This is a genomic window from Stenomitos rutilans (assembly GCF_059505485.1).
This window is the reverse complement of the sequence record NZ_JCACKR010000082.1, coordinates 1-57,112: the sequence shown is the minus strand read 5'-3', so window position 1 is coordinate 57,112 and position 57,112 is coordinate 1. Positions and strand designations below refer to the sequence as shown.

Annotated in this window: 52 protein-coding genes and 1 pseudogene (1 of these 53 cut by a window edge); 24 read left to right on the top strand and 29 right to left on the bottom strand. The window is 51.2% G+C overall.

Going from position 1 to position 57,112, the window contains the following annotated elements; all coding sequences use genetic code 11:
- The 3 genes from AC5JLP_RS14855 to AC5JLP_RS14845 all read left to right on the top strand — a co-directional run.
- Positions 1-568, top strand: the 3' portion of a protein-coding gene (locus AC5JLP_RS14855) for a ferritin-like domain-containing protein (RefSeq protein ID WP_496068701.1). The gene continues 101 nt to the left of window position 1, outside the view; the window shows 568 of its 669 coding nt (coding positions 102-669); its start codon lies off the left edge, out of view; its stop codon occupies positions 566-568.
- Positions 569-1,665: 1,097 nt separating this feature from the next.
- Positions 1,666-3,096 (top strand): glycogen synthase GlgA, encoded by a 1,431-nt coding sequence (gene glgA, locus AC5JLP_RS14850; protein ID WP_496068700.1) that lies wholly within the window; start codon positions 1,666-1,668, stop codon positions 3,094-3,096.
- Positions 3,097-3,265: 169 nt separating this feature from the next.
- On the top strand, positions 3,266-3,799 hold the full coding sequence (locus AC5JLP_RS14845; RefSeq protein ID WP_496068699.1) for a hypothetical protein: 534 nt from the start codon (positions 3,266-3,268) through the stop codon (positions 3,797-3,799).
- A 68-nt stretch (positions 3,800-3,867) separates the two neighbouring features.
- Here the strand turns inward: AC5JLP_RS14845 and AC5JLP_RS14840 are convergent, their stop codons facing one another.
- Positions 3,868-5,451, bottom strand: a complete 1,584-nt coding sequence (locus AC5JLP_RS14840) for a nucleoside hydrolase (protein ID WP_496068698.1) — start codon at positions 5,449-5,451, stop codon at positions 3,868-3,870.
- 436 nt (positions 5,452-5,887) lie between these two features.
- Entirely contained in the window at positions 5,888-8,083 is a 2,196-nt protein-coding gene (locus tag AC5JLP_RS14835; protein WP_496068697.1) for a GspE/PulE family protein, read from the bottom strand.
- 384 nt (positions 8,084-8,467) lie between these two features.
- On the opposite strand from AC5JLP_RS14835, the gene AC5JLP_RS14830 reads away from it, so the two are divergent.
- The 3 genes from AC5JLP_RS14830 to AC5JLP_RS14820 all read left to right on the top strand — a co-directional run bounded on the left by AC5JLP_RS14830 (position 8,468) and on the right by AC5JLP_RS14820 (position 10,537).
- Positions 8,468-8,995: an opioid growth factor receptor-related protein gene (locus AC5JLP_RS14830; protein WP_496068696.1), complete on the top strand. Its 528-nt coding sequence runs from the start codon at positions 8,468-8,470 to the stop codon at positions 8,993-8,995.
- Positions 8,996-9,019: 24 nt separating this feature from the next.
- The gene (locus tag AC5JLP_RS14825; RefSeq protein ID WP_496068695.1) at positions 9,020-9,409 is read left to right on the top strand and encodes a VOC family protein; all 390 of its coding nucleotides are present in this window, start codon (positions 9,020-9,022) and stop codon (positions 9,407-9,409) included.
- A gap of 99 nt (positions 9,410-9,508) precedes the next feature.
- The gene (locus AC5JLP_RS14820; protein WP_496068694.1) at positions 9,509-10,537 is read left to right on the top strand and encodes a cysteine hydrolase family protein; all 1,029 of its coding nucleotides are present in this window, start codon (positions 9,509-9,511) and stop codon (positions 10,535-10,537) included.
- 40 nt (positions 10,538-10,577) lie between these two features.
- On the opposite strand, the gene AC5JLP_RS14815 is transcribed toward AC5JLP_RS14820, so the two are convergent.
- On the bottom strand, positions 10,578-12,773 hold the full coding sequence (locus AC5JLP_RS14815; RefSeq protein WP_496068693.1) for a DUF1565 domain-containing protein: 2,196 nt from the start codon (positions 12,771-12,773) through the stop codon (positions 10,578-10,580).
- An 824-nt stretch (positions 12,774-13,597) separates the two neighbouring features.
- Between AC5JLP_RS14815 and AC5JLP_RS14810 the strand changes: the two genes are divergently transcribed.
- From AC5JLP_RS14810 to AC5JLP_RS14800, 3 genes are all read left to right on the top strand, one after another.
- The gene (locus AC5JLP_RS14810) at positions 13,598-14,773 is read left to right on the top strand and encodes a thiamine phosphate synthase (RefSeq protein WP_496068692.1); all 1,176 of its coding nucleotides are present in this window, start codon (positions 13,598-13,600) and stop codon (positions 14,771-14,773) included.
- Positions 14,774-14,904: 131 nt separating this feature from the next.
- The gene (locus AC5JLP_RS14805; RefSeq protein ID WP_496068691.1) at positions 14,905-15,501 is read left to right on the top strand and encodes a 2OG-Fe(II) oxygenase family protein; all 597 of its coding nucleotides are present in this window, start codon (positions 14,905-14,907) and stop codon (positions 15,499-15,501) included.
- A 68-nt stretch (positions 15,502-15,569) separates the two neighbouring features.
- Entirely contained in the window at positions 15,570-16,859 is a 1,290-nt protein-coding gene (locus AC5JLP_RS14800) for a mannosyltransferase family protein (protein WP_496068690.1), read from the top strand.
- A 590-nt stretch (positions 16,860-17,449) separates the two neighbouring features.
- Here AC5JLP_RS14800 and AC5JLP_RS14795 read toward each other — a convergent pair.
- From AC5JLP_RS14795 to AC5JLP_RS14785, 3 genes are all read right to left on the bottom strand, one after another.
- Positions 17,450-18,622, bottom strand: coding sequence for an LL-diaminopimelate aminotransferase (locus AC5JLP_RS14795; RefSeq protein ID WP_496068689.1), 1,173 nt, complete (start codon positions 18,620-18,622; stop codon positions 17,450-17,452).
- Between the two features lie 219 nt (positions 18,623-18,841).
- Positions 18,842-19,168 carry a thioredoxin family protein gene (locus tag AC5JLP_RS14790; protein ID WP_496068688.1) on the bottom strand — a complete coding sequence of 109 codons (327 nt, stop codon included), beginning with the start codon at positions 19,166-19,168 and terminating at the stop codon, positions 18,842-18,844.
- A gap of 193 nt (positions 19,169-19,361) precedes the next feature.
- Positions 19,362-20,156 carry a PspA/IM30 family protein gene (locus AC5JLP_RS14785; RefSeq protein WP_496068687.1) on the bottom strand — a complete coding sequence of 265 codons (795 nt, stop codon included), beginning with the start codon at positions 20,154-20,156 and terminating at the stop codon, positions 19,362-19,364.
- Positions 20,157-20,284: 128 nt separating this feature from the next.
- Here AC5JLP_RS14785 and AC5JLP_RS14780 point away from each other — a divergent pair, with 128 nt between their 5' ends.
- Positions 20,285-21,007: a Uma2 family endonuclease gene (locus AC5JLP_RS14780; protein ID WP_496068686.1), complete on the top strand. Its 723-nt coding sequence runs from the start codon at positions 20,285-20,287 to the stop codon at positions 21,005-21,007.
- Positions 21,008-21,131: 124 nt separating this feature from the next.
- On the opposite strand, the gene AC5JLP_RS14775 is transcribed toward AC5JLP_RS14780, so the two are convergent.
- Positions 21,132-21,530, bottom strand: coding sequence for an STAS domain-containing protein (locus AC5JLP_RS14775; RefSeq protein WP_496068685.1), 399 nt, complete (start codon positions 21,528-21,530; stop codon positions 21,132-21,134).
- A gap of 296 nt (positions 21,531-21,826) precedes the next feature.
- On the opposite strand from AC5JLP_RS14775, the gene cbiD reads away from it, so the two are divergent.
- Entirely contained in the window at positions 21,827-22,948 is a 1,122-nt protein-coding gene (gene cbiD / locus AC5JLP_RS14770; RefSeq protein ID WP_496068684.1) for a cobalt-precorrin-5B (C(1))-methyltransferase CbiD, read from the top strand.
- Positions 22,949-23,092: 144 nt separating this feature from the next.
- Positions 23,093-24,706 carry a glutamine-hydrolyzing GMP synthase gene (gene guaA / locus AC5JLP_RS14765; protein ID WP_496068683.1) on the top strand — a complete coding sequence of 538 codons (1,614 nt, stop codon included), beginning with the start codon at positions 23,093-23,095 and terminating at the stop codon, positions 24,704-24,706.
- A 319-nt stretch (positions 24,707-25,025) separates the two neighbouring features.
- Here guaA and AC5JLP_RS14760 read toward each other — a convergent pair whose 3' ends face one another.
- The 5 genes from AC5JLP_RS14760 to AC5JLP_RS14740 all read right to left on the bottom strand — a co-directional run bounded on the left by AC5JLP_RS14760 (position 25,026) and on the right by AC5JLP_RS14740 (position 28,407).
- Positions 25,026-25,670: a DUF3318 domain-containing protein gene (locus AC5JLP_RS14760; RefSeq protein ID WP_496068682.1), complete on the bottom strand. Its 645-nt coding sequence runs from the start codon at positions 25,668-25,670 to the stop codon at positions 25,026-25,028.
- A 137-nt stretch (positions 25,671-25,807) separates the two neighbouring features.
- Positions 25,808-25,993 carry a TLTLP motif-containing protein gene (locus tag AC5JLP_RS14755; RefSeq protein WP_496068681.1) on the bottom strand — a complete coding sequence of 62 codons (186 nt, stop codon included), beginning with the start codon at positions 25,991-25,993 and terminating at the stop codon, positions 25,808-25,810.
- A 258-nt stretch (positions 25,994-26,251) separates the two neighbouring features.
- Complete coding sequence (locus AC5JLP_RS14750) at positions 26,252-26,866, bottom strand: J domain-containing protein (RefSeq protein WP_496068680.1); 615 nt, start codon at positions 26,864-26,866, stop codon at positions 26,252-26,254.
- Positions 26,867-27,065: 199 nt separating this feature from the next.
- Entirely contained in the window at positions 27,066-27,659 is a 594-nt protein-coding gene (locus AC5JLP_RS14745) for an ATP-dependent Clp protease proteolytic subunit (RefSeq protein ID WP_496068679.1), read from the bottom strand.
- Between the two features lie 85 nt (positions 27,660-27,744).
- A complete protein-coding gene (locus AC5JLP_RS14740; protein WP_496068678.1) occupies positions 27,745-28,407 on the bottom strand; it encodes an ATP-dependent Clp protease proteolytic subunit in 663 nt (220 codons plus the stop codon).
- A 388-nt stretch (positions 28,408-28,795) separates the two neighbouring features.
- On the opposite strand from AC5JLP_RS14740, the gene AC5JLP_RS14735 reads away from it, so the two are divergent.
- Positions 28,796-30,034 (top strand): vWA domain-containing protein, encoded by a 1,239-nt coding sequence (locus tag AC5JLP_RS14735; RefSeq protein WP_496068677.1) that lies wholly within the window; start codon positions 28,796-28,798, stop codon positions 30,032-30,034.
- A gap of 16 nt (positions 30,035-30,050) precedes the next feature.
- Here the strand turns inward: AC5JLP_RS14735 and AC5JLP_RS14730 are convergent, their stop codons facing one another.
- Together AC5JLP_RS14730 and AC5JLP_RS14725 are read right to left on the bottom strand one after the other, a co-directional pair.
- A complete protein-coding gene (locus AC5JLP_RS14730) occupies positions 30,051-30,263 on the bottom strand; it encodes a DUF8622 domain-containing protein (protein WP_496068676.1) in 213 nt (70 codons plus the stop codon).
- Complete coding sequence (locus AC5JLP_RS14725) at positions 30,263-31,345, bottom strand: PIN/TRAM domain-containing protein (protein ID WP_496068675.1); 1,083 nt, start codon at positions 31,343-31,345, stop codon at positions 30,263-30,265. The genes AC5JLP_RS14730 and AC5JLP_RS14725 overlap by 1 nt, the downstream gene beginning before the upstream one ends.
- Positions 31,346-31,513: 168 nt before the next feature.
- On the opposite strand from AC5JLP_RS14725, the gene hemW reads away from it, so the two are divergent.
- Entirely contained in the window at positions 31,514-32,899 is a 1,386-nt protein-coding gene (hemW, locus tag AC5JLP_RS14720) for a radical SAM family heme chaperone HemW (RefSeq protein WP_496068674.1), read from the top strand.
- A gap of 37 nt (positions 32,900-32,936) precedes the next feature.
- Here the strand turns inward: hemW and AC5JLP_RS14715 are convergent, their stop codons facing one another.
- From AC5JLP_RS14715 to dxs, 4 genes are all read right to left on the bottom strand, one after another.
- Complete coding sequence (locus AC5JLP_RS14715; protein WP_496068673.1) at positions 32,937-33,389, bottom strand: HNH endonuclease; 453 nt, start codon at positions 33,387-33,389, stop codon at positions 32,937-32,939.
- A gap of 2 nt (positions 33,390-33,391) precedes the next feature.
- A complete protein-coding gene (locus AC5JLP_RS14710; protein WP_496068672.1) occupies positions 33,392-33,634 on the bottom strand; it encodes a hypothetical protein in 243 nt (80 codons plus the stop codon).
- A 274-nt stretch (positions 33,635-33,908) separates the two neighbouring features.
- Positions 33,909-34,520, bottom strand: a complete 612-nt coding sequence (locus AC5JLP_RS14705) for an SMI1/KNR4 family protein (protein WP_496068671.1) — start codon at positions 34,518-34,520, stop codon at positions 33,909-33,911.
- A 107-nt stretch (positions 34,521-34,627) separates the two neighbouring features.
- Positions 34,628-36,532, bottom strand: coding sequence for a 1-deoxy-D-xylulose-5-phosphate synthase (dxs, locus tag AC5JLP_RS14700; protein ID WP_496068670.1), 1,905 nt, complete (start codon positions 36,530-36,532; stop codon positions 34,628-34,630).
- Between the two features lie 157 nt (positions 36,533-36,689).
- Between dxs and AC5JLP_RS14695 the strand changes: the two genes are divergently transcribed.
- The gene (locus AC5JLP_RS14695) at positions 36,690-37,427 is read left to right on the top strand and encodes a hypothetical protein (protein ID WP_496068669.1); all 738 of its coding nucleotides are present in this window, start codon (positions 36,690-36,692) and stop codon (positions 37,425-37,427) included.
- Between the two features lie 78 nt (positions 37,428-37,505).
- Here the strand turns inward: AC5JLP_RS14695 and AC5JLP_RS14690 are convergent, their stop codons facing one another.
- Positions 37,506-37,673 (bottom strand): hypothetical protein, encoded by a 168-nt coding sequence (locus AC5JLP_RS14690; protein WP_496068668.1) that lies wholly within the window; start codon positions 37,671-37,673, stop codon positions 37,506-37,508.
- Positions 37,674-37,703: 30 nt separating this feature from the next.
- Entirely contained in the window at positions 37,704-38,945 is a 1,242-nt protein-coding gene (gene cpcD/petH / locus AC5JLP_RS14685; RefSeq protein WP_496068667.1) for a bifunctional rod-capping linker CpcD/ferredoxin--NADP reductase PetH, read from the bottom strand.
- Positions 38,946-39,558: 613 nt separating this feature from the next.
- On the opposite strand from cpcD/petH, the gene AC5JLP_RS14680 reads away from it, so the two are divergent.
- Positions 39,559-40,563, top strand: a complete 1,005-nt coding sequence (locus AC5JLP_RS14680) for a phosphoribulokinase (protein WP_496068666.1) — start codon at positions 39,559-39,561, stop codon at positions 40,561-40,563.
- Positions 40,564-40,823: 260 nt separating this feature from the next.
- Here AC5JLP_RS14680 and hpsJ-A read toward each other — a convergent pair whose 3' ends face one another.
- The 3 genes from hpsJ-A to crtA all read right to left on the bottom strand — a co-directional run bounded on the left by hpsJ-A (position 40,824) and on the right by crtA (position 43,257).
- A complete protein-coding gene (gene hpsJ-A / locus AC5JLP_RS14675) occupies positions 40,824-41,498 on the bottom strand; it encodes an HpsJ-like protein, cyanoexosortase A-associated (protein WP_496068665.1) in 675 nt (224 codons plus the stop codon).
- A gap of 210 nt (positions 41,499-41,708) precedes the next feature.
- A complete protein-coding gene (locus AC5JLP_RS14670; protein WP_496068664.1) occupies positions 41,709-42,389 on the bottom strand; it encodes a cyanoexosortase A system-associated protein in 681 nt (226 codons plus the stop codon).
- Positions 42,382-43,257, bottom strand: coding sequence for a cyanoexosortase A (gene crtA, locus AC5JLP_RS14665; RefSeq protein WP_496068663.1), 876 nt, complete (start codon positions 43,255-43,257; stop codon positions 42,382-42,384). The genes AC5JLP_RS14670 and crtA overlap by 8 nt, the downstream gene beginning before the upstream one ends.
- Positions 43,258-43,795: 538 nt before the next feature.
- Between crtA and AC5JLP_RS14660 the strand changes: the two genes are divergently transcribed.
- Positions 43,796-45,661 carry a hypothetical protein gene (locus AC5JLP_RS14660; RefSeq protein WP_496068662.1) on the top strand — a complete coding sequence of 622 codons (1,866 nt, stop codon included), beginning with the start codon at positions 43,796-43,798 and terminating at the stop codon, positions 45,659-45,661.
- Between the two features lie 218 nt (positions 45,662-45,879).
- Here the strand turns inward: AC5JLP_RS14660 and AC5JLP_RS14655 are convergent, their stop codons facing one another.
- Entirely contained in the window at positions 45,880-48,069 is a 2,190-nt protein-coding gene (locus tag AC5JLP_RS14655; RefSeq protein WP_496068661.1) for an NAD(P)/FAD-dependent oxidoreductase, read from the bottom strand.
- 158 nt (positions 48,070-48,227) lie between these two features.
- Here AC5JLP_RS14655 and AC5JLP_RS14650 point away from each other — a divergent pair, with 158 nt between their 5' ends.
- From AC5JLP_RS14650 to AC5JLP_RS14625, 6 genes are all read left to right on the top strand, one after another.
- Positions 48,228-48,461 carry a hypothetical protein gene (locus AC5JLP_RS14650; protein WP_496068660.1) on the top strand — a complete coding sequence of 78 codons (234 nt, stop codon included), beginning with the start codon at positions 48,228-48,230 and terminating at the stop codon, positions 48,459-48,461.
- A gap of 182 nt (positions 48,462-48,643) precedes the next feature.
- Positions 48,644-49,390, top strand: coding sequence for a phosphatase PAP2 family protein (locus AC5JLP_RS14645; RefSeq protein ID WP_496068659.1), 747 nt, complete (start codon positions 48,644-48,646; stop codon positions 49,388-49,390).
- Positions 49,391-49,459: 69 nt separating this feature from the next.
- Positions 49,460-50,311 carry a heme ABC exporter ATP-binding protein CcmA gene (gene ccmA / locus AC5JLP_RS14640; RefSeq protein ID WP_496068658.1) on the top strand — a complete coding sequence of 284 codons (852 nt, stop codon included), beginning with the start codon at positions 49,460-49,462 and terminating at the stop codon, positions 50,309-50,311.
- A gap of 140 nt (positions 50,312-50,451) precedes the next feature.
- Positions 50,452-50,949 carry an SMC-Scp complex subunit ScpB gene (gene scpB, locus AC5JLP_RS14635; protein WP_496068657.1) on the top strand — a complete coding sequence of 166 codons (498 nt, stop codon included), beginning with the start codon at positions 50,452-50,454 and terminating at the stop codon, positions 50,947-50,949.
- A gap of 409 nt (positions 50,950-51,358) precedes the next feature.
- Positions 51,359-51,715, top strand: a complete 357-nt coding sequence (locus tag AC5JLP_RS14630) for a DUF760 domain-containing protein (protein WP_496068656.1) — start codon at positions 51,359-51,361, stop codon at positions 51,713-51,715.
- Positions 51,716-51,763: 48 nt separating this feature from the next.
- On the top strand, positions 51,764-52,972 hold the full coding sequence (locus tag AC5JLP_RS14625; protein WP_496068655.1) for a tocopherol cyclase family protein: 1,209 nt from the start codon (positions 51,764-51,766) through the stop codon (positions 52,970-52,972).
- Between the two features lie 40 nt (positions 52,973-53,012).
- On the opposite strand, the gene AC5JLP_RS14620 is transcribed toward AC5JLP_RS14625, so the two are convergent.
- The 3 genes and pseudogenes from AC5JLP_RS14620 to AC5JLP_RS14610 all read right to left on the bottom strand — a co-directional run bounded on the left by AC5JLP_RS14620 (position 53,013) and on the right by AC5JLP_RS14610 (position 54,617).
- Positions 53,013-53,978: an RluA family pseudouridine synthase gene (locus tag AC5JLP_RS14620; protein WP_496068654.1), complete on the bottom strand. Its 966-nt coding sequence runs from the start codon at positions 53,976-53,978 to the stop codon at positions 53,013-53,015.
- Between the two features lie 127 nt (positions 53,979-54,105).
- Positions 54,106-54,258, bottom strand: a pseudogene (locus tag AC5JLP_RS14615) (hypothetical protein); the annotation flags it as partial.
- 23 nt (positions 54,259-54,281) lie between these two features.
- The gene (locus AC5JLP_RS14610) at positions 54,282-54,617 is read right to left on the bottom strand and encodes an ankyrin repeat domain-containing protein (RefSeq protein ID WP_496068653.1); all 336 of its coding nucleotides are present in this window, start codon (positions 54,615-54,617) and stop codon (positions 54,282-54,284) included.
- A 41-nt stretch (positions 54,618-54,658) separates the two neighbouring features.
- On the opposite strand from AC5JLP_RS14610, the gene AC5JLP_RS14605 reads away from it, so the two are divergent.
- A complete protein-coding gene (locus AC5JLP_RS14605; RefSeq protein WP_496068652.1) occupies positions 54,659-55,237 on the top strand; it encodes a DUF29 domain-containing protein in 579 nt (192 codons plus the stop codon).
- Here AC5JLP_RS14605 and cobA read toward each other — a convergent pair.
- Together cobA and AC5JLP_RS14595 are read right to left on the bottom strand one after the other, a co-directional pair.
- Complete coding sequence (cobA, locus tag AC5JLP_RS14600) at positions 55,222-56,001, bottom strand: uroporphyrinogen-III C-methyltransferase (RefSeq protein WP_496068651.1); 780 nt, start codon at positions 55,999-56,001, stop codon at positions 55,222-55,224. The two genes, AC5JLP_RS14605 and cobA, sit on opposite strands and share 16 nt — an antisense overlap.
- Positions 56,002-56,195: 194 nt before the next feature.
- On the bottom strand, positions 56,196-57,056 hold the full coding sequence (locus AC5JLP_RS14595) for a sirohydrochlorin chelatase (RefSeq protein WP_496068650.1): 861 nt from the start codon (positions 57,054-57,056) through the stop codon (positions 56,196-56,198).
- Between the last annotated feature and the right edge of the window lie 56 nt (positions 57,057-57,112).

Genomic DNA, 57,112 nt, shown 5'->3' with positions numbered 1-57,112 from the left:
TGGTGCGATCGGGTTACCTGCGATCGTCAAGCGGGTTGAGGCCGCTTCTCCCTCTGCCACGATGAACGATACCAAGGTGTTAAATGGCGCTCTATTTTATGAGCATCAAGCGATTTGGGCCTATGGGTTTGCTGCGGGCAAACTGTCTAGCACGAGTATTGGTAAAGCTGTCCTTGCGGTAGCTTTGGCAAACCAGGCCGATCACAAAAAGCACCGCGATACCTTAACCGCCGTCATTAAGCAGCTAGGTGGTACGCCTGCTGAAGCACAAAAGCAGTACGATGTCTCGTCTTATCTCAAGGCAGGTGAAGGTGCCCTTGACTCTGATGTCAACATTGCCAAGCTAGCACTGGCGCTGGAAACCGATGCCGCGATCGCCTATGGTCGTGAAATCGCCAAACTGAAAACGCCTGCGCTGATTACGGCAGGTGCCAGCATTGGTGCAACAGAAGCGTCTCACGCCACGTTGATTCGCTCTACGTTTAAGTCTCTGGGTGTTGATCTTGCTGTTATCCCAGCTTCTTTTGTAAGTGCCGATACCCGCAGCGAATGGGTGCTGAAGGTTTAGCTTACTGCGCGATCGCTAGGGGCTGTCATCAATTACTAATGCACATGACTCGCAGCGAGGGTTCCAGCCCCTAGCCTTGTTTGTTAGAACGGGCGCGGTAAGGCTGATACTCAAGGGTTTTGAGCTCAATTGATGACGCGCCCTAGCTCAGACGAGGCAACCGTGTTCGGGTAAGGGGTGAAGAGCTTAATTTTCGCCCCTTCTACCCTGTGCCTTTTGCCTTCTACCTTCTACCCATTGGTGACAAGGTAAGAGATTAAGCTGAAAGTCAAGCCATTATCTTGATGGCTTCGTTGCTTTGCTCACCCGTCCAAGATTAAAAGTCAGGCTAACGGCATGGAAACCCGTTGTAGACTTTGCCGTCCCAAAGGGTAACGGGTTAAAAGACTCTTGTAGTCCTCCTTTCCCTACTCCTCTAAAGAGGACTTCATTCTATTAGCCCACACGTTCAGTGCATAGCGGGGCAGACGATCGCTAAAAGATTTGTCGTTAGTCAACCAGGATTAAACGGTTAGGCTTTTAGCCTGCATGACTGGGCTTAGAACTAGCTCAACTGAGCTTAGAGATGGCACGACTGAGTTTTGAGCCTACATGACTAGGCTTGGAGATAGCACGACTGAGTTTTGAGATGGCACGACTGGCCTTGAAGATGGTACGACTGAGCTTAGAACTAGCATGACTGAGTTTTGAGCTTGCGTGACTGAGCTTGGATATAGCACGACTGAACTTGGAGATGGCATGACTGAGTTTAGAACTAGCACGACTGAGTTTAGAACTAGCACGACTGAGCGTTGAGGTCGAGAGGTCGAGCTTAAAGCTTGAAAGGTCGAGGGTTGCCGTTAGAAAACCGAGGTTTAAGCTCAAAAGCGCCTGCCTTCTGCCTCTGAACTCCTGCTCCTGACTCTCATCGGCTAACGCTCTGGCAGTCTGTCCCCTGAATTCTGTCTCTCTACAAAGCTCTCCTGATTGTGTACGGTTAGCTCATTCACTTGCCTCGATTCGCCAACAACTGTCGATCGAATCACCCGTTGGGCGCAGAAAGCTGGTAGCGTTTGAGCAAGACCTGATGCAGACCTTGAGGGAGAGCGAGACTCAACATGCGAATTTTGTTTGTTGCCGCAGAAGCAGCGCCGATCGCGAAAGTTGGCGGGATGGGGGACGTCGTGGGGGCGCTTCCCAAAGTGCTGCGAAAAATGGGCCACGATGTGCGGATCTTTCTGCCCTACTACGGTTTTCTACCCGACAAAATGACGGTGCCTAAAGAGCCGATCTGGTCGGGAAATGCCATGTTTCAGAGTTTTGATGTGTACGAAGCGGTGCTGCCTGGGACGGATGTGCCGCTATATCTCTTTGGGCATCCTGCCTTTCTGCCAAGGCATATCTACGCTGGGGATATGGAAGAGTGGCGCTTTACGCTCTTTGCTAACGGAGCGGCTGAATTCGCCTGGAACTACTGGAAGCCCGACATTATGCACTGCCACGACTGGCACACGGGCATGATTCCCGTCTGGATGCACCAGTCGCCCGATATTTCGACCGTCTTCACCATTCACAACCTGGCGTATCAGGGGCCGTGGCGCTGGAAGCTGGAGCAGATGACCTGGTGCCCGTGGTATATGCAAGGGCATAACACAATGGCAGCAGCGGTACAGTTTGCCGATCGCGTCAACACCGTCTCGCCCACCTATGCCCAGCAGATTCAAACTGCGGCCTATGGCGAATCGCTGGAAGGATTGCTGTCGTTTATTAGCGGTAAGCTATCTGGGATTGTGAACGGCATTGATGTTGAGTCATATGATCCAACGATCGACAAGAGCCTGACGCAGACTTTTACAGCCGACACGCTCGATCAGCGCAAAGCTAACAAGATTGCTCTGCAAGAAGAGGTTGGATTGGAAGTTAATTCGGGTGCCTTTTTGATTGGCATGGTCACCCGACTCGTCGAACAGAAGGGTCTGGATCTGGTACTCCAGGTTTTGGATCGCTTTATGGCGTATACCGATGCTCAGTTTGTGCTTTTGGGTACGGGCGATCGCTACTACGAAACTCAAATGTGGCAGTTGGCCTCGCGCTATCCAGGTCGTATGTCTGTGTATCTGCTATTTAACGAAGCCTTGTCGCGCCGGATTTATGCAGGCAGCGATGCATTCTTGATGCCGTCTCGTTTTGAGCCATGCGGCATTAGTCAAATGCTGTCGTTGCGGTATGGTTGTGTGCCGATCGTGCGTCGTACAGGTGGGCTGGTTGATACCGTTGAACCGCACGATCCTGCCAATGATAAAGGGACGGGCTATGCGTTCGATCGCTATGAACCGCTCGACCTTTACACTGGCATGGTGCGGGCATGGGAAGGCTTTCGGTTTAAAGACGCGTGGCGCAAACTGCAACAGCGAGGCATGGCAGCAAACTTCAGTTGGGATAAATCCGCCGTTGAATATAACAAGCTGTATCATGATGTGCTGGGATTGCCTCTCGAAGAGACGAAGCTGCCCACACTAACCGCGCTGACATCACAACACGCCTCTTGAGCAACAAATGGCTGAATTCTAGAAGCGAAAAGCCTGTAGAAAGAACCAGCATCAGCGTGGACAGAGACTAAATCGTCTGATTCTGGTCTTGCTTTCAGCACTGCCACGACAGAAACTTTCTGTATTGGTTGGTGTCATTAAACCTATCGCGTTTCTCTTTCGCTACTCCATGTCAACGCCTTTTTCTCAACGGTGGGCTGTACTGCTCGCCATGCCTCTGGCCCTTAGCACCCCTGTCATTCACCTGGCGACTGCAACAGCCGCTAACCATCATCTGACTGCAACCGTTCAATTACCCCTTCAAGACGCGTTTGGAGCACCTACGCTTGTGGCAGAGCGATCGTCTAGTTTGATCACACGGCGATCGACTAGCCTGCTCGCCCAGCGATCGCGCATTCAGCGAGTGCGGTTTGCTCCTGGCGCAGATTCTGCCACGATTAAAACGAGCGTTTTGAATGGAACGCGAGACCTGTATCTTGTCGGTGCCCAAAAAGGGCAGATAATGAGCATCCGCATCGTCTCATTGGAAGACAACGCAGTGTTTGATATCGTTGCACCACCCAATGGCGCAGGCAAGCGGCAGACCTTGAAGCAAGAAGCGTTCACCTGGAGTAGCACCCTACCCGAAACAGGGGACTACCAGATCGTGGTAGGTTCCACGCGCGGCAATGCCAGCTATCGCTTACAAGTCACCATTCGCTAAATTGCGTCAGCGCAAGACCTCCGAATTTCTCAAGGAAGTCGGAGGTCTTGGGCGTGTTTTGCTGTTGCCTATTTCGCTGTGCAAACGAGATTAAAGACTGTATTCTGAATTGTCGTCTTAAAGTCGGGGTCGCCGGGGGCTGGATTGGTTGTTAGCCCTACTTTCACTGGATTGCTGACGCGCCCCAAGCGGAAGAGGCTACCAATATCTCTACGGAAAAGTTCTTTTGCCGACAGCTGCCCTGTAACAGTATTGGGATCACCATTTATCAGTGTGGTCACTTCAAGATCGTGGAAGTCTTCAAAGTTGACAAAATTATTCCAAAGACTGGTTGCTGCCAGTGTGTCCCACAGGAAAAGCGTGTCGAAGACGAACACACCTGGAGCCGGACTGTTCGCAAACTGAAGGTTTTGGATAAATTGGGCTGGAGCAGTGGCGCATTGAGAGGGATTATTTCTCAAACGATCGCCAAACCCTTGCAGCCTTGCGGAGTCTGTTGCGTTTAAGGGTACGATCGTCACCGGAATTTTGGAGTTAAGCACTTTAGCCAGTGCCACAGCATCAATCCAAAAATTAAATTCGGCGTTGTTGAGTGAGTTAAAGGCTTTCTTATGTTCCCCTGTTTGAATGTCCTGGAAATTTGTGCCAGGGAAGGGTAACTGGTGCATGCCAAAGATATGTTCTCCAGCCTGAAAATAGATATTACCGGCTGTCCAGGTTGGGAAGGGTTCATTTAACCGATAATTGCCGTTTGCATCAAAATTATCGGCTTTGTTGGTATCCCAAGCACCGCCCATAAAGCGGGTTGAAATAACGTTGCTCAGGTCAGCAAGTTTAATCTTCCGAGGGCAGCCATATTCTTTGGGCTTGCGCTCAATTTTAGCGTAGGCTCTGGCTAAATTCGTCACAGGGCCAACCGAGAGAATCGTTAAAGGGTTCTGATCCTGATATGCTTTGCAGATCGATTCCGCGATAAAGTCAGAGGCTTTTTTGCGCGATCGGATGAGATCCAGTTCAGGCAGATTAAAGGTGGTCAATGCCTTCTGTGCATTGGGTAAAACATATTTCAATGTTTCGTCACGAAAAGGTCGGTTAAACTCATTCCAGCAAACAATATCGCGTTCCGAAAAAACAAACTCTTTGTGAAAAAGGCATGGTTCTAGCGCAGCTTTCCCCCCCACTGGCAACTGCACTTTGACACGCGTTCTACCTGTACCAGAAACAGGTTTACCAAACTCATCTGCCTCATTAGGTACTGAAAGCAGAGCGGTGCGTTCATCGCAGCCAGTGTAGATTTTTGCGCGATCGTATTGAGCCAGCGAAAGAATTTTTTGCGTAATACCATTGATCGTTCCTTCTTCAGCACTAAAGCTTCCCAAGAGCGCTTGTTTACGTTCTGGGTAACCATTAGAGCCGTTGCAATACGATTCTCCATTGGGTGCTGTTGTGACACCAATGAGCTTAACTGGGGGTGCTTCTCCCTGTGAAGCAAGGGCTAAAACAAGAACAGAATAATAATCTTCAAATCCGCCATCATGGTCAAGAATCACGCGCACGGGTTTAGCAGCAACCGCAGATGGTGAGCAAACAATACCTGCAATGCTTGTTAATAATAGACCTGCAAGCAGGGCTTTGAGAGTGGAACGAACCATAGGTAGATCCTCACGCTTTGTAGGCGATAGCGATTAGTTGAACGATCGATTCTCTACTGGATACGTGTATTCTTTTCTCAGCAAATTCTAATCAAAAAAGAGATATTGAATGCATGTTGAATCAGCCGCTTTTTCGATTCAAATGAGCCATTGAGGAAGAAGACACCGCGATACAGCATTGAGGTAACAGAGCTGCTTTGTCTATACAGCAAACAGTCTGGTTGCAAAAGAACCAGCATTTAACCAACAATTCAGTATGTTAAAGAGCATTCAAAACATCATATTCGTAAGCGCTATGCAATAAAGTTCAGGTGATAACAAATTCCAAACTTTAAAGAACTTAAATGCTAAACCTGGGCTCTTTAAAGAAACGTTGAATTAGCCGTAATGGTGGTTGCAAAAATCTTTTTTTAATGCATTGCTTTGATCGGCACGTTTAGGAGTCGATCGCTAATTTGCTGGCGGGTAAAACGCGACGAATTTCGGCGATCGTCGTGATCCCGGTTGTCACTTTGGCGATCGCGGCTTTGCGGAAGGAATCAAACCCACGCTGGTTGAGATAGTCCATCAACGCACTTAACGAGCCGTCATAGATTAATTGGCGCACCGTTGCATCCACATGCAGCAGTTCAATAATGGCTTCCCGTCCCGCATAGCCAGACCCAAAGCAATGCGAACACCCGCGTCCGTGCCGCCAAGCATGGGGATTTGCTTCTGCTAGACTGATACCCAAGATTCCTAAATCGCTTTCAGTCGGCGTGTAGGGTTCGGCGCAGTGAGGGCAAAGGCGACGCACTAGGCGCTGGGCAACGACTCCCAGTAGCGCATCACTGATTAAACCGGGATCAGGGCCAACATCTCTCAGACGTGGAATGGCACCCACCGCATCGTTTGTGTGCAGGGTTGTAAGGACTAAATGTCCCGTCAAGGCGGCTCTTACTGCCGTTTCTGCGGTTTCGCCATCGCGGATTTCACCCACCATAATAATGTCGGGGTCTTGTCGCAGAATGGCTCGCAGTCCAGCCGCAAAGGTCATACCAGCCACCTCATTCACTTGCGTTTGCGTGATGCTGGGCAAGATATATTCCACTGGATCTTCAACCGTAACGACGTTAACGTGCTCGGTTGCGATCGCTTGCAGGCTAGTGTAAAGCGTACTGGTCTTCCCAGATCCTGTTGGCCCCGTAAAAATGATCATGCCTTGCGGTTGCTGAAGCCAGCTTTGATAGAGCGCTAGCGCTTTTTCGGTAAACCCCAAATCATCCATGTTCGAGAACGGATTTTGTCGAGGTAACAGGCGAATCACGGCTTTTTCACCACCGATGCAAGGCAGCGTACTCACCCGCAAATCCAGATCCAGGTTTGTTGCAGCGGTTGAGGTGTACTGTTCGCTAATGCGGGCATCTTGCGGTCGTCGGCTTTCCGAAATGTCCATGTCTGCCATGACTTTCAGTGCGACGATCGTTCGCCGACTCACCGCTAACGGCAACATCGTCACATCGCGCAAAATGCCATCAATCCGATAGCGCACCCGCAAGCCCTCTGTTGTTGGTTCCAGGTGAATGTCGCTCACCCGGTTGCGGACGGCACTGGCAAGAATGGCTTTGATTTGGGCAATCTGGTTGTCGGCTTGCGATAGATCAAAGTCTGCTGCCCTGGTATAGGTTTCTGATGGAGGTGTTTCGGCAGAGGGCACGATCGCCTCTATTCCGGCATCCGTCACGCGCTCAAGCTGTTCCACTCTGGCGACAGCTTGTTTGTAAAGCCGAGGTTGCCGCTGACGCACTGCCTGCACGCGTGCTGGTGCTTTGGGCCGTGATCGGCGGTCGATCGCCACTTTGAGCAAGGGCACCTGGAGAACCAGCACCCAAAACAGATACAGATATTTTTGATGCAGCAACTCCTGAAGCAGGGCATCGAATGGTGAAGCAGGGTGGCTTGCTATCTGGGCTTGTGCCTTGTAGCTCTCGACTGAGGGAAACTGCGGTGCAGGGGTGGCTGGGCGTGATGGACGCGGCTGAGGTGCAAAGCGAGGAGTAGTCCGCTCTTGTGGCAGCGATCGCGGCAACGGTAGGGGCAGAGGCTGAGACAGCGAGGGTGGTTTCAGCTTAGAGGCAATTTTCCTGCGTGGCGATCGCTGAGGCTGACGGGTTGCAGGTGGGCGAGGCACTGGCAAAACATCTTCACTTGCGGGCGTTTGGTCAGGAACAAGCCGTCCAGAGGGTAACGTTGGTCGCTGGTTTGCAGGAGGTTTGCCAGCAGGGGGCTGAGCGACTGGCACAGTAGGTACAGGCAACGGCGTCGGGGCAGACGATCGCGGAGTCGGCTTAGTCACTGGCTCATCTTCATCCGCAGCGTCATCGGGATCAACCGCCACAGGCAGAGATGGGGCTGGGCGCACAGCAGGCTTTACTGGAGAGCTTGTCGTACCTGTTTGAGGCGGTTTTTTACCACACAATCGTGCGACATCCTGTGTACTCTGTCCTTCAATGCGCAAGTAGCACGGAGAATCATAATCCCCGATGTTTTGTGCCGACGCCTGAGGCTGTGCCAATGCCTGAAGCACGATCGCAGGCAACACGATCGGTATCACAGTGCTGGTAAGCGCGATTAGCCGCAGAAATCGGAGCATTGCACCAAACGAGAGATAGATCCAGGTGACCCGTTGTAGTCGATCGCGATCGCCTGCACATTAGAGGCTTCAAGCCATTCAACTTACAAGCTTGAGAATAGCAAACCGACATTAAAACCCAGTAATGTTGTGAATTTTATCTATTTCCGCTCACCACTGTGTAGCGATCGCTCCAATCGAACCATCATGAAACCAAATTCTGGGATCTTGAAGAACTCTAGGGGCTGTCATCAATGACGATACACAGTACTTGCATCAATGGTTTCAGCCCCTAGCTGTGTGTTAGAGCGGGCGCGATCATGCTGATACCGCAAGGTTTTGGAGCTAATTGATGACACGCCCTGGCGTGTTGTTAGACTCGTTGCAGAACGACCACCAAGCATCATGACCAACTCACAGCTTGTAGACTTTTACTTAGGGCAACGTCCTGATACAGAAGGACGCACCCTTGAGAGCATTTGGGCATGGGATAATGTGCGGCTTGAAGAAGAGCATGACTATATTCAATGGCTCTTTCCGCTCGTTGAAAAGAGCCGCTTTAATCCAAACGCGCCCGTGCTAACAGCGGTTGACAGACAAATGTTTAACGCCAGCGACACCCTCAAAACTCGCTTGTTAACCTCGTTCAAACGTATGTTGCAGTTCTACGGCTTGCAATGCCCTGATAACATGGCTGCAAGCAGCATTACAGTGGCTGACACCTTTTCAGAAAGGCGAGACGATTGGTTGCATTGGGGTAATCACAACCATCTTCGCATCACCAGAATGTTGACCAGTCTACGGCTACTGGGGTTAGACGCTTACGCAAAAGCATTTTTTCAATGTTTAACCCAACTCTATCAAGCGGAGCCTGATACCATCGATCCTCGTAGCTATGCGTTCTGGAAAGATGCCGTCAGCAAAGCGCTATAGTCCTTTACAGAAGCGTTCAGTGATATGGAACGTTTGATTCCAGAGATCGTGATGAATTTAGTGGTGATTCGCGCCGCTGCTTTAGAACGATCGCTCCGTTTCTACACCGCATTGGGATTATCCCTGGTTCGTGAGCAGCATGGCTTTGGGCCAGAACACCTAACCGCGACTCTCGGTACAGTTGTGCTAGAGATCTATCCACAAGGCAATTCAGAGCCTACGATCGGAGTCCGCCTCGGCTTTCGGGTCAACTCTTTAGTCACGACGATGGCACGAATAAAGGCAGTGGATGGCGCAATCGTAATGCCTATACAGAAGAGTGAATGGGGCTTACGGGCTGTGGTGTCTGATCCAGATGGACATCGGGTTGAGTTGATTGAAGCGCACAATTCAATGAGTGATGAGCCTGAGTAGACAGAATAATTTTTTGACGCAAGAGACCTTGCCAGTGCGCGTTTCAACTTCAAGACGTTCCAGCATTCAAGACATTCCAACGTTTAAGGGAGTTAGCCCATGACTATACAAACGACTCAGCTTCCGATTCCCACCTTTTTTGATCCAGCCCGTGTGGGTGAAGTGTGGCGGGTGCCCTATGGCGATCGAGCGGCTCAGGCGATCGACTGGGCCACGCAACACCAGTTACAACCAGCAGCAATGGACAAAACCCGTATTTGCTTGTTGATTATCGATGCTCAAAACACCTTTTGCATTCCCGACTTTGAACTGTTTGTGGGTGGGCGATCAGGCATGGGTGCGGTTGAAGACAACGTGCGACTGTGCGAATTTATCTACCACAACCTGGGCGTGCTGACGGCGATCGTGCCCACAATGGATACGCACAGTGCAACCCAAATCTTCCATCCCATCTTTTGGGTCGATGAGGCCGGGAAGAACCCAGCACCGATGACGATGATTGCGTTTGATGAGGTGAAAGACGGTAAGTGGACGGTGAATCCCGCGATCGCGTACAGCCTTGCCCACCACAACGTTGCTACGCTTCAAGCCTTTGCCCTCCACTACACCAAGCGCCTCACTGACAACGGCAAATATCCTCTCACCGTTTGGCCCTATCACTCCATGCTGGGCGGTATCGGTCATGCACTGGTGTCTGCGGTGGAGGAAGCCTGCTTTTTCCACAACATTGCCCGCAGCAGCCAAACCCACTTTGAACTGAAAGGCAGCAATCCCCTCACCGAAAACTACTCCGTGCTGCGTCCCGAAGTCATGGACGGTGCCGATGGTGGCGCGATCGCTCAAAAGAACACCTCTCTCATCCAAACACTGCTGGACTTTGATGCTGTCGTCATCGCAGGGCAGGCCAAGAGCCATTGTGTTGCGTGGACGATCGACGACCTGCTAACCGAGATCCAGGCGCACGATCCCGCTCTAGCCAAGAAAGTCTACCTCTTAGAGGACTGCACCTCTCCCGTCGTTGTCCCCGACATTGTAGACTTCACCGACCAGGCAGACGCAACCTTTCAACGCTTTGCCCATGCTGGAATGCACCTGATTCAGTCAACCAACACCCTGACGATCGCCTAATTTTTCCTACTCCCCAATCCCATTCCCCATTCCCCCCACCCTACTCCGCCATCTCCATCCTCGCTTGAATCCCCTGGCTGCTCAACGTCTGCATCAACTGGTCAGCTTTTGCACGATCGCCAAACGCACCCACTTGAATGAGCGATCGACCCTTAATCGATGTCCGAAAGGCATTGGGAAACGCGGCCCGTAGCTGTGTTTGCTGGCGATCATCCGCATCGACTACCACCCGGTAGGGCAACTTCACCGCTGCACTCGCACTACCCGATCGATAGACCATTGAAGCGCCACCCACATTACCGATTGGGGCATTCGGGTCGGGCACAGGCAGCAACCCTGCATTCGTTAATGGCACAGGCCGAAATGATGCCGCTTGAGTACTGGTCACGGTCGTCATCGCCACAACGGGTCGAGGAGCTGATCGCCTTTCTGGTTCAGGCACTGGAATTTCCACCGCACCTGAGCGTTTCACAGAAAGGGGCACTTGGGCTGGCAGTGGAGCAGGCTGATTAAGATTCGCCGTGAGGTTGGCAGTGGAGCCACGGTTCAAGGCTACGGGTAGACGAGCGATCGGCCTGCTTAAACGTGGTGTCACTACGGCTGGAGGCAACGTGGCGCTGAATGATGGCGCTGATGGCTGTGCTGCTTGTGGCGCAGACGTTGGTGGTGCAACCGCAACCCTCACAATCTGGACAGGGCGGGATAAAGGCTTCGGCGAGACACCAGACAACGCGGTTGGTACTGGAAAGCCAGGATCTGTCAGGGCACTGGCTGGTGCCGCAACCGCCACCACAGGTACGCCTGGGCGGGTTGACGACATCAATGGTTGAGTCGCTGGCACTGGAAAGGTTGATGCTGAGATGTCGTTGCCTGGTGACGCACGATCGACCCCTTCAGAGGATTGTTGCATTGGTTGGAGGGCTACTGGAGCACTACCATTCACCGGGCGATCGCCTTCTAAGCGTTGCCCAAAGGGAATCGTTTGACTTGCGGCGCTCGCAGATGTTGCTGACTTCTGGGCGCGAACCGGAGCCTTACTTCCAGAGGTGGATTTGTCGGCACTCGCGGGCGATGGCACCCCAGCCGAGAGCGCCACTAACCGACTGCTGCCAGAAGACGAACCTGTAGCAGCCCACGGTGTGGCAGCACCGGGTGACACCGCTCCCAGGCTAGTGCCTGCTAAATCCAGGCTGCCGCTGATTTTGTCCACATCATTTCCAAATGCTGGAATTTGCTGGCTTGCCCCTTTCACGTTGACATCAAACTGACCATTGTTGCGAAAGGAGTTAGCCCCCGGAGCGGCAGCAGTGCCCAAATTAGGGCGTGCCTGGGCGATCGCCACCAGGCCATCCCGCTGATTCCCCTCTACCGAATTGCCTTGCAACACGGGCTGCGCGCTTGCCTGCACCACAATCCCATCTTTATTTTGGGTAATGCGATTGCCTACCAGCAGGGGGGTGGCCTTCTGGTTAATGTTGATGGCAAACCCAGTTTGTTCAAAGATATTCTCCCGCACCTCTGACTGCGACGTGCCATAGATCGTGATGCCATTCGCGCCGTTCTGGTAAAAATAATTGTTGCGAATCAGCGGCGAACCATTGCCCATGACCGAGATGCCATCGTGCCCGCTTTCCGTAAAGGTGCTATCTACAATGGCAGGACTGGTGGACTCAATCCACACACCGTAGCCCTGCGGATCAGGATTTTTGACCGTCACCCCAGCCAAAATGGCCCGATCGGCTCCCACGATCGCCACTTTCTGCCGCGCAAACGCAGGACTTAGAATAAAGCCACTGCCCTGAATCACAATGCCCTGGCCTCGTGTTTCGGTATTGCCCTGCACCGTTACCTCTGGCTTGAGGCGCAGCGGAAACCGTTCGCCTGTCTCCTGGCTGTAGGTTCCTGGCGACAAGAGAATGACTGTACCCGCTTGAGCCACCTGCAATGCCTGCGTCACGGTCTTAAACGGGGCACGATCGCTCCCATCTGCTGTGGCATCATTGCCCGCCACTGGATCGACCAGCAGAACGGTTTGAGCAACGCTGCTGGTGGGTGCCGCAGCAAGGTTAGGGGCTGCAAAGTCAGCAGCAGAAACCGCTTGAGCAATGGCTGAAGTTTGGCTTCGATCGAGCAACGTCAGCGTTGCACAGCCAGCAACAATTAAAAGACAAACGGATGAACAGTGCCGCTTGGGCCAGGGCTTGGTGACGAAGTAAGGCATTGTAAGAGCAGTCATGAGAGGAGCGATTGAGGATCAACGTGCAGAAGCCGCAACGTGATCCACCAGATAGTGGTTCAAAGCAACTAAAAACCAGCTCAAAGCCTGACGGCAATTGAACTTGAAGGGAACGTGCGCTGAACTCTGGTCAACTTTACTCGATCCTTTTGTGTTTGAAACACATAATTTTGTGCAGCAATGAGAAGAAGGTATGGCGCTTCTCTTTGATTTGTGAAAGTTGCTTCAGACTAGCTTTCAGCTTTCTAGACTAGGCTGATCACTAGAAGCTGAAAGCTTAAACCATCACATGCTGCTCATGAATGATTTAGAGCTGCTTAGAAGACAAAGAGTAAGAAGCGTCAAGGAAAAAGCCGCTAGCTTCATTCACGCACTCCTGATTCTCTTTAATCAGTCTTCAATACTCATTGATGAGCCTGTTAAGACTGAGAAGTGAGGTGGGGATGCTCATGAATGAGCCTGTCAAGACTGATTAATGAGGTGGGGATACTCATTAATGAGTTCTAGAGGCTCGTAAATGAGTCCTACAATGCTCGTGAATGAGGTCTGGAGACTCATTAAAGTCGATGCGATGCTCGTGAATGAGGTCTGGAGACTGGTGAATGAGTCTTTGCGATTCATGAATGAGGTCCGTGATACTCATTTACGAGTCTCCAAGCCTCACGACTGAAGATTAGAAACTGCATTCCTGAGCCTGCGACAGTCTTAAAATGCTGCTTGACCGCCAAGACCCTATAGATCAGTTGGGTTAAACCTGGTGGAACTCTGAAATCTGCTCGCTACCAGGCTCCCACTTGGGAACCAGAAGGCACCTTCGAGATGCTTTGGTAAAGCAACCCAAGGCTTCTCCCCTCACCGCACAATGGAAGCAAGCGACACTCCTTACCCCTCTTCCCTCTGGCATCCCTGCTCATAACCCGATAGCCTGGAGACAGTTATCGATCGAGACTTCTATGGGCAATACAGACAGTCAGGCTCGGTTTGTGCAGCTTGCACTTTGCCGCATCTTAGATGCCAACTTAGACCGTGCTCGTGAAGGGTTGAGAACGATCGAAGAGTGGTGTCGTTTTGGCTTGGATGATGTTGCGCTGACGGATGAGTGCAAGCATTTGCGGCAGGAATTGGCGCACTGGCATACCCCTGATCTGCGTGCAGCGAGAGATACACCAGGGGATGCGGGAACGGCGTTGACCCATCCCAGCGAGGCAGAGCGATCAAGTGTTCAGGATGTGCTGCAAGCCAATTTATGTCGTGTCCAGGAGGCATTGCGCGTTTTAGAGGAGTATGGGAAAGTTCATAGCCCCGCAATGGGAGAGGCATGTAAGCAAATGCGCTACCGAGTGTATACGTTAGAAAGCAAACTGACGGCGTACACACGGCAACAGCAACTCGATCGATCGCGACTGTACCTCGTCACGTCTCCAACCGAGAATTTTTTTACCACAGTGGAAGCAGCGCTCAAGGGCGGATTAACCCTGGTGCAGTATCGGGACAAAACGGCGGATGATGACGTGCGTTTACGGAATGCCGAGAAGCTTTGCCATCTCTGTCATCGCTACGGTGCGTTGTTTATTGTGAACGATCGCGTTGATCTGGCGATCGCGGTAGGTGCTGATGGCGTGCATCTGGGGCAACAGGATATTCCGATCGCGCTGGCACGACAGTTGCTTGGCTCCCAGCGCCTCATTGGACGCTCTACACATTGTCCCGATGACCTTCATCGCGCCATTCAGGAAGGGGCTGATTACATCGGCGTGGGGCCTGTTTACGAAACACCTACAAAAGCCGGAAGACCCGCCGCAGGTTTCGACTACGTGCGCTATGCAGCTACCCATGCGACCATTCCCTGGTTTGCGATCGGGGGCATCGACACAAACAATTTGTCGGACGTCTTGGCAGCTAAGGTCAAACGTGTGGCGATCGTCCGCGCCATTATGCACGCTGAACACCCAACCCAAACAACGCAATTTTTTCTGTCTCAACTTGCTCAGGAGGCTTGAATTAAGGAAGCCCGCTCGTAACGCTCCGGATCATAAGGCAATCGGTGAATACTCAAATTTGCCCCAACTGCGCATGAATTTTCTCTACCGCTAAAGCCATTGGCTCTTCCTCCAAAAGTACAGGTGATCTCATGCATAAACCACAATGGACAAAGAATCTTCACCACCTGTTCCCAACTGCACTGTTTGCCTTTCAGCTAAAAGACTATGCTCAGCTAAACCAACAGCTTTTAAACACCATTTATCAGCTCAAGCAACTCGATCGAGGCTATGCAGCTTCAAACGTTCTGGGCTGGCATAGCAAAAGCAACTTATTTGAATTAGAAGAACTCCAACCGTTTAAGGCGTTAATAGATGCAGCCGTTTTAGAAGTCGCTCAAGCCGTTGGCTATGGCGATATTCTTATTAAACCCGCTAATTGTTGGGCAAACGTAAATTCCAAATATGCCAGTAATAAGATTCACGACCATGCCAATTGCCTGTTTAGCGGCGTTTATTATGTGAAAATGCCAAAAGATTCCGGCAACTTGATGTTCTACGATCCGCGTAGTGCCAAAGCATTCTATAAACCTCTCGTGTCAAACTTTACGGCCTATACAGCAGACGCGGTTGCCCATGCGGCAGAAGAAGGATTATTGCTCATTTTTCCAAGCTGGTTAAAGCATGGCGTAGAACCCAATTTAAGCGATGAAGACAGAATAAGTATTAGTTTTAACTACGTCTTCTAATGCCTTTCCAGATTAAGGTTAAAAGCACTGAGTCACTCAAGCGATCGGTGGAATGAAGACACTGAGCTATGCAAGAAACAAAGTTTCCACCAGCCGACATCAACAGTCCAAACATTTGGCTTTCATTACCTCTCTGGGCATTTGCCCTGACGATGGGACTGTTGAGCCGCCTCGTGATTCTCGTCAGCATGATGTTCATTGCGCCGCTCGCCTCGTCTGGCAGTACGCGACTGGCGATCGGCGATTGGCACGTTCTAGCCGGATGGGACAGCGTTCATTACCTCGGCATTGCCACTAGAGGCTACGAGTACGCAGCGGATGGCATCGGCCATAATGTCGCCTTTTTTCCCATGCTGCCGCTGCTGATTAAAGCAGGTATGAGGCTAGGCTTGCCACCAGACTTAGCAGGAGTGCTGATCAACAATGCTGCTTTTTTGGGGGCACTAATGGTTTTGGCGGGTTGGGTAGACGATCGCTATGGTCAGAAAGTGGCGCGATGGTCAGTTGCAGCTCTAGCCTGGTGCCCGTTTTCACTCTTTGGCACTGTGCTGTATACAGAAGGCTTGTTTTTACTTTGCAGTACGGCAGCCTTGCGGGCATTCGATCGTCGTCGGCATGCTTGGGCAGCGTTTTGGGGTTGCTTAGCCAGTGGCACTCGTTTGCCTGGATTGACCCTCGCACCAGCCTTTTTGCTGGTCGCCTGGAAAGAGCGGCGCTCGTGGTCTGCGTATCTTGCCGCGATCGCGTCTACAGGAGGCGTGCTGCTCTTTAGCCTCTTTTGTTGGGTGCAGTTTCACGATCCCCTGGCGTTTTTGAAGGTACAAAAAGCATGGCACCCCCTCGGACTCATTTATGGTGAAGGCTGGCTGAAGTCGTTCGTACAAATTACCCTCGGCCCCGCAACCTGGAATCAAGGCAAGATTGCTGATCCGCTGTATCCCATCGCGTTCGCAGTGCTTTGTGGCTTGGGGTGGCTATTGTGGCGCTTCCACACGCGTTTAGGCAAAAGAGTGACGTACTACGGAGCGTGCACGATCGGACTGCTGCTGTGGCTATTAGCTGGTTCGCCGCTGATTAATGTCGTCATGGTTTGGGGGAGCGTTTACTTACTCTGGCGATTTCGCCGGACACTGCCACCCGTCGCGGTCGTTTACGGATTCCTGAGCTTGGCTTTGATTTTGAGTTCAGGCAGAACGATTTCGGCTGAGCGTCATACCTACGGAGTCGTTTCGCTGGCGATCGCTTTTGGCCTGTTGCTGTCGCGCCACCCCCGTTGGGGCTTCTCAGTCTTGAGCTTTTTGGCTGTACTGCTGGTCAGCCTCTCACTTCGCTTTGCACAACACCTATGGGCTGGATAAAGATTGTGGCTAGGGACTCAATCGTAGAGCCACGTATAATTACCCGATAATCTCATACCGATTTAAAGGCATGATCACTCAAGATTGATCGCCGCGTAGGGGCACGGCATTACCGTGCCCCTACAGAATGTGCAACATTCCCCACTTAAACTGGTATCGGTAGCCTGGTCTAAATAGATTTCATAATGCTGTTAAAACCAAAAAAAAGGGAGCAAAACTGCTCCCCTCAGCCTCTCATGATAAACGAAAACTCTTCTACAGAGCCGTGCTACGAATCGGCAACCACACCGAATGCTGGAGTTTCAGTAAGCTTACGGTCTGTTTGAATGACTTTCTTAGACCTAGTGTAAACCCTGAAGCCATTCACTCAGTAAAGTCGCGGTGTAATCTCATCACGGTGCATCAAGCTTAGATAAAGCTCAGTCGAATAACCTACGTGCACACCGCAAGAGCCAATCATTGAGGCAGCAAAGACGCGGAAGAAAACACATTGTGATTTGTAGCTGTCAGCATTTCTCTCAAGGCTAATCACTGAGCGCTAAAACCCGACCAAAATCAGAGATTTTTCAACAAGCACCTTTGCTGAAACCTCAATGCGATCGCAAGAAATCAGCGATTCTAGCCACTGCTGCTTGCAAGATCGTTGGTTCATGCACAAGGGCAAATCGTACATAGCCCTCGCCAGACTTGCCAAACCCAGCACCGGGGGAAGCGGCAACGCCCGTCGCTTCAACTAATTGGGTGCAAAATTGCATGGAGTTTTTTGACCAGGGTTCTGGAAGTTTCGCCCAGACGTACATCGTGGCAACGGGCAATGGCACCTGCCAACCTATCTCGTGAAGTGCGTTAACAAACGCATTCCGACGTTGACGAAAGATTTCGATTCCTGCGCTGACCCCTGCTTGCGGTCCTGTAAGCGCCGCGATCGCTCCGTTCAAAATGCCACGATACTGATTGAAGTCCACAGCGGATTTGACCTGCCTCAAAGCGCGAATCAAAGCGGCATTGCCGATCGCGTAGCCCACTCGGAAACCGCCCATGTTGTAGGACTTCGACATCGTGAAAAACTCGATCGAAACCGTTTTTTCACGGTCTGCTTGCAGGACAGAAGGCGGCTGCACACCGTCAAACACAAAATCTGGATAGGGGAAATCATGCACCAGCACGAGAGCATGCTGCTGACAGAAGGCTACGGCTGCTTGGAAAAACGATAAGGGCGCGATCGCCGTTGTGGGATTGTGAGGATAGCTCAACACCATCATGCGTGACTGTGCCAACACCTGGGTGGGAATATCCTCAAATACAGGTAGAAAGCCACGCTCAGCCTCTAACGGCATCAGGTAAATTTGCCCACTTGCCAGGTGAACACCACTTGCATGAGAGGGATAGCCCGGATCTTGAAGTAGCGCAAAATCACCTGGGTTGAGAATGGCTAGCGGCAGATGGGCCGTCCCTTCTTGAGACCCAATCAGGGGCAGCACCTCAGTTTCTGGATCAACCGTAACGCCAAACTTTTGGGTGTACCAGGTGGCTGCTGTTTGCCGAAACGCCTGCGTCCCGTGAAACAGCAAATAGCCGTGCGTGCTGGGATCGGGGAGAGATTGCACGATCGCTTCCAGCACGTGGGGTTGGGCTGGTAGGTCTGATGATCCCAACGATAAGTCAATAATGGTTCGGCCTGCGGCTCTGGCCCTGGTCTTGGCCTGATCCATGTCAGCAAACACATTCGATTGGAGCGGTTCTAGACGTTTGGCAAATTGCATAGCGGTTGGCCGTTAGCTGTTAGCGTTCAGCTTCCAACAGAGCGTGTAGGGTAGAGGCTCTCAGTTTATCGCTTTCGCGTGACCACAACGCAGCTATAAACTCTAGTCCCCGGAACTGTCAAACCTATGTAATCCTGGCGATCGACGCTTAGCTCTGGAAAAAGCTGACGGCTGACCGCTGGTAGCCAAACCCAACGGAACGATGGCTGCTTACCAGATCTAAGCCAAATACGGATTCAGAACGCTTTCTAATTTTTGCTTACTAATCGCGCCTTCTGTGGCTTCCAACACTTCCCCAGCTTTAAACAACCGAAAGGCAGGAACGCCTTCAATCTTGTATTTGGCAACGGCTGTAGGGTTGGGATCGACCTCCATTTTGACGATTTTGATGCGATCGCCATAACTTGCTGCCAACCCGCTCACGATCGAAGTCATCAGCCGACAAGGACCGCACCAACTAGCCCAAAAGTATACCAGCACGGGTTGAGTCGCCTGCAAAACTTCTGTCTCAAACTCAGGGTCCGAAATTGTAATGACGCTACTCATACCCGCTTTGCAACCATGTCACAAGGATTCATACTTCCGTATTCTGACGTGTTTTGTGACGCAACGACAAACAGAGGTGTGAAAAAGGCTAAAGGATAAAACGACTGAGCAACAAGACCCAAGTATTGATTCACACAGTCAGGCATGAATTCACCATCCTTAGCCTTTAGCCTTCATCCTTTAGCCTTCCTTCTTACAGCTGATCGAGCTTGGTCTTGAGTGCTTCCAGTTCATCATCCACCGCCGGGTCATGCGCTTCTGTAGAAGGGGCTTTAGCCGTTGTTGGTTCTGCTGCTGTGCCAGGAAGCTGCGCCTGTGTTTGTGGTGTTCCACCCAGGAGTTGTGCTTTCATGGCTGCCAGTTCATCATCCACGCCGCTACCTGACTCCAGCATGGCAAACTGGCTTTCCAGGTCTGCACCTGCCAACTCTGCTGCGGCCTGCGATCGCGCTTCCATTTGCAGGACTTTATCTTCCATCCGCTCAAACGCACCCATCGCGCTACTGGTGCCTAACCGACCAACCGTGCTTTGCAGTTGCTCATTGGCTTTGGCAGCACTCGCCCGCGCCTTGAGCATGTCTTTCTTGGTCTTGGCCTCCGAAATTTTGCCTTCCAGAGCAATCAGGTTGCGCTTGAGGGTATCTACCATCGTGGCTTGCTGGTCAAGCTGCGTTTTGAGCGTTGCGGCGGTTTCACTATTGGTCTTCTTGCGCAACAAGGCTTCGCGTGCCAGGTTTTCATCCCCTTTTTGCAATGCCAACTGTGCCCGTTGCTGCCAATTGTTAGCCTCGGTTTGAGCCTGGTTGTACTGCTGTTGAGTGCGTTTTTGACTGGCGATCGCGCTAGCAACGGCCTGACGCAACTGCACCAGGTCTTCCTGCATGTCAATGACAGTCTGCTCAAGAATCTTTTCGGGGTCTTCTGCCTTGCTGACGACATCGTTCAGATTGGCTCTTACGACCCGGCTAACACGGTCAAATAATCCCATGACGTTCCTTTCCTTTCAGCAGTGTACGAAGTTAGCGGTGCAGGTTGAGACAGTTTCCTGTTGATCGCTCAGTGCAATAGGTCTATCTTAAGCAATGATGCTTAATCGTCCATCATTTAGGCGCTTTCATGGTTGACGATCCCGTAGCCAGCAAACGCCTCAACTCCAGTGTAGAAACTCTTAGCCACAATCGCAGGAATCGCAATGGTTTTTTAAAGGGGTGCGATCGTCGTCAAGCCCAGAAGATTAGCATAGCAATAAGCACTCCGAGACTTGGAGCCACCACGATGGTACAAACGCCTGCAAAGTCCCCAACGCTAGAAGAGTTTCTGCAACTGCCAGAGACCAAAACAGCCAGCGAATATATTAACGGTCAAATTATTCAAAAACCTATGCCACAAGGTAAGCACAGCATTATTCAAGGTGAATCCGTAAACGCCATCAATGCTGTTGTCAAACCTGAGAAAGTGGCCCGTGCGTTTCCAGAATTACGCTGTACATTTAGTGGGCGATTGACCGTACCTGATGTCGCTGTATTCATTTGGCAGCGAATCCCGCGTGATGCTGATGGTACAGTCGCCAATGTTTTTCACCTCGCCCCCGACTGGACGATCAAAATTCTTTCCCCAGATCAGAGACAGACTAAAGTCACTCGCAACATCTTGCACTGCCTTCAACACGGCACGCAAATGGGCTGGCTCATTGATCCAGAGGAAAAATCGGTGCTGGTTTACACTCCCCCTAATCAGGTCGCCGTCTTCGACGAACCAGACGATCGTTTACCTGTGCCAGACTTCGCTACTGGCTTGCAGCTTACCGTTGGTACGGTGTTTGGTTGGCTCTTAGAGTAGGTTAAGACTTACGCAAAGATCCCCGACTTCTACCGCACGGTAAGCGAGGCAGCGCTAATTTTTCGCCAGAAGTCGGGGATCTGAACACTTCACGCGTAAGTCCGGTAGGCGTTTAGATCGCGGCTTAAGCATGTGAAAAATGGTCTAGAAACGATTCAAAAGTACAGCTAAAGGTATGCGTCCAGGCACCAGCACTCATTTCCTGTTGATGTGCCCACGTTGTCTCTAAGGCGCAGCGATCGCAATCCTTCATCGACTGAAAGGACAAGAACTTGCCTAGCTTAGCCGCATACTGAAGCCCTGCGACCAAAGCAGCGATCCCACAAGCATCGATCGCTTCGACCCAGAGCAAATCTACCAGAACTGTCTCAGTGGCTTGCTCTAGCGCCTGTTCCAGCTCATGTTGTAAGTCATGGCTATTCGATGCGTTCAGCGAACCGTTAGGCTGAAGGACGAGAATACTGGGCTTCAGATCTGGCACCAGGTTCAGCCGTCTCGGAACATCAGCGTATGCAAGTACCATTGGCAGAACTCTCCTTGGCTCGATCGCAGCGATCGTCGTTTTCATAGCGCTCCCAGATGCCTTAGGGGGTAACAGCAGCTAGCTGTATCAGCAAAAAGAAGATACACTCACCTATCTACACAGTGACTGAAGACGTTTCCCTAAACGCTGTGATTGATCACTGATTGCTTGTGTTCCTCATCGACCAAAGCATTGCTGTACATCACTGAGAGCGTGTGGCACAAGTCATCTGTAGAGGTGATTTAAATTACTTCGTTGTTCTCTTTTTTCTGAAGATCATCCCTAAAGCCTCTTTCATGTCCTTTGATTCGCCTCGCGCTGGCTATACGCTGCCTGTTTTTGCTTGTGCCGCCGCGATCGCAGCGTTGCGTTGGTTACAGCATCCCCAGGCAATCACCTCTGTAACGGTAGACTTGCTTGACCCGGCAGAAACGGTAGCGATCGACGTTGAACAGGTAGCGGGTTTGCAATCTGGTGCAGCCTTAGCCATTACTCGTAGCGATCCTGGCGACAACCTGGATCTAACTCGCCATACACCGCTTTGGGCAATGGTTGCGTGGGGTGATAAAACTCAGTCAGAGTCGATCGTGGTGCACGGTGGCGAAGGGCTGGGACGACAAGCAGACGGGCAGGCAGCGATTTACGCCTACGCACGGCGATTGCTGGTAGCAAACTTACAACGGTGGCTTCAACCTGATGAGACCATTCAAGTCACGTTGATTTTGCCGGAGGGTCGCGCCCTCGCCAAACGGACATCCAACGAAGCGTTTGGAGTGGTCGAAGGGTTATCGCTACTGGGCACTACGGGCATTTCACACCCCTTGAGCGCACCCGGCCAGCTTGAGGCATTTCGAGGAAATCTGCGGCAGAAAGCGACTTGGTTCGACTGTCTGGTCTTTTGCATTGGCGAGAATGGGCTTGATCTGGCGCGTCAGGTGGGCGTGAATCCCGCTCGTCTGGTCAAAACTGCTAACTGGTTAGGACCATTACTGGTAGAAGCGGGGATGCAGGAAGTAGAGTCTGTTTTGCTGTTTGGCTATCATGGCAAGCTCATGAAGCTGGCAAGCGGCATTTTCCATACGCATTATCATGTAGCGGATGGTCGGCTCGAAACGCTGACGGCTCATGGCGCGATCGCAGGGCTACCCACAGCAGCCCTGCAAGCTCTTTTTGCGTGTGCAACGGCAGAAGATGCCTTACAGTATTTGAAAACGTTGGAGGCAGAGACCGGGCAACCCTGGGTGGAGCGAGTGTATCACCAGATCGTGGAGGCTATCGACGCTCGATCGCAGTCATATATTCAGACCCATAGCGAACGATCAGTGAATGTGGGCACGGTTTTGTTTAATCGTTCCCGCGAGATTCTGGTGAAGAGTCAAACAGGTATCGCTTTACTTGAGCAAGTTTTGTTAGTCTAGTTACAATACGCAAATTTACGCATCTCTGTTTGAAATTGCTCTGTTTTTGCAATTGACTGTTTGAAACTCACTGTTAGGGCCAAACCCTTTTAGAGCAAACCATCTGCTCTCACCGTCCACCTTCGTAGCATCCAGGACACCTCGGTGACTCTACAAACAGAACAACACTCTCAGACTGCCTCGATCGAGCACAATCGGCTTGATCGCCAAATGATTGTCATTCTGGATTTTGGCTCTCAGTATTCCGAATTGATCGCCCGCCGGATTCGAGAAACTCAAGTTTATTCCGAAGTGCTTTCCTATCGGACGACTGCAGAACAATTGAGACAGCTTAATCCCAAAGGGATCATCCTCTCAGGCGGCCCCAGTTCCGTTTACGATACTGGGGCACCTCACTGCGATCGCACCATTTGGGACTTAGGCTTACCCATCCTGGGCGTTTGCTACGGCATGCAGTTGATGGTGCAACAGCTCGGCGGCGGCGTTGAGCGCTCTGACCTGGCAGAGTATGGCAAAGCCTCACTGCTGATTGATGACCCGACCGACCTACTGACGAATGTGGAAGACGGCACCACGATGTGGATGAGTCATGGTGACTCAGTAACCCAGCTACCGAAAGGGTTTGAACTCCTGGCGCATACGGCAAATACGGCCTGCGCAGCGGTTGCAGATCATGAACGCAAACTCTACGGCGTGCAGTTTCATCCAGAGGTCGTCCATTCGATCGGCGGTCTAGCGCTCATTCGGAATTTTGTCTACCACATCTGCCAGTGTGAGCCAACGTGGACAACCGATGCGTTTGTTGAAGAAGCCATTCGTGAAATTCGCGCCAGAGTGGGCGACAAGCGAGTGCTGCTAGCTCTCTCTGGCGGAGTGGATTCATCGACGCTGGCCTTTTTACTCTATCGGGCGATCGGTGAGCAACTGACCTGCATGTTTATCGATCAGGGCTTTATGCGTAAGCTAGAGCCAGAGCGTCTGGTTAAATTGTTTCGAGAGCAATTTCATATTCCTGTTGCCTACGTGAACGCACGCGATCGCTTTCTAGCGCAAATCCAGGGTGTGACTGATCCTGAAGTCAAGCGGAAGCGGATTGGGCACGAGTTTATTCGCGTGTTTGAAGAAGAGTCGCGGCGGTTAGGCCCCTTTGACTATCTTGCACAAGGAACTCTGTATCCAGATGTCATCGAATCGGCTGACACCAACGTTGATCCCCACACGGGAGAACGAGTCGCCGTGAAGATCAAAAGCCATCACAATGTCGGTGGACTGCCCAAAGATTTGCAGTTTAAGCTCATTGAGCCGTTGCGGAAGCTTTTTAAGGATGAAGTGCGTAAAGTGGGTCGTTCGATCGGTCTGCCCGAAGAGATTGTCCAGCGTCAGCCGTTTCCCGGTCCTGGTCTAGCGATTCGGATCTTGGGCGAGGTGACGGAAGATCGGCTAGATATTTTGCGCGATGCCGATCTGATTGTGCGTCAAGAGATCAATCGTTCTGGACTCTATAACCAACTGTGGCAAGCCTTTGCCGTCCTGCTCCCTATTCGTAGTGTGGGTGTGATGGGCGACCAGCGTACCTATGCATACCCGATCGTGCTGCGCTTTGTCTCTAGTGAGGACGGTATGACCGCCGATTGGTCGCGGGTTCCTTACGATCTGCTCGAAACGATTTCAAACCGGATTGTCAACGAAGTCAGAGGGGTTAACCGCGTGGTCTACGATATTACCTCTAAGCCACCTGGCACGATCGAGTGGGAATAAAGCAGCACAAGTAAACGCGCAAACAAACCACAGAAGCAGAGAGGCGCAATCTGTTTTACACCCCTACTTCTGTGGAAAACTAGCCAAAGTCTGTGGAAAACCCAGACAAAAGCCTCACTTTCTGTGGAAAACTTCTGTTGTTAAACTCTCGTTTTCAGCAATCCTACGGTTGTGTATGAGTAAATATCAGCGCTTTAGATTATGTCGTTAGCGTATGATGCAGCCCTTAGCGTGTGAGCAACCTTAGCAGATTTGCCCATTAATGTCATCCTAATAATGCTATTCCAATGATGCGATCGCGCTTGAACCAGGCGTAACGCTAGGAGTAGGACTCTTCAGTGCTCTTCATTTTGGCTTTAGCCTTGGCAGCGCTCTTCTTGAGTGCATCTAACCGGGCTTCATACTTAGACCGCAGGCGCTTTTTAGGCGATTGCTCAATCAACACTTTTAACGCGCTACCGAGGCTCTTATAAGCATTGGGCAGCGTATAACCAAAGCGAGTTGCAAGGGCGATCGCTTTCTCATCGGCATCCAGCATTTCTTTCATGGTCTTCTCGGTACTGTTCTTCTGCCACAGCCGCCAGCCCGAAACACCGCACAGACCTAACGCCAACAGTAACAGTAGACCATCCTGCACCCAAAGCTCACCGACAGCGCCTCCCAAGCCGATCGCCAAGGCAGCCATTTCCCAGCCATCTCTGGGGATCGTATCGTTTTGGATGCGTGCCACCTCATGCCAGAATAGTAAATTGCGCTGGTCAGTAGCTAACTGTTCCCACTTCACCATGTCAATTTGAATCTCGACTTCATCCTTGCCGATTTCTTCGCAGGTGACCAGGGGTGGGTTCACGGCAGTGGTGCCCTCAACAGAAACCCAACTTTGAAGCTCCGGCGGCAGTAGGGTTCTGAGCCGCCGGAGCTCACTCATTTCAGCTTTAGCCGAGGTGGTTGCGTATGATGTCATGGTTCCGCCCAGAAAATCTCGAATTACAAAGACGCCTCCTTCGATCATAGCGATCCCAGGAAACCTTTGCCGTTCCGTTTATTCTGCAAGATCTTGCTGCCTTCACGCAAGTGCGATCGCAAAAAAATTGTGTGACTCTACCGACTTCTCGCTGGCGGTCTAACAGACTCTGATGTGGACAGCGGCCTCGATTCGCTTGAGTAGTGAGCGATCACCGCTAAGGGCACAATCAGGGTAAAAAGGGCAATGATACCCCCGATAATATTTGCGGCCCGGTTGGTCGATCGCTCAGATGGGCTGACAGACTGACTACCTGGTTCCATAAATGTTTTGATGCACTAGAGCGTTTGCTGTTGAGTCGAATGAGCAGATTGCACGACCTCTCACGATCATCTTAGCGAGTCTGCCGTGGGTAGAAGGTTGCAGCAACCAAACTCAACGTTAACACTCCAAACGCAATGGTATGGGAGGGGTAGCTGATTGACTGACAAAACTCTCGAAACCCTAACTCCTGCGTAGGCTAGGTTAGCGGTAGCGTAACCCAACAAAACCGACGCTGGTGTTGTTCCAAAACACAGGAGCTAAAAAAGCCGCTCCATGTAACGAAAATCTCGCTCCACTTCTGCCCAAAGAGAGCGGTTGTGCGGGTCAGTCCGCAACGCTTTCTTTAAATAAATTCTTGCTTTGTCAAACTGCCGTTCTTGAATGAGCTGTCGTCCCCAACGCTGGTAAGCGATCGCCTGCCACTGCTTCACCTCCGAGTCTTGCGGCATACGCCGCGCTAGCCCTTCAATGAGCGCGACCGCTCTTGGAAAGCGTTGTTCTTTCAGCATCTGTTGTAACTGCTGATAAGAATTTGCCTTAAGCTGCTGCTCCAACGGCGATAAATTTGTGAACTGGATTGAGGGCTGTTTACGTGTAATCCGAGTCCCGCCCGATGCCTCTGAGGCTACTGGAGGTTTTGCTTCACCAGAGCGCTGGTTCGTATTTTGCGTGGTCGGTCCTGTACTGCCGATCGCTGCGAGCAAAAACCGATACGCCTCAGTCAGCTCGATAAACTTGTCTTTTGCCTGCTGATTCCCTGGGTTTACATCTGGGTGATAGCGCCTTGCCAACCGCCGATAAGCTGCCTTGATCGCATCAAACGAGGCACCAGACTCCAACCCTAAAATGTGGTAACACTCTGCAAGGTTCATTGAGATGGGAAATGGCAGAATTATTCACGATTCTGCCACTACTGAGAGGAGATGACATCAGTTGGGGCATCAGGAAGCCCAGGCGTAGAGAGGTCGCTTAGGAACCCAGCGCTAGATGACCTTCGTAACATAGCGGCAAAACTCATTGCCGACTGGCACCAAGCGGGTTTCTTCTAGGTGTTTTGGCCGAAGCTCTAGACTACGAAGCTGACTCGATCACGCGATCAATCAGTCCATACTCTTTCGCTTCTTCTGCGGACATGAAGTAATCACGATCCATGTCCTTTTCAATTTTCGTCAGCGTTTGCCCAGTGCGATCGGCATAGATCTGGTTAAGCTGCCGTCGAATGCGGATAATTTCGCGCGCTTCGATCTCAATATCCGTTGCCTGACCACGAGTGCCACCAGACGGCTGGTGAATCATGATGCGCGAGTGGGGAAGCGCCAGACGTTTGCCCTTTGCGCCTGCTGCCAACAAAAACGAACCCATTGAAGCCGCCAGACCCACACAAATGGTGACGACATCAGACTTGATGTGCTGCATCGTGTCGTAAATCGCCATACCTGCGGTGACGGAGCCACCAGGCGAATTGATGTAGAGCACGATGTCTTTACCTGGATCTTCAGAATCCAAATAGAGCATCACCGCTACGATTTGATTGGCAATTTCGTCATCAACCTCTTTGCCCAAGAAAATAATGCGCTCCCGATAGAGGCGATTGTAGATGTCAATCCACTGAGTATACGGTTCGCCTGGCATGCGATAGGGAACCTTGGGAACACCAATTGGCATAAGAAGCTCCGTTGTTAGATAAGTTTTGAGTGCTGAGTTTCGAGTTTTGAGTTGGTTAATTTTTCACTCAAAGCGCAAAACTAATTTAGATAATGCCAGCAGGTAGAGGAGTGGCAAGGTCTTTTTCGCTTTCGAGGACGCGATCGATCAGCCCATACTCTTTTGCCTGTTCAGGAGACATATAAAGCAGTCGATCCATGTCCTTCGCAATTTTTTCGATCGACTGTCCGGTGTTTTGCGACAGAATTTCAACCATCGTCGCTTTATTGGCTAGAACCTCTTTGGCACGAATTTGAATGTCGGTTGCTTGACCGCGTGCGTAACTCTTGCTTTGATGAAGCACGATCGTGGCGTTGGGCAAACTCACACGAAAGCCCTTCGTACCTGCGGAAAGCAACATGGCTGCCATGCCCATCGCCGACCCAATACAAATGGTTTGAACCGGAGGCTTGATGTAGCGCATGGTATCGCAGATCGCAAACGCCTCGGTTTCAAACCCAATGGGTTCACCGTCGTAACGGGACGTGCCTGTAGAGTTGATATAGATTTTGATGGGCTTCTCAGGATCTTCATACTGAAGATAGAGCAGTTCTGCCACAATCAACTCGGTCACGGCAGGCACCAACGGCATTCCCAGGTAAACAATCCGCTCTTTTAGCAGCAAAGAGGGTAAGTCGGGTGGTGGAGTACGGTAGAACGAATCGCCGCCGTAATAGGGGGACTGAGCGGCTTGAATGGATGAAGTCATAGCGGAGTTGCCTAGAACGTTTTGCCTGAGGGTGTGTCGCCTAAAACATGAGCGCTGTTTCTACATCTTAGCGTGACAGTTGACTCTGTGGAGAGTGAGGGGCAGGGGAGCAGGGAAGCAGGGAAGAAAGAGAGTTTTGAGTTAAAAGTTTTGAATTTTGAGTTGATTGAGCGGTCAGCTATCAGCGGTCAGTGTAGAAGGTTTAAGTTTTGAGTTAAAGAGCGATCAGTGATCTGATCGGCTTCCTTCTAACAACCAAAAACTTCTTTTGCCTTTTAATCACTAACAACCAAACCCTAACAACTATTCCCAATCCTTTTTCACTTTCGCCTATGCTGGGTATGAATAGGCGTAGGCTGTTTGCCTCTTGTACCAGGAGCTTCGTGCCATGAAAGTTAGTTTGCAGTCTGTTCTCAATGATGCGAATGTCGATGCAGCTCAAGCGAGCAGTCAGCGCCAGCTTTCGGTATCGATCGCGGCGCTCCAAGCGTCTATGAGCCGCAGTGCCGCACTGAATTTGTGCCTGATCCTGGATCACAGTGGCTCGATGGGTGGACGGGCGCTCGATACCGTCAAACAGGCGGCCCTTCGCATTGTGGATCGGCTTTCACCGGGCGATCGCATTACGCTGGTAGCGTTTGACCATAAGGCTAAGGTGCTGGTGCCCAATCAGGTCATTGACAACCCTGCCAGTGTGAAGCTGCAAATTAATCAACTAAAGGCGGCAGGCGGTACGGCAATCGATGAAGGGTTGCGGCTCGGCATTGAGGAATTGGCAAAGGGCAAGAAAGATACCGTTTCTCAGGCATTCTTACTGACAGATGGTGAGAATGAGCATGGTGATAACGATCGCTGCTTGAAATTGGCAAAACTTGCAACGGATTACAATCTCACGCTGAACACGCTGGGCTTTAGCGACGGCTGGAATCAGGATGTGCTGGAGAAAATTGCCGATGCAGGGGGTGGCACGCTGTCGTTTATTCAGTATCCAGAGCAAGCGGTGGCTGAGTTCGATCGCCTGTTCAGCCGTATTCAATCTGTCGGGTTGACTAACGCCCATTTGCTGCTGACCTTAGCGCCTAGTGTGCGTCTGGCAGAAATGAAACCGATCGCGCAAGTAGCACCTGACACCATTGAATTGCCCGTGCAGCAGGAAGGGGGGCACTATCTTGTGCGGTTGGGCGATCTGATGGTGGATGTACCCAGAGTCGTGCTGGCAAATCTGTACATCGGCACACTATCCGCCGGGGAGCAGGCGATCGCTCAGGTGCTGGTGCGCTACGACGACCCGGTCTCTAGTAAAGAAGGCTTGTTATCAGAGAAAATTGCGGTGACTGCGAATGTGATCACGCCCTACCAGCCTGCGATCAACGCAGACGTACAGCAACATATTCTGGCACTGGCAAAGTATCGCCAAACGCAGATCGCTGAAACCAAGCTCCAGCAGGGCGATCGCACGGGTGCGGCAACGATGCTACAAACCGCTGCCAAAACTGCCTTGCAAATGGGTGATCAGGGGGCGGCCACCGTATTGCAAGCCAATGCTACAAAACTTCAGGCAGGCGAAGAGTTATCGGAGGGCGATCGCAAGAAAACGCGTATTGTGTCTAAAACAACTTTGCAATAGGCAAACAACTGCATACTTAACCCCGCTTTTTCACTTTCCAGGTGCCACCATAGACGTAGAGAGGATTATCTTGACTGATTTTGACCCAACATTCTGGACAGGCGAAAATCCACTCTCCTGATGCATCGCATCGCACGCGGTAGAGCATGGGGGCTGTTTGCTGGCAGAGAGAACAAGGTTTTTGGCGCGATCGTGGCATAGGACGGTTTACTAAGTTGCCAGCATTCATTAAGTTGCCAGCATGGATGTCTTGGGTCGGGCAAAGATCATGCGTCCGGCTGAGGTTTGCAGAGCGCTGGTGACAATTACCTGCAACTCACCGCCTACGTGACTACGCCCTTCTTCTACAACCACCATTGTGCCGTCATCTAGATAACCCACTCCTTGAGTTGGCTCTTTGCCTTCTTTCAAGATTTTCAAATCCAGGCTGTCGCCAGGAAGGTAGGACGGACGAACGGCTTGCGTCAGATCGTTGACGTTCAAGACAGGCACGCGCTGTACGGTAGCAACTTTGTTCAAGTTGTAGTCATTGGTCAGCAGGGTGCCGTTGATTTCCTGCACCAGACGGACAAGCTTGGCATCGACGGTCGGCACGTCGTCATAGTCAGCGGAGTGGATGATGATGCGATCGGGGTAAGCTGCCTTCATGCGGTTGAGAATGTCCAATCCGCGCCGACCCCGTACTCGTTTGATATCGTTTGATGCATCAGCAACCTGCTGTAACTCTGCCAGCACAAACTGAGGGACAAGAATTTGTCCCTCCAAGAAGCCTGTGCCGAGAAGTTCTTCAATGCGTCCATCGATAATGCAGCTTGTATCAAGTACTTTCGTCGATGCGGGTTTTAACGTGCCCTCCGCTAGCAGCGTCGTTTCGACTGTATTGGGATTGATCAGTCTAAGCAGGGTTCTACCATGCGTATCAGCCAGCGTGATCCCCGAAAAGGAGAAGAGAATACTACCGAGTACGGCAGTCAGCGGCTTTAAGAAGGAAAACTCAGGCGGAATGGGAAGCAGAAAAATTGGGGCTAGCATCAGGTTTGCCACGAGCAACCCAATCACTAGACCAACAGCACGGCTCAACAGTACATCGGCTGGCAACGCACGAAAGCGCCGCTCAAAGCGGCGATAGGCTGTTTGCACAATGAGGCCAACTGCCAGACCAATTAAGGCTCCAAAGCCCGCAGTGACCCACTGCAGCCCATTTTCATTGCTGACTTGTTGCAGCACGCTAATGGGCAGTTCTTGGATACCGTTAAACCCGATCCCTGCCCCTGCTAGGATAAATGAAAGAATAATAATGGCGTCAAGCATAAGCTCAGGTTGGTTGGGGAACTGATTCCAAACATAGCGTAAGGAATCTACCGATCTGGATGTCGAGCCAGCGAGAGATTTGGACTACAAGTACGATAAAAGGAATGCAACGATTCCGCTGGCATAGCAGTCAGGCAGCATGATTCCATTATACTCCCCGTACTTGTAATGCTTTTGTCTAGGGCAAATTCTGAGGAAACACTTAACCTGGTTGATCGCTCCGGCGCTGATTGCCCGACAGCCGCATACCTCCACATTCCCTTCTGTCGTCGTCGCTGCTTCTACTGCGATTTTGCGGTTTCAGTGGTGGGTGATAAGCTTCCAATCGCCCGTAATGATGGGGTTTCAGAGCCACTAACAGGCAGCAATTCTGGGACGATCGCCCACTACATCGAAAGGCTTTGCCAGGAAATCCGCGCCACTACAACCTTTGGCAAACCGCTTCAAACTGTTTTTTTAGGGGGTGGCACGCCTTCCTTATTGGCTGTTGAACAACTCAAACGGATTCTTATCACATTAGAGCAGCAGTTTGGTATTGCGACTGAGGCTGAGATAGCGATGGAAATTGATCCCGGTACATTTGATCTAGTGCAAGTAAAGGGCTATCGATCGGCTGGGATTAACCGGGTCAGCCTTGGCGTACAGGCATTTCAGCCGGAATTATTGCAAGCCTGTGGTCGATCGCACACCGTCGCAGATATACACCAGTCTGTCGAGTGGGTGCAGCAAGCTGGCTTCGAGAACTTCAGCCTGGACTTAATCTCTGGCTTGCCCCATCAGACGCTAGAGGATTGGCAAGCATCGTTGGAGATGGCGATCGCCCTTAAGCCAACCCATCTTTCTTGCTACGACCTAACCATTGAACCTGTTACAGCCTTTGGACGGCAATACAAACCGGGAGCACAGCCACTTCCCTCTGACGAAACCACCGCTGAAATGTACCGCATGGCTCAACGGCTACTCACTACCGCAGGCTATGACCATTATGAGATTTCCAATTACGCCAAACCGGGGTATCAGTGCCGCCATAACCGCGTGTATTGGGAGAACCGATCGTTCTACGGCTTTGGCATGGGCGCGACGAGCTACCTGGAGCATAACCGCTTTTCGCGTCCTCGAAAGACACGAGAGTATTATGCGTGGGTGGAGGGAAGGCAGGAGGCAGAGGGCAGGGGGCAGAGGGCAGGGGAAGCAGGGGAGGCACGGGAAGTGCGGGAAGCAGGGGAAGCAACTCCAACCTCTCGACACCCCATACCTTACCCCCCACACCCTACACCCGATATTCTCGACACGCTGATGCTTGGTTTGCGATTAGCAGAAGGTTTGAGTATTGCAGCCCTCATTGAGCAATTTGGGTATTCGCTGTGGGAACGCGTTTGGATGTGTTTACAGCCGTTCTGTGCTAATGGTTGGGTGATGTCTGAGCCAGCCGATCGACCTAACGGATCTTCCACTGACATACCCATTTCTGGGCGCTTGCGATTAACTGATCCCGAAGGCTTTTTGTTCTCGAACGTGATTTTGATTGCACTCTTTGAAGCATTGGATCTTTGAAACATTGGATATTTGAGGCACTTAAAATAGGTGCTTCCTAAAACAAGTCAATAACATCATTGGACGGTGGATGCCAGCCGCCTTGAATCCAAAGACGACGAGCTTTAACAATTGCCCCCTCATTATGCTCTTGATCATTCAAATCTAAGCGATCGCGCGTTGCACGCCCAACTGCAGTCTTGCCTCGAATCAATAGACCACCCTTTTCCCAAATAAGATGCTCATTCCATTGATGTAGTCGTGGGTTAAATAACTGAGTAGAAACTTGAGATTCTGGATCAAGCCCTTCTGTGAAGTTGTAACGGTAGCTATTACACCGCTGACAAGCCAAAGCTAGATTTTCAAATGTATCTGCTCCTCCACGCGATCGCGGTTGGATGTGATCAATTTCAAACCGCGCTGCACTGGATTCTTCAGAGGAGTGACAGTATTCACACAGGTATTTAGCTCGCGCTCGAACCTGTTGCCGAATCTCTTTTGAAATCGCCATGTCTACGTAGACTCAGCAATAACTTTTGCATTGAGCAGGGTGAAAATGCGATCGAGTTCTAAAATCCCTGTAAGCTCTACTGCTTCATCGGGTGTCAACTGTAGCTCTCGCTGTTTCTCATTCAGGTTCTCCAGTCGCTCTTGCAGATCCTCACTAAACTTAAATAAGAATAATCCTCGAACTGGCTTGATTTGAATGCCAGCATCAATGAAAAAAGAAGGTTGAATCATCAGTTGTGCATTCATAATTCACCTTAGAAACTATGTTATTCCACTCGATTTTGAGTACAGAATTCAAGAAGGTCGCCTCCAAAAAATAGGTAAGAGAAGATTTAAGGTATTTATATACTTACCTTACCAAGACTTGCTCTCACCCTTTCTCTTACTATGCCGAACGCTTTAAGCCTGCTCCCAGAACGGGAGAGGGACTTTAATTTGTTCTCCTTCTCCTCAAGAAGGGGCAGTCGTTTGGTAGGCATCTCCAATTACCTTTCACCTTCGATCTGACCAACCATATCGACTAATCATTCTGTAATAGAACATTGACTAATTCTGAACTAATCGTTGTAGCGCTATATCTTTGTATAATTGTCAACAATTGGTGTGAATCTTCGTTGATGAAACCGTCTTCATCGAGATATAAAGCACCTAACCTATAAGATTCTTCCAGCGTCTGCATCAGGGTGGCACAACTTTGAAACGCAAGATGGCCGTATGCAGATTCGCGATCAAATAAGGCAATTGGAGTTTGTAAAATATTTGCCTCTTGAGGAACTAGGACTGTGATGTAATCACCTCCATCGTCTGAGATTGGAAATAAACGAGAACCATCTTGAAGAACGAAATAAACATTTTCCTTGTCAGAATTCATCTGCTCATAAGTTGCTACCATCTGCTCAAGTGGCGAGAAATGAAACACTAAGAGAGCATTCATACGATTGCTTTCTTCGTAGGTACCATTACGCCATTTATAGAGTTCATACACCTCGGTTGGAAATGGAATGTCAAGCCTTTCGCTCAGTTCTTGAATTCTATGCTGAGGTAACCCTGGTAGAAACGACTCAGCACATTGAGGAGTATGTTCCTGCATCCACGCCATGATTCGAGTCAAAGTTTCAGTAAGTAAAGACATCTTCTGATTCTCAACCCAGTTAGAAGGTAGGCAACTGAATCACAGCAAAAGAGTGAAGGCTAACTCCCGTTTAGACTGAGTTGGCTTTGCCTAAGTACCCATAATGGTCACACAGAAACGGTTGATGGCTGTTTGCTGAACAACTTCAAAATGCGATCGGCCATTTGGGGTGGGGTCAAGCCAAGGTCTGCTTTCGACTCGTCGGGTGTGGCGTGATCCACCAATTTGTCAGGGATGCCAATACGAGTGAGGGGGACGGCAATCTCTGCATCCAGAAGGGACTCGGCGATCGCAGACCCAAAGCCGCCCATCAGGCAACCTTCTTCCAGCGTCACTACTCGACCAATTTTTTGTGCCAGCGGTAGGATAAGTTCTGTATCCAATGGTTTGGCAAAGCGAGCGTTGATGACGGTGGCTTCAATGCCGTGTTCGCTAAGCATTTCCGCTACCTGCATTGAGGGGTACACCATTGAACCGTAGCCCACGAGGAGGACATCATCCCCGTTGCGGAGAATTTCGCCTTTGCCGATCGGAAGTGGTTCCCAACCTTCTTCCATCAGCGGCGCGCCATAGCCGTTGCCGCGTGGATAGCGCATGGCGATCGGCCCAGTGTACTCAATGCCCGTGACAAGCATGCGCTGAAGTTCGGCTTCGTCTTTGGGAGCCATCAGCACCATATTGGGGATGCAACGGAGGTAGGCAATGTCGTACATGCCCTGATGGGTAGGGCCATCGGCACCTACAATGCCCGCGCGATCGAGACAGAAGAAAACAGGCAGATTTTGAATACAGACATCGTGAATAATCTGATCAAAGGCTCGTTGCAGGAAGGTGGAATAGATAGTGGCAACAGGTCGCATCCCTTCGCACGCGAGTCCGGCGGCTAGCGTCACGGCATGTTGTTCGGCAATCCCCACGTCGATGTACTGGTCGGGCAATCGCTTCTGTAGAATGTCTAACCCTGTGCCTGTTGCCATTGCGGCGGTGATGCCGATGACCCGGCGATCGTTCTCTGCAATTTTCGTCAGCGTGTCACCAAAGACTTTGGAGTAACCGGGAGGTTTGGGTTTGCTGGAGGGCGCTGCCTTCCCGGTTGCCAGGTTAAAGGGCGACTGGGCATGGTAGCCAACCTGATCTTTTTCAGCAATTTCGTAGCCTTTGCCTTTGGTAGTGACCACATGCACCAATACGGGCCCAGGATGCTTGTGTGCCTGCTGGAAAGTGGTGATCAACTCTTGCAGGTTATGACCGTCGATTGGCCCCACATAGGTAAAGCCCAATTCTTCAAACACGGCTCCCACCTTGGGTACGGCTAGCCGCTTCATGCCTTCTTTGACGCGCTCAATTTCGGGCGCAAGAGAATCACCCACAAACGGCAGATGCTTGAACTGCTCTTCCAGGTTTTCGGACAGAAACTGCACCGGGGGACTGAGCCGCATTTTATTGAGGTAGCGAGGAATGGCACCCACATTGGGTGAAATGGACATTTCGTTATCGTTCAGCACCACCAGTAGGTTTGTTTTCGGTAAATGTCCAGCATGATTAATTGCTTCGAGTGCCATGCCCCCTGTCAGCGCACCATCGCCAATCACAGCGACGACTTTGTAATTCTCGCCCTGCATGTCGCGTGCGAGTGCCATTCCCAGCGCTGAAGAGATGCTGGTAGACGCATGCCCTGCCCCAAAATGGTCAAATTTGCTTTCACAGCGCTTCAGGTAGCCAGCAATACCCTCCTTCTGGCGCAGCGTATGAAAGCGTGCATAGCGTCCGGTAATGAGCTTATGGGGGTATGCTTGGTGCCCAACATCCCAGGTGACTTTATCGCGATCGAGATCCAGCGTTTGGTAGAGTGCCAGGGTCAACTCTACAACACCCAAGCCAGGACCTAAGTGCCCACCACTGGCTGCGACGGTTTGTAGGTGTTTTTCACGAATTTGGCGAGCAATTTGTTGGAGCTGATAGATTGACAGACCATGCAACTGGTTCGGGTGGGTTAATTCGCTCAGATGCATACATGGGTATCCTTTGGACTGCTAAACGGGATTCGTATACCCTTATCACTGTAGTAGATTCGGGTTGGTGCAGTTGATGACAGATTTGTAACGTTTGCCGCGATCGAACCCATAAGTGTGACGAAAGTGGGGTTTAATCTGGCGCAAAAAGCTTGTTATGATGCGAACGATCACCCTCCACGCTCTTGAAACTGTGAAAGCTCAAATCTGTCAGCCAAAATCTCAGTCTCGCATCACGTTGGTTAGTGGTTTTGCCAGTATCAGCGTTGTTAGTGGACTGCTTGCAGTCGTCTTGCCTATGCCCTCGGCGATCGCTGCTAACGATTACGAACGTTGCACCTCAGACTTACTCGGTGCCAAAATCGCCACTGAAGAAGCCGCCTCTGCATGTTCTAGAGCCTTTTTCCCTAAAGACTTATCGGCTTGCGTGAGTGAGCTGAGTGGTAACACCTTTGCGGCGGCTGATGCTTTGACAGCCTGCCGACAAGTACGTCGCCCTAGAGATTTATCAGAATGTGTCGTCGATATTCGCCGTGAGATTAGTGATAGCACTGCCGCTGAAGTGCTTGACAGTTGCCGTCGGAGCTTGTTGCCAGAGCGATATGCTAACTGCGTCATCGGGTTAAACAAAGCGGCTAAAGTCCCAGCGACCAAAGCGCTAGACTCTTGCATTGATGCCAGCTATTTCCCACGGGAGGTTGATCCGACGTTCCTACCGTTTACCCCCACAGGTGGCGTTAGCGGCTCATCCATACAGCCGGATGGAACGGTGCAATCGACACCATCTACAACGACAAGCCCGACGATCGCACCTGAAACTCAAACTGCACCTAGCACCGCACCTGCATCGACAGCACCTGCCACACCGTCTCAGCCAATTCCCCAACGCTACTAGAAAAAGCCGTGAGGCCAAGGGAAACAAGCAGGGGAAACAAAAGCTTTCTAGACTCTCTTGACCCAATCAAAAAGCCAGCTACCCAATTTGGGTAGCTGGCTTTTTGATGCCGTTCGTTGCGGTCGATCGACCAACCTTACGACTGTAAAAATGCCGTCTGACTGGCAACCTGTTAAAAAAGATGAAATGAGGGGCTAAAAGCGAATGGGGCGACGCGCTGGCGAGAATGATCACCCACTCACTCATTGATCCCCTCAACTCAAAGTTGACACTCCACTAGTACGTTTCCACATGCCAGCGACCAGCCTTCTTCAGCTCACGCTGATATTCCTTCCAGTCTCTGCCAGCTTTCGTTGCTTCGACTGAGAGCGCCGCGTCAATGCCGTCTTCCATCCCTTTCAGACCACAAATGTAGACGTGGGTTTTGTCTTCTTGAAGCAGCTTGTAGATCTCTTCAGCATGTTCCGCGACACGGTGCTGGATATACATTCTGCCGCCTTCAGGGTTTTTCTGTTCTCGGCTAATCGCGTAGGTAACACGGAAGTTGTCAGGATATTTTTCCTTAATTTCTTCCAATTCCTCTTTGTACAGCACGTTTGGCGTTGTGGCTACACCAAACACTAGCCACGCTAGACCCGTAAACTTATAGTCAGGATTGGCTTCCCGTTCTTTGTCTTTGAACATGCGCCACAGATAAGCGCGGAAGGGGGCAATCCCTGTTCCCGTTGCCATCATGATGATTTTGGCATCCGGGTCTTCAGGCAACAGCATTTCTTTGCCTGTAGGCCCGGTAATTTTAATTTCGTCACCTGGCTTCAGGTGGCAAATATGGGTAGAGCAAACGCCATAAACCGTTTCCTTGGTTTCGGGGTGCTGATATTCAAGCTGACGGACACAGAGAGAGACCGTTTTGTCGTCTACATCGTCGCCATGCCGAGTGGATGCGATCGAGTAAAGCCGTAGCTTTTCAGGCTTGCCATTCTTGTCGGTACCAGGCGGAATAATCCCAATACTTTGACCTTCCAGATACCGCAAATCCCCTTCGGAGATGTCGAACTTCACGTGCTGACAAATACCAATGCCACCTTCTTTAACGAGCGGTTCGTTTGAAACCACCCGGCCCACAAAGGGGGCATTAGGACGATAGATATTCACGGGAATATCTGCCTTTGCCTTTGCCTGAGTCATAGGCTTTTTCTGTGCTCCTGGTTGGTTGCCCTTTCCAGTTTCTACTTGTACCGCAGGTTTTTTCTGTTCTGGGGTAACGTTCCCATTGATTTTAGAATCATCGGTCAACGGCTGAATGCTGACAATTTTGCCGCCCAGTCGTGCGATTTGTTGCATGGCGTCATTCATACGACTATAAGGCACGTTGATGAACGTGCTGCCACTTTGACGAATGGAGTAGCTTGTGCGATCGGTTTGGCTGTTCTGCCGCAACCCGACTACTTCATAGCGAAAGACGCGGCTACCAAATGCCGTGTTTGCAGTACCACTGGCTGCGCTTGAGTTGTACATTTTGCTCAATGTCTCCGAACCAGACCTAATGTGTTGTTATTGTGCCGTATCTTGGGCTATTGCGGAGCCTTTGCTATGGGTCGTGTGCTCAGGGTGATCACATCGGCACGTAACCTACAGCGGCCCACCTTTAGTTGCCGCAGCCTTCCCTACAAGCATGGCTTAGACGATAAGCAGCGAATCACCCAAATTGTTCCTATGTTTAAGTCTACAGACTTAAGACCCCAGAAGAGCAGCCAATGCCTTAGCTCTAAAGCAAGATCCTGCTCCTAATCGCCTTTTTGAATCTTGACGATCGCAACTAGTGTTGCTTCTCAGTTGGAAAAATCAATTCCTGCGAAGCCTTGTGATGATGATCCCGTTTTTGGTAAGATAGCAACAGCAGTAGGATTAAATACTTACTCAATTCAATTCAGAGTCTTCCGCAACTGGGAGTGTATTTTGCTTTCCTGGTGACTCTGCTTCCTGGTAATGTTGTGTGAGAACTTTCATTGTCATAATCGCGGTTTGTATTGCAATCTTTTGATGCAAGCCAGTGCGATCGTGAATTCAGCTTTGTTGCCGCTTAACTCAAGACACAGTTAGTAGATATCTTTTCGATTAGAGGAAACCTATGACCAGTAAGCCAGACCGCGTGGTTCTGATCGGCGTTGCCGGAGATTCCGGGTGCGGTAAATCCACCTTTCTGCGCCGACTCACCGATTTGTTTGGGGAAGATTTCGTCACCGTCATCTGCCTGGACGACTACCACAGTCTGGACCGGAAGCAGCGCAAAGAAACAGGCATCACCGCCCTCAACCCAAAGGCAAACAACTTTGATTTGATGTATGAACAGATCAAAGCCTTAAAGCACGGTGAGACCATCAACAAGCCAATCTATAACCACGAGACGGGCCTGATCGATCCGCCCGAAAAAATCGCCCCAAATCACATTGTGGTGATTGAAGGCTTGCATCCCCTGTATGACGAGCGAGTGCGTAGTTTGCTAGACTTTAGCGTCTACCTGGACATCAGTGATGAAGTGAAGATTGCCTGGAAAATTCAGCGCGACATGTCCGAACGTGGACATACCTACGAAGATGTCTTGGCAGCCATCAACTCCCGCCGTCCTGACTTCAAAGCCTACATCGACCCACAGAAGGGGTTTGCGGATGTGGTCATTCAAGTATTGCCCACGCAACTCATCAAAGACGACAAGGAGCGGAAGGTCTTGCGTGTGCAAATGATCCAACGCGATGAGGTAGAAGGATTTGACCCAGCCTACCTGTTCGATGAAGGTTCGACGATCGACTGGATTCCTTGCGGTCGGAAGCTGACCTGCTCCTACCCTGGCATCAAAATGCATTATGGGCCTGATGTTTACTATGGTCATAGCGTCTCGGTACTAGAGGTTGACGGTCAATTCGACAAGCTTGAAGAAGTCATCTACATCGAGCAGCACCTCAGCAAAACCTCTGTGAAATACGATGGTGAGCTAACCGAGCTGCTGCTACACCACCGCGAATATCCCGGTTCTGCAAACGGTACAGGGCTATTTCAAGTCTTGACAGGTTTGAAAATGCGCGCAACCTACGAACGGTTAACCGCAAAAGAAGCCAAAATTGCGGCGAGAGTGTAGTAGCGCTTCATACTCAGGACTTACGCAAAAGCGGTCATCTTTCGCCCTCTAGCCCCCAATTCATAGCCCTTTGGGCATACCATTCGGGAAGCAAGCTACAAGAAAGGGGGAACCGAGCCAATTAAACCCCCATTTTTGGGGCTTTTGGAGGCAAATGCGTAAGTCCTAATACTTTAGTAGCTTCGTACCTTTGTCAAAAGGGAACGTATAAACATCCCCTTTTTTGTTGCACAACGATATAGGAGAAGATACGGATGCTCTTACCGTTGTCGTGCCCAATCGCTACTTTTCCAAAGGAAGAAGAAGAGGCAACTCGCCAGTAATGCACCCAAGTTCCATTTAATCGAGTTTTTGAAGAGAGTCTGCTTCTGGTTCGCGCGACTCTCTTCAATCTGAGATTGAACTCTGGACCGCACGGTTGTCAAACGCCCTAAAATTTCGGTCTTCAACGCCTGTGGCTCTTTCGTAGGGTCGATCGGAATCCCCGCTTTGGTTGCTAGCGCCTGAATATCACCCGTGCTGCTTTGGTCCAGTTGTTGTTCCAGTTTATTGAACTGGGAGAGCTGCTGTTCTGCCTGTCGATTCACCTGTTGATCATTCTGAAAATCCAGACGAGCCGTCCCAAAAACGCCCAGTGGGATGACCAGCAAACAGACGATCGCCAGCACCAGGCAAAGCCACGACAGCACGTTGAGAAGGATTTTTTCAACCCGATTGCGATCGTAAAACTCGCCAAAAAAGACCAGCGCTAACCCCAGCAATGGCACAATGACGCGTTCAATCAGGCTACCAATCGCTTGCACCTCCCACGCAGGGTTAAAGAACTTGGGTGGATACAGCACCTGGATCAAATCCATTAAGGCATAGCCTAATAAGCCATAGCCAACCAAACGGAATCGGTGTATCGATCGATTTTCGGTCGCTGATTCAGCCATAAAGCGAGGTTTCCTCTATTACCAGTTCTCAGTTTTAAGTTTTGAGTGCCCGAACCTGCGTAGCATCGCTGGTTGGAGTGCATCGTCTGTAGCTCAGTGGAAGGGAAATGGTATGACACAATCTAGGCCGATTGATGAAACGCCCCGTATAGGTTTTGGGCGCAGCCTGAACGTTCTTTCTACTCGACAGGCATGACAGTTAAACAGGCTTTAAGAAGAGGGTGGACTTGTAGGGGGAAAGTTGGGTTGCCACCAACGGTACCAGGAGATCCAGAAATCTTCTAGTGTTTCATAAGCATTGTCCAGCGCGATCGAATCTGCCGCAGTCAACGGTACAGACATGAGCGTCCACAAGCAGCGACGATCGAGCAGCGACTGTTGCCCACTCAGCCAGGGCAAGATGCGACCAGGAATGAGATTATGGGCACGGAGATTTTGCACAAACTGCTGCGCGGTGACGGTGCTTTCTCCACGGGGGCTAATGCAAGCACTTAAATAAGCTCTTTTCTGATAGGGCAACACGCCATAAAACCCAATTTGGGGCTGATACTTCAACACCAAGCGTTTGTTGTCTTGCCGAATCGGAGTATACGCAAACAGAAAGCGATTCACATCGCCATCTTCCGTCATATAGCGCATTTGCACTGTAAGAGACTGCTGTTGGCGGCGATACTCGTACTGCTGACCCGCGATCGCTTCTGGTATAGGCGGGAGGGTAACGCTAGCAACCGATTGCCAATCAGCTGAAGGAACAGTTGCAGGAAGGCGGGATGTTGGCTGTGGGATAACGGCTTTGGGGGTCACTATAGCCTTGCTCAAAACCACGATCGCACTGCCAAAGGTTAGAACCAGCAGCACCATCCGGGTGGATTGCCAGAAGGAGTTAGTCATCGTTGGGCAGCGTCCCCGCTTCAGCAACCGATTGTGGCATCCGCAGGAAAGCGAACCAGCTAAACAGCCCGAACAATCCCACGGCGATCGCGGCAAAAATCAGTGAGCCATCCCCCGTATGCCAGTAATCAAAGGCGCTCTTTTGTGAAAATGCCACTAAGACAGCCATCAACGCGACTCTCGCGGCGTTGACCATAAAGCCAATGAACACGGCTAGCAGCACAGAAAGCAGTTGCTGCACCACCGAGGGTAAGGCAATGATCAGCACAAACAGTACAGAGAGATTCAGCATTTGCAACATGCTACCAACCCCAGAACATGCGCCATATACATCGACACGCCCTGTTGGCAGCAGCAGCGACAGGCCGTCAAGGCGCACGTCAAACCCGGTATACCAGAGCATAAAAGCCGCTGCCTGAGCCGTGAACCTGGGCAAGTTAATCAGGTCTAACCCCAGCTTAAGCAGCGGATTCAGCATTAACAGCCCGAAGATGAATAGCTCTTTCCAATACTGATGCAGCCTTCGCAACCCAGATGCCAACAAGCCTAATCCCAGCACCATCACCAGCGGAAAGCCCCTCAAAAAGAATCCATACGTAGGCAGGGCTGCACTGAGCCAGAGTAGACCCAGCAGCAAACAGCCGCCGATCGCCGTGCTGAGAGAACCCGTCTGAGGCATAAGCGTTTGTCGCCGTTCCCAAAGCAACGAAGCAACGGCACACCACACCAGCGCATACGTGGCAAACACGCCCTGTGAGAGTTCGGCATCACCACTACGGCTCAGCAAGGTGAGATGTAGGGCGATCATGGCAGTCGTGGTGCCGAGCAGCCAAACGATCGGTTTCTGGAGGCGATTGAGTAAGTCCATTTATAGTCTGAGCCTAATAGCCCTCTGGCTGAACAAGAGAGCTTAAACGATCGCTCCTCAACGTTTTTTACCTTAAGACACTTAATGCCGAAAGTCGCAGTTAGCACGCCGCTTAAAGCCAGACCTTCATTGAAATTTCATACTTGTTGAGTGATGACGGCTGTTGTAGCCATGAGCTTTTGAGAGAAGTCGTAGAAGTGGGAGTTGGGCTCAGGTTTGGGGATAGGGTGGCTGTAAAACTTGCAAATGAAGGCTATGCATACGGTCACTTAAAGCGCTGGCGCTGCCTGAAAATTACAGTCCATTACAAAAACAGTGGACAACAGCAGTTTGTGATACAAAAGCTGAACGATAAAAAGGCTGAACGTCTTTGGTGCTGGAAAATGGTTGCAGTGAAATTCACAAGTTTCGTCCTAACGCTGCAACGCCGATAAAACATCGCTCAACTTTGAATGCCAACTATATAATGGCTAGCGTTGCAGCAGTGGTGCGCTAAAGATTTTCGTCTTCAGGATGAGCCAACTTCAGGATAAACGCCATGAGTGAAGCTGATAGCCCAAACGACCAACCAGACCCCGCCTCGATCGTCCCATCAAAGCAAGCGCCTGCGGTTCAAGCCGCTGATGAAGGCTGGCAAACTGTTGATTTTCCAGGAGCTATGAGCATTGATGCCTTGCCGCACAGTCAGGCGTTGCCTCCCATCCAACTTCCCACGTTTGGTGAAGCGACCAAGTCGGGAGTTATCCATTACAGTAGCGCCGAACTTGACCCTGCAATCGCTCCTTTAGCGATGATTCCTGTAAGTTCTGATACTGACCAGCTACAGCACTTGCAGGAAGAGAATGCAACCCTGCGCGATCGTCTCGCGCAAGCCGAACTCGATCTGGTGCAACATCAAATTGAATGGCAGCTAGAAACAGCTTGCTCTCAGGCCGAGACGACGGGTGAAACGGCTGAGGTAGCCCACGATCGGTTGCGTCAACTGCTACAGGAACTTGAGCGATCGCAGCAAACGGCTCAACGGCAGCAAATTTTAGTTGAAACCCTGACCGAACAGTTGAAAAGCAGCCAGGAACGCATTGCGCAGCTAGAGCGAGATTGCGCGCTAATCCAGCAACGCCATAACGAACAGGTACAGCAAGTGCTGCAAGCTGAGAGTGCCTGCCGTGACCTCCGGTTGCGTCTGCATCGCCAGCAGCAGCAAACGCTTCAGTTTAAAGCGGCACTCGAAAAATGTCTCGAGATGCCAACGGTCTACACCCATCAGGCGCTTTCTGAAGCGTTACTGGACGACGGGACAACGCCACATCCCCTCTCTGCATTACTGAAGCCCAAAAACCAGCCTGTGAAGCCCTGGTCACAGCCTGCCGACGTGACTCAGGCTGGTGACGACCAGTCAGCCATGCCAAAGCCGTTATTTAGACTGTTAAAGCACGACGGTGATTCGGAGCAGGGCAGTGCTGATTTATGGCAAGAGGACGGTGACTTGGCGGCGAACTCAGCCGTTGGTGGCGAAAATCAAGAGCACACGATCGCCGACCCTACCCATCCATCCGCTCTGCCAGATTCGGACGATCCGCAGTTTGTGGCCTACCTGATGCAGCTCATGTTTCCCGATACGGTTGAGGAACGCTCTTACCAGGAAGCTGATGCGTTAGAAGCAGATGTATCGCAAACAGAATCCATTTTTGCTCTGAGTCCTTTTCTAGGAGCAGACCCTTCTACGGACACTCCATCCTCAACGGATCATCAGCAAGCGTCTGCTTCATCTCTGCCGTCTGAAGCTACCGCGATCGTGCCAGAGGCTTTACCAGAAGATCCGTCTGCTGACCAGCTTTGGCACAACCTGGCTGCCTCGATTGACCCATCATCGAGTGTCGCATCCAGTGCCGATGTCATTCCTGCGGTCAAGCACGTTACTCCCGTTGCCGCAACTCAAAGCCCATCCACGCGTGGAGGCATTCCGCCCCTCTCTACTGTTTCGCACCCAGCCTTGCCACCAGCCGTGGCTCCTGTGAGTGCCCCTCCCGATCAGTCAGGTCAGGCGATTACTGCCTGGACATGGCGCGATCGCCTGAGCAGCTCGAAGAAAGCGCCTCTGGTACCCGTCGCCACACGCACTAACACGATAGAGGCTGATACTGACGATCCTGGCACTGCCGAAAGCGATGTTAGAAACATCGTCACCGAGAACATGGCTCAGCGTCCTTCAAAATTCCTTTCATTGAGTACGCTCGATCGCTCGTCAGTGGTGAAGCAAACCATCAGTGTAGCCAGCCAGCCAGGGCTTGCGTCAGCATCATTTGCCACAGCAACGCCATCCCCGATCGTGTATCCCCTTCGCTCCTCCAAAAAGTTGGCATCTTTGGCGGCTGTAGACTTGCCCACGTTCCCCAAGCGCTAGGTCGTAAGCCCTTACGCAAGCAAAGAGCCGTAGGATGTGTTAGGCGCTAGCCGTCACGCATCAAAGGAATTTTATTTTCACGCTAGTCCCTAAGCGCTTACGCAAGCAAAAAGTGGGCAAAGGCAAGTGAGCGTATCGAGTTTCATATCCAAGGCCCGGTACACCAAGGCTCGGTGCTTCAAGACTTGGTGTTAAAGAGGTGCGCTGAAGAGGCATCTCTAAATTGGTGCGTGCGTCTGCTCTTTAACCGTTTCAGACGCAACAGGTTGGGTTGGCTGCGGTCGTCCAACGCCATCTGTAAACGTATAGCTTTGCGCTAACAGCCACAGCCAGAAACCTGGTAAGCGTGGTTCTAGCCAGGGCTGGATTTGCCGTAAGAGTGCTGGAAACCAACCGCTAATGAGGCTGCTGACAAACGCGCTGATGGTAAAGTCCAGGTAGCTGCCTAGCCACCGCCCCAAGTCTACGGGGCCTGCCATCTCCCAGATCCACAGCAGCAACTTCGGATTTTTCCAGGCGGCCGTGAGCGCCATACGGTTAAACGTCAACCAGTCCACGCGATCTTTAATGAACGCTTCAGCGATCGTGGGTGGTTGGTCTGCCAGAATGCCAAAAAAGGTGTTCAGCATCGCATTGACACGCTCAGGCGGCAAATTGCGACCAGTTGGCACCATCATGCCTTTAGAAAACAACCAGGTCACGGCGACATTGCTTTGGTAGGCGCGAATCTGGTTTAGATGTTTAGCGCTGAGCAGGTCATGTTTTAAGGCCGTATCGAGCAGATGTGTCAGGCGAGGAAGGTTGCGTACCAGCGAACCAAACCCCGTGAAAATCAATGGTGATTGGAGCGAGGCCGCATCACCCAGGGCAATTAAGCGATCGAACGCCACCTGGCGATCGCTCCGACCTGTGGTAAAGTGCCCTGGAATATAGCCGAATGTCGGCTTCTTCCAGACCAGCTTTTCCATATCGCAGCGGCGATACTCTGGCAGGATGGTAAAAAAGTCTTCGTACATTTCCAGCAAGGAGCCTGGATTTTCGGGATGCACCTGGTGATAGTGAAACAGGTAAAAGGTGAGTGCTTCGCCATCCGCCGGAAACAGTTCCCAAATGAGCTGCCGCCCCCGTGAAAGATCCCCGTGACTGTTCAGCACGTCCCCATAGCGAGCATCCCAGACACCCGGTTCAAAGCCACTTTCAATCACGGCTCCTACCGTTGGACAAACGCTATCAAACGCACGTCCACCGTTAAGTTGCCACGCGATTGGTGATGCAGTGCCCATCGCATCGACCAGCAGACGACCGCTCACCGATCGCAGGTCACCTGTCGGAAGATGTTTTGCTTCCACCACCTGAATGCGATCGACATCTGCACGGATAAATTCCGTTTCATCCCAAATCTCGCCACCGTAGCCACGCAACTTCTCACCACAGACGCGCAGCAGCTTTTCTGCATCCAGCCCGACGTTTAAGACCGTTGGCGTATGCAGCACGGGTGCTTTTGCCTGCGGTGGATTGTTGGCATCAAAAAACTTGTGAAACCCGTCTATATATTCTCTGGCAATGATGCTTTCAAACTCGCTGGGCGTGAATAACCCTAAGTTGATGAGACTCTGAAACTCACTGCGCGAGATATTCCATTCCCGGTTCATTTTGCCAAACGGCAACCGCTCCACCAGCAGCACCCGATAGCCCAGCTTTGCCATCACCGCTGCATGAATGACACCCAGGGCACCACCGAGGTAGATCAGGTCGTAGGAGGGTGAGGAGAGAGGGGTGAGGAGAGAGGGGTGAGGAGAGTTTTGAGTTTTGTTCGCGTAGCGTTTCCGTAGAAAATATTTTGAGTTTTGAATTGATTCTGCCTCTTGCCTCCTGCCTCCTGCCTCCTCTCCCCTAAACACCACCTGTCGCGGTTCTTTCGGATTCTTCACCCCTTCGCGCCAGCGCTGCTCCCACCAGTAAACGCGAGTAAGGTCATACTCACCGTTTGGCATTTTCTGGAAATACTTAACCGTCTGAGGGTACTGTGCAACCAGTGCGTCAAAGATTGATTGGCGAGAGAGGTCGATCACGGGGGGCTGCGGGTACTGATTGGGAAAGCGATCGCGAAGCGCCAGCGTCAGTTGTTTCAGCAGGCTCTTTTCAGACGGTACGGGCTGCTCCGCCCAGCGAAAGACTTTGAGATAGGTTGTCCGCTGCAACGACCAGACAAAAATGGCTAGGGCAGCAGTCTCCATTTGGGTCTCTACCGTAGGCGTTTCTAGCGGAGTCGTTAGGAGCACGGTTAGGCGAATGCCGCTATTTGTAGGCGTTTTTACACCTGTTTGGGGTTCAAACTCCCCCTGTAGCCAGGTTTTCACCGCTTCTACGTCTGACGTAGGGATTTCTAGATACAGAACTTCCTTCATTTGGGGGAGCCAAACTTTAATAAACAACTAAAAGAGACGGGTTGAACACAGTTAAAAATGCGCTAAACTTCAGTGACGCTTTTCGAGTTACGTAAACGTTACAAGTTTCTCATAAATCTTTCAGACTACCTGAACTCATTCCTTTGTTAGCATCTGTCATGAATTATCCTATGCCAGCGCACACCGCAGAAGGTGGTGGACTCCGACAGAAATTTGTCGATGAGGAAAGGATTGCAGCCGCGATCGTCGGGGTTGTAAATGTGGCGCGTACCAATGGTCAGACGCTCGAAGACTTGATAGCAGAGGTTTTAGTCGATGATGCTCTGCTCGATTCGCAGCAGCGGCAGTGGCTCAGCGAAATTATTGTAGCGGCCTGGAAAACATTACCTTAAGATACGAATAGAAGGGTAGGCATCCCACGGGAGTGACACGCAACACATAGAGCGGCTCAGTCAAGGAGTAGCAGGCAGTATCACCCTTTGCTGACTATTGCATGCATTTCAAACCCTTGCTAGATAGACTAGTGACGGATTTCATTGTTATACAGAATATCTAGCCTTGCCTTAGAACCCTAATGTACGAGCTTAGCCAGAAGATTCTTCGCGTCTGGAGAGAGCGTGTTAGTCCACGAATCCTGCCGCTGTTAACCACTGTTCGCTTTATTGGCCTGTTGATTGCTGGGTTTGCTCTGTGGGGTTTTTACGAAATCGCAGAGGAAGTCCTGGAGAAGGAAACCCAATCGCTTGATACCCGCATCTTATTAACGATTCGACAGTGGCACGCGCCATTCCTCGATCGCGTCATGATTGTCATTACCAATATTGGCAATCCATCCGTATTGTTGGTGGCTAGCTTGGTCTTGGCAGCCTTTCTGCTTTGGCGCAAGCAGCGGGCCGAAACCGTGACTCTCACGCTCGCAGCCCTTGGCGCATTGGTACTCAACACCGTGCTCAAAGCCCTGTTTGCCCGCGCCCGTCCAGAACTGTGGCAGCGTACAGTTGACGTTAACTTTTATAGCTTTCCTAGCGGTCATGCCATGATGTCTCTGGTAGTGTTTGGCATCATCGGCTACCTTTTAGCCATTCATGTGCCTCGTTGGCGAGTTGCTATCGCCACAGGTACCGTTTTACTCGTCTGCGCGATCGGCTTAAGCCGCCTCTACTTTGGCGTACACTGGCCTACTGACATTGTGGCTGGCTATGCGGCTGGGACTGTCTGGCTCGTTGCCTGCATCCTTAGCCTGGAAATCTGGAAACGCCGCTACCGACCTATGCCCAAGACCAGACAGCGCGCTTTGACCTCAGTGACAAGCCGGAAGTAGGCAGAAGGTAAAGGGGAGTTGGGAGTTGGGAAAACTCAGAACTCAAAACTTAGAACTCAAAACTTTTCTATGACTCCTGCTGTTTCACTGCACAACGTTTACAAAACCTTTGATAAGGCCCCTGTTGTCAACAATCTCTCGTTTGAGCTTCAGCCAGGGGAAATGTTTGGCTTGCTAGGACCAAACGGCGCGGGTAAGTCTACAACGATTCGGATGCTAACAACGCTGACGAAGCCTTCAGAAGGGCAAATTCAGGTGGCGGGGTTTGACGTGATGCGGCAGCGATCGCAGGTCAAGCAGCAGATCGGCGTGGTGCTCCAGCAGATTAGCGTAGATAGCGATCTGTCTGTCTGGGAGAATATGGAATTCCACGGACGGCTGCATCACCTTCCCAATCCTCAACGACAGCAAGACATCGATCGCTGGTTGGAGTACGTAGAATTGAGCGATCGGCGTCACGATCTTGCCAAAACGCTTTCTGGCGGCATGAAGCGTCGTTTACAAATCGCTCGCGCTTTGCTGCATCAACCAAACGTGCTGTTTCTGGATGAGCCAACCGTAGGGCTAGATCCGCAAACCCGTCGTCGCCTTTGGGAAATGATCCGCGACTTAAACAAACAGGGCATGACGATTCTACTCACCACTCACTACATGGATGAGGTCGAGTACCTGTGCGATCGCATTGGCATCATGGACGCAGGTAAGTTGATTGAACTAGGCACCCTGCAAGACTTCCGCCAAAAGCACGGCGAAGGATTAGTCATGAAGCAAACCGACGATCGCTGGGACTACACATTCTTCCCAACTGTTGCTGACGCAAACGCCTACCTCGATCAACAACCAGATAAAACAGGCATGATGGTAAGACCGTCCAACTTGGAGGATATTTTTGTTGAGTTGACCGGACGTAATTTAGATTGAGGGCTGGGGAAGCAGAGGAAGACATTCTGAGTTCCATAAGGTTCTACGCTTCTCAAAGACTTGTTTGTGTCGCTTTGCCCGGCTTCCCCCGTGCTTCCCCGGCTTCCCTCGCCTTTCTCTTTCCCTTCTACCCTTTCCCCATGTCTCGTCTTGCTAGCAAAATCGAAGCCATTTTGTACTTAAAAGCGCAGCCGCTGACTGTAGCGGAAATTGCGGAATTTGCGCAGTGCGATCGTGAGGCCGCAGAGGAAGGCTTGATTGAACTCATGGCAGAGTATGCCCACCGCGATAGTGCGCTAGAAGTGGCAGAAACGGCTAACGGCTACACATTACAGCTCCGCGAAACGTTTCATCATCTGGTGCAAACGCTCGTGCCTGCTGATTTAGGACTGGGTGCGTTGAGAACATTGGCAGCGATCGCGCTCAGAGGTCCCATTTCACAAACAGAACTGGTAGAATTACGTGGTTCTGGTGCCTACCAGCACGTGCCAGAACTGGTCGAACTTGGCTTTGTCCGCAAGCGCCGACAATCAGATGGGCGCTCCTACTGGCTACAGATCACCAACAAATTCCATCAATACTTTCAAATGAATCAACTCCCACAGGAGTTCGAGCAACACATCAAAGCCAAGTCTTGAGCACAAAATCTTTGTTGTCTTCATTTCTAGGACTCACGCAGCCGCCCCATCAATCCCCCAATTCTGGAGGACTTTGAGTGCTTGCTCCCCCTTTCTTATATGCCCGCTAGGGCTATAAATTGGGGGCTGGAGGCTAGTTTTGCGAGAATTTGCGTGAGTCCTGATTTTTTAGCTTTCAGCATTCAACACTCAAGAAAAAGCTGAAAGCTAACTGCTGACCGCTGAAGGCTAAAACCCACGATACTTCTTTACAAGCCGCAAAATACGGATAATTGCCGTCCCTGCATCCAGCCTATGCCCGTAAATCCTCCGAACGCTAAAGAATCGATTGATCTCATCCCCATGAAGCTACGGGTTGCAGTTATGACGAGAAGTGTCAGAATAGTTTGAAACGGATATTAATCTAGCAATGGTCTTTAACCCTGATAGCGCAAATTTCCTTGGTGCCGATGTTGAAGAACACGAGTCGAATGAATTGCTGAAGTATCTTCAGCATCAGCCTCCTGAAATTATCGCTCAGGTGGCTAAGCTAGTCACTCCTGATGTCAAGCAAATCATTTCTCACAATGTTCAGGGGCTGCTGGGTATGTTGCCCTCCGAAGCCTTTAATGTCAAAATCACGACTGATCGTGACAATTTGGCAGGCTTGTTAGCCTCTGCCATGATGACAGGCTATTTCCTCCGCCAAATGGAGCAACGGATGGAAATGGAAGACTTGCTAGCGGGTTCCTTCTCCATCCCACCAGAGTGTCCTGATCGTCCGTAGCGTCCTATTCTATCTTCCGCACCACCACCACAAACTAATCCCAGTCGCTTGCAAACCCCTCACAGCGGCTACCACTGGGACGGCAGCGATCGTCGCTTTTTTGAAGGCTGGTACTACCGCGTGACGCTACCTGATTGCGGTCAAACGTTTGCCTTCATGTACTCCATAGAAGACCCGATCGGCGGCCAGCCTTATAGCGGTGGAGCCGCACAAATCCTTGGGCCTCATGACGAATATTTGTGCCGCACCTTCCCGGATGTAACAACTTTCTGGGCGTGGAAGCATGCGTTAGGATTGGGGCATTGGGGTAAGAGGAGAGAGGAGAGAGGAGAGAGGGGCGAGGAGGCAGAGGGCAGAGGGCAGAGGGCAGAAGGGAGTCAGGAGTCGGGAGTCGGGAGTCGGGAGTCAAGAAAACTCAAAATATTTTCTGCGGAAACGCTACGCGAACAAAACTCAAAACTCAAAACTTTTTCTCTCGCCCCCCACTACCTTTCCCCCAAACAGTTCACCGAATTTGTCCAGGAAGGCTATCAAGCAACGGCTACTTGGCATCAGGGAATTCTGCGGGAGCCATCAGGTGCATCGGCACGGTGGGCATATCAAATTGAGCCAGTGTATGGCTGGGGCAACGCGAACCGTCTCCAACAATCAACGGCAGGTTGGCTTTCATCGCTGCAAATCTTTGAGCCGGGCTGGCAAATTTTGATGGCGCATGGATTTGCTACAGGCTGGGTTGAGTGGAATGGGCGGCATTACAACTTTGAAAACGCCCCTGCCTATAGCGAAAAAAACTGGGGTGGTGCCTTTCCGCAGAAGTGGTTTTGGCTAAACTGCAATAGTTTTGCAGGTGAACCAGATCTGGCACTAACAGCGGGTGGTGGTCGTCGGGGCGTATTGTGGTGGATGGAATCGGTAGCGATGATTGGGGTGCATTATCGCGGCACGTTCTATGAGTTTGCGCCCTGGAATGCTCAAGTGCACTGGGAGATTCAGCCTTGGGGACATTGGCGCATGTGGGCGGAAAGCAGTCAGTATACCGTTGAGCTAATGGGTACTACTGATCTTCCTGGTACGCCGTTGCGTGCTCCAACGGTAGAGGGACTGGTCTTTGCCTGTCGTGACACCATGCTGGGGCACATCACACTACGATTGCACGATCGCCAACGTCACACGCTTTTGCTAGAGGCACACAGCGATCGCGGTGGGTTAGAAACAGGTGGCGAGTCGTGGGATGGCGTTTGGAGAAGTGCTGGCTGAAACGTGAATAGTCTTATGGTTTTGACTGATTGGAACTGTCTTAAATTCTCGCAGTTGTCGCCGCATTACGTCGTCGCAAGGTATCAATCAACGTTGTGAAGGTGGCAGGAATAGGAGCAGTGACGACGATCGTGGTCGCTAAAACGGGATGCTCCAATTGCAGTCGCCACGCGTGCAATGCTTGCCCAGGGAGGTTTACACCGACAGAACGTCCTGTCCCATAAACCGGATCGCCCACGATCGGATGTCCCATTTTGGCGCTATGCACCCGAATTTGATGAGTGCGTCCTGTTTCTAGCGCAAACTGCATCAATGTGTAGTTTCCGAGTCGTTCTTTTACCTGCCAGTGGGTCACGGCGCGACGGCCTCCTTTCTCTTCGGGCACGATCGCCATTTTCTTCCGATCAACGAGATGCCGACCGATCGGTAAGTCGATCAGTCCGCTATCTGCCGCAGGCGCACCGTAGACGACCGCAAGATAGTCCCGTCGCGCCGTTTTCGCTTTCAGTTGTGCCTGCAAGTGCTGGTGCGCTTGATCGGTTTTTGCAACGGCGATCGCGCCACTGGTGTCCTTATCTAACCGATGCACAATACCGGGACGCTGCACGCCCCCAATCCCTGCCAGACGATCGCAGTGAGCGAGCAGTGCATTGACCAGTGTGCCTCCTTCATGCCCTGGAGCCGGATGCACCACCAATCCCGCTGGCTTATTAATAATCAGCAGATGATCGTCTTCGTAAAGAACGTCCAGGGGAATGTCTTCTGCTTGCAGATCAAGCGGTTCTGCGTCGGGAATGGTGATGTGAATCTGATCACCCACCTGCACGATCGCTTTTTTTGATGTACAAACGTGCCCATTCACCTGAATGTGTCCTTGCTCAATCAACTTTTGCAACCGCGATCGTGAAAGATCCGTCAGTTGCTCAGCAAGGTAGCGATCGAGTCGATGGTGTGGTGCCTCAGCATCACTTACGGCGGCAACCTGTAGTTCAATTTGGGAAGACAATGGCTAAACCTTGCTCAGAAGCCTTAAAGACATGAGCTTCAAGTGTGAAACACTCCGATGATCGATGGCAGAGATCTTTGCGTCCATCCCTACTTTTCCTCGCTCAGGCACTCAAAACGCATTGCGTCTAAACGTATGGATTCTTCAAGCCTCGCGCTTTTAACAACTCTGTTAGATAACCATCTTCATTTAGAAGCATCATAGCTGTGACATTGCCGAAGTGAGTGTTAATGTCTTCGTCAGCATCAACATAGCTTAGAAGTAGCTCTACTATTGTGACTTGATCTGCTTGCGCTGCCGCTGCTAAAGCTGTATTGCCATACTGATTGTGAAGTCGTGGATCAGACCGTTATCAAGCAAGAAGCGGTATAGCTCTAAATAACCGAGGCTTGCGGCTTCAGACAAAGGCGTATCACCAAAATTATTTGTCGTGTTGATGTCTGCTCCTTGCTCCAGCAGACTACGCACAGACTCTATAGCATTTTCAACAGCTAAAAAGTGAAGGGCTGTTTCACCAATAGAATTTTTGGCATGAATACTGGAAGGGTATTCGCTTAAAAAGTCTTCTGCGGCATTTGGGTCAACGAACGCCGCATCACGAAGCTCATAAAACTGATTATTTGCCTCTGCTTCAGACATAAGGTAAATGCCATTGCTGTTTAAGTTTTGGAGCGTTTAACTTGTCTAATTGGTTGATGAAAGTGGTTGTTTTATTTACCTTAGCGCATCAGGCAGCGGACTCAAAGCCACCCATGCTAGACTCCAAGCAACGTCGCTTACCTGTGTGGGTGATTGCTATGACTCTTCAGCCTGAAACCTCTGCCACTAAAGCTCAGCTTTACGATCGTGACTTTTACCTTTGGTTACAGGAAACAACACAACTACTGCGGAACGGCGAATTTGACAAACTTGATATCGAAAATTTGGTCGAAGAAATTGAGAGCATGGGCAGGGGTGACAAACACGCTGTTGAAAGCACCCTCGAAGTTATTTTGATGCACCTACTGAAATACAAGTACCAACCCGACCAACGTTCTAACAGTTGGCGTTTCACGTTATTAGAACATCGGAACCGTCTTTTCAAAGCATTCAGAGACAGTCCCAGTCTTAAAGCCCATTTTGCCCAGACTTTTACTGAAAATTATCGGCAAGCGCGAAAGCTGGCTGCTGCTGAAACCGGACTGCCGATCGCCACCTTTCCAACCGACTCACCGTTCACGCCTGAACAGGCGCTCGATGAGGATTATTTGCCAGAGTAGGGCGCGATCGCTGCAGGACGACAGCCAGCGAGAATTTCGTGCAGATTGACGACAGCACCAATCACCGCGATCGCGGGAGCCTCAAAGTTGGCGGCTTCTACCTGGTGCACGATCGTCCCCAAGGTGCCGATCAACTCTTCCTGTTCGGCTCGTGTGCCCCAACGAACCAGTGCAACAGGCGTATGTACATTTACCCCTGCCAGTCGAAGTTGCTCGGTGATACACGGCAAGTTGTGGATGCCCATGTAGACGACGATCGTCTCCGAGCCGTGCGCGATCGCCTGCCAGTTCACCGCCGGGCGGTACTTTCCAGCACCCTCATGCCCCGTCACAAAGGTCACCGAAGAACTGTAAGCACGGTGGGTCAGCGGAATCCCCGCATAGGCAGTCGCCGCAATGCCCGATGTGATCCCTGGTACCACTTCAACTGCAATGCCCGCTTTTACTAAATCTTCCATTTCTTCACCGCCACGCCCAAACATGAAGGGATCGCCACCCTTGAGCCGCACGACGATCGCTGCCGTTTTTGCCTTTTCAATCAGCAGTGGCGTAATCTCTTCTTGCATCAACGAGTGCTTGCCTCGCCGCTTGCCTGCATGAATTTGCTCTGCCTGTGGATTAATCATTGCTAGCACCTGTGGACTGACCAATGCATCGTAAACCACGACATCGGCACATTCCAGCAATGTCTTGCCCTTCAGCGTCATTAGCCCCGGATCACCGGGACCCGCGCCGACTAGATAGACTTTGCCTGTGTGTTGCATGGGGAAAGAGTGGAAGGAGCAGGGGGAGCGGGAGAGCGGAGGGAGCAGGGGGAGTGGAAGGTCAAAAAGAGTGAGAGCAAGCTTGAGGCGTAGAGGGGGCAAGAGAAACCGTTTGAGATTTGAGTTCTGGATGATACAAAGAAGGCTTCCTTGCTTCCCTTGCTTCCTCTCCCTCTTCTGGCTCCTCTGCCTCTCTACCCTCTATCCTGCGCCAGATCCACGAGCAGATCTGTTAATGCTGAACTTGCAGAGAGGGGATGCGCGAGGTGTAGGTTGAGCGTAGGGAACTGTTGGGTGAGGGTTTCAACGGTTTGGGCGATCGCATCCGTAATCCCACCCGCAAACAGGAAGTAGGGCAGAATCCCAATGTGGCGAAGGCCAAGCTGTGAGAGTTCTTGCAGGCGAGACTCCAGGCTTGGTGGTACAGACCAGTAGGCCGTCAAGATGCCTAAACGCTCGGCTAGCGCTTCAACAGGCTCATTACCTTGGGGGCGACGACTGCCGTGAGACAGCAAAATCCACGCTTCAACAGGTTGTGCGGACATGCACTCCGTCACGAGGCGATGCAAACCTGGATGAGCGCCGATCGCGGGACGTAGCTCCAGTTCGATCGCATCTCCAAGGGCTTGTTGTGCCAGCGCGATTTCTGCGGGAATGTCTTCCATGACATGCACACCGGGCAACAGAAATAGCGGCAGGATGACAAGCTTGAAGGGCGTGGCACGATCGTCACTTGCCGTCAAGGATGCCCGAACGGTGTCACAAAACTGCTCGATTTGTTGGTGCAAAGGTAGAGGCTGGCATTCTAGAAACGCGGTGCCTACTAGTGGCTTTGTATGCTTAGTTGCCGCGTCCTGACAAGAAGCGGTTAAAACAACCGTTTCCTTAGCAGAATCGTCCCAGTCGATCGCGCCATACCCACGACCAGTAGCTAGAGACTCTAAATCATGCTGCATGGTCTGGGCAAAGTGCTCAGAAAGGACTTCTATCGCGGCTTGAGGGCGCGGATCACGGCTTCCATGAGCGATGAGTAAATAGGCAGAGGGGTAAGACAAGAGGGTAGTGCGTCAAAGAATGGTGGGTCGAGTAAAGTAGGGAGACCGCTACTTTT

What these genes read in the sequence shown, in the direction of transcription:
- AC5JLP_RS14630 (WP_496068656.1), top strand. Translation starts at nt 51,359, where the DNA reads ATGGTCTTTAACCCTGATAGCGCAAATTTCCTTGGTGCCGATGTTGAA.
- AC5JLP_RS14775 (WP_496068685.1), bottom strand. Translation starts at nt 21,530, where the DNA reads ATGGTACTTGCATACGCTGATGTTCCGAGACGGCTGAACCTGGTGCCA.
- AC5JLP_RS14610 (WP_496068653.1), bottom strand. Translation starts at nt 54,617, where the DNA reads ATGTCTGAAGCAGAGGCAAATAATCAGTTTTATGAGCTTCGTGATGCG.
- AC5JLP_RS14830 (WP_496068696.1), top strand. Translation starts at nt 8,468, where the DNA reads ATGACCAACTCACAGCTTGTAGACTTTTACTTAGGGCAACGTCCTGAT.
- AC5JLP_RS14710 (WP_496068672.1), bottom strand. Translation starts at nt 33,634, where the DNA reads ATGAATGCACAACTGATGATTCAACCTTCTTTTTTCATTGATGCTGGC.
- cbiD (WP_496068684.1), top strand. Translation starts at nt 21,827, where the DNA reads ATGTCCTTTGATTCGCCTCGCGCTGGCTATACGCTGCCTGTTTTTGCT.
- AC5JLP_RS14745 (WP_496068679.1), bottom strand. Translation starts at nt 27,659, where the DNA reads ATGCCAATTGGTGTTCCCAAGGTTCCCTATCGCATGCCAGGCGAACCG.
- dxs (WP_496068670.1), bottom strand. Translation starts at nt 36,532, where the DNA reads ATGCATCTGAGCGAATTAACCCACCCGAACCAGTTGCATGGTCTGTCA.
- AC5JLP_RS14670 (WP_496068664.1), bottom strand. Translation starts at nt 42,389, where the DNA reads ATGACTAACTCCTTCTGGCAATCCACCCGGATGGTGCTGCTGGTTCTA.
- AC5JLP_RS14660 (WP_496068662.1), top strand. Translation starts at nt 43,796, where the DNA reads ATGAGTGAAGCTGATAGCCCAAACGACCAACCAGACCCCGCCTCGATC.
- crtA (WP_496068663.1), bottom strand. Translation starts at nt 43,257, where the DNA reads ATGGACTTACTCAATCGCCTCCAGAAACCGATCGTTTGGCTGCTCGGC.
- AC5JLP_RS14645 (WP_496068659.1), top strand. Translation starts at nt 48,644, where the DNA reads ATGTACGAGCTTAGCCAGAAGATTCTTCGCGTCTGGAGAGAGCGTGTT.
- AC5JLP_RS14680 (WP_496068666.1), top strand. Translation starts at nt 39,559, where the DNA reads ATGACCAGTAAGCCAGACCGCGTGGTTCTGATCGGCGTTGCCGGAGAT.
- hemW (WP_496068674.1), top strand. Translation starts at nt 31,514, where the DNA reads ATGCTTTTGTCTAGGGCAAATTCTGAGGAAACACTTAACCTGGTTGAT.
- AC5JLP_RS14785 (WP_496068687.1), bottom strand. Translation starts at nt 20,156, where the DNA reads ATGGGATTATTTGACCGTGTTAGCCGGGTCGTAAGAGCCAATCTGAAC.
- glgA (WP_496068700.1), top strand. Translation starts at nt 1,666, where the DNA reads ATGCGAATTTTGTTTGTTGCCGCAGAAGCAGCGCCGATCGCGAAAGTT.
- AC5JLP_RS14705 (WP_496068671.1), bottom strand. Translation starts at nt 34,520, where the DNA reads ATGTCTTTACTTACTGAAACTTTGACTCGAATCATGGCGTGGATGCAG.
- AC5JLP_RS14650 (WP_496068660.1), top strand. Translation starts at nt 48,228, where the DNA reads ATGAATTATCCTATGCCAGCGCACACCGCAGAAGGTGGTGGACTCCGA.
- AC5JLP_RS14730 (WP_496068676.1), bottom strand. Translation starts at nt 30,263, where the DNA reads ATGAATGCTGGCAACTTAGTAAACCGTCCTATGCCACGATCGCGCCAA.
- AC5JLP_RS14760 (WP_496068682.1), bottom strand. Translation starts at nt 25,670, where the DNA reads ATGACATCATACGCAACCACCTCGGCTAAAGCTGAAATGAGTGAGCTC.
- AC5JLP_RS14780 (WP_496068686.1), top strand. Translation starts at nt 20,285, where the DNA reads ATGGTTGACGATCCCGTAGCCAGCAAACGCCTCAACTCCAGTGTAGAA.
- AC5JLP_RS14655 (WP_496068661.1), bottom strand. Translation starts at nt 48,069, where the DNA reads ATGAAGGAAGTTCTGTATCTAGAAATCCCTACGTCAGACGTAGAAGCG.
- AC5JLP_RS14690 (WP_496068668.1), bottom strand. Translation starts at nt 37,673, where the DNA reads ATGAGTGAGTGGGTGATCATTCTCGCCAGCGCGTCGCCCCATTCGCTT.
- AC5JLP_RS14820 (WP_496068694.1), top strand. Translation starts at nt 9,509, where the DNA reads ATGACTATACAAACGACTCAGCTTCCGATTCCCACCTTTTTTGATCCA.
- AC5JLP_RS14840 (WP_496068698.1), bottom strand. Translation starts at nt 5,451, where the DNA reads ATGGTTCGTTCCACTCTCAAAGCCCTGCTTGCAGGTCTATTATTAACA.
- cpcD/petH (WP_496068667.1), bottom strand. Translation starts at nt 38,945, where the DNA reads ATGTACAACTCAAGCGCAGCCAGTGGTACTGCAAACACGGCATTTGGT.
- AC5JLP_RS14835 (WP_496068697.1), bottom strand. Translation starts at nt 8,083, where the DNA reads ATGCTCCGATTTCTGCGGCTAATCGCGCTTACCAGCACTGTGATACCG.
- scpB (WP_496068657.1), top strand. Translation starts at nt 50,452, where the DNA reads ATGTCTCGTCTTGCTAGCAAAATCGAAGCCATTTTGTACTTAAAAGCG.
- AC5JLP_RS14790 (WP_496068688.1), bottom strand. Translation starts at nt 19,168, where the DNA reads ATGAGTAGCGTCATTACAATTTCGGACCCTGAGTTTGAGACAGAAGTT.
- AC5JLP_RS14825 (WP_496068695.1), top strand. Translation starts at nt 9,020, where the DNA reads ATGGAACGTTTGATTCCAGAGATCGTGATGAATTTAGTGGTGATTCGC.
- AC5JLP_RS14795 (WP_496068689.1), bottom strand. Translation starts at nt 18,622, where the DNA reads ATGCAATTTGCCAAACGTCTAGAACCGCTCCAATCGAATGTGTTTGCT.
- ccmA (WP_496068658.1), top strand. Translation starts at nt 49,460, where the DNA reads ATGACTCCTGCTGTTTCACTGCACAACGTTTACAAAACCTTTGATAAG.
- AC5JLP_RS14740 (WP_496068678.1), bottom strand. Translation starts at nt 28,407, where the DNA reads ATGACTTCATCCATTCAAGCCGCTCAGTCCCCCTATTACGGCGGCGAT.
- cobA (WP_496068651.1), bottom strand. Translation starts at nt 56,001, where the DNA reads ATGCAACACACAGGCAAAGTCTATCTAGTCGGCGCGGGTCCCGGTGAT.
- AC5JLP_RS14725 (WP_496068675.1), bottom strand. Translation starts at nt 31,345, where the DNA reads ATGCTTGACGCCATTATTATTCTTTCATTTATCCTAGCAGGGGCAGGG.
- AC5JLP_RS14845 (WP_496068699.1), top strand. Translation starts at nt 3,266, where the DNA reads ATGTCAACGCCTTTTTCTCAACGGTGGGCTGTACTGCTCGCCATGCCT.
- AC5JLP_RS14800 (WP_496068690.1), top strand. Translation starts at nt 15,570, where the DNA reads ATGCAAGAAACAAAGTTTCCACCAGCCGACATCAACAGTCCAAACATT.
- AC5JLP_RS14735 (WP_496068677.1), top strand. Translation starts at nt 28,796, where the DNA reads ATGAAAGTTAGTTTGCAGTCTGTTCTCAATGATGCGAATGTCGATGCA.
- AC5JLP_RS14750 (WP_496068680.1), bottom strand. Translation starts at nt 26,866, where the DNA reads ATGAACCTTGCAGAGTGTTACCACATTTTAGGGTTGGAGTCTGGTGCC.
- AC5JLP_RS14715 (WP_496068673.1), bottom strand. Translation starts at nt 33,389, where the DNA reads ATGGCGATTTCAAAAGAGATTCGGCAACAGGTTCGAGCGCGAGCTAAA.
- AC5JLP_RS14695 (WP_496068669.1), top strand. Translation starts at nt 36,690, where the DNA reads ATGATGCGAACGATCACCCTCCACGCTCTTGAAACTGTGAAAGCTCAA.
- AC5JLP_RS14805 (WP_496068691.1), top strand. Translation starts at nt 14,905, where the DNA reads ATGCATAAACCACAATGGACAAAGAATCTTCACCACCTGTTCCCAACT.
- AC5JLP_RS14755 (WP_496068681.1), bottom strand. Translation starts at nt 25,993, where the DNA reads ATGGAACCAGGTAGTCAGTCTGTCAGCCCATCTGAGCGATCGACCAAC.
- hpsJ-A (WP_496068665.1), bottom strand. Translation starts at nt 41,498, where the DNA reads ATGGCTGAATCAGCGACCGAAAATCGATCGATACACCGATTCCGTTTG.
- AC5JLP_RS14815 (WP_496068693.1), bottom strand. Translation starts at nt 12,773, where the DNA reads ATGACTGCTCTTACAATGCCTTACTTCGTCACCAAGCCCTGGCCCAAG.